The sequence below is a fragment of the Heliomarina sp. genome (assembly GCF_052826185.1).
Genome location: NZ_JBRBUI010000045.1, coordinates 627,906 through 685,388, shown reverse-complemented (window position 1 = coordinate 685,388; position 57,483 = coordinate 627,906). Strand labels below are relative to the sequence as shown.

51 protein-coding genes and 1 tRNA gene (2 of these 52 running past the window's edge) are annotated in these 57,483 nt (G+C 61.9%); 26 read left to right on the top strand and 26 right to left on the bottom strand.

Annotation, left to right across the window (positions count from 1 at the left end):
* A protein-coding gene (locus tag ACU0FH_RS15550; protein ID WP_088634979.1) for a helix-turn-helix domain-containing protein crosses the window boundary here: on the bottom strand, positions 1 to 493 show its 5' portion. 131 nt of this gene lie to the left of the window's left edge; 493 of the gene's 624 nt are visible here — the first part of the coding sequence; it begins with the start codon at positions 491 to 493; its stop codon lies off the left edge, out of view.
* 75 nt (positions 494 to 568) lie between these two features.
* On the opposite strand from ACU0FH_RS15550, the gene ACU0FH_RS15545 reads away from it, so the two are divergent.
* The 5 genes from ACU0FH_RS15545 to ACU0FH_RS15525 all read left to right on the top strand — a co-directional run bounded on the left by ACU0FH_RS15545 (position 569) and on the right by ACU0FH_RS15525 (position 6,086).
* Complete coding sequence (locus tag ACU0FH_RS15545) at positions 569 to 2,086, top strand: class I adenylate-forming enzyme family protein (RefSeq protein ID WP_446195622.1); 1,518 nt, start codon at positions 569 to 571, stop codon at positions 2,084 to 2,086.
* Positions 2,083 to 2,733: a DsbA family oxidoreductase gene (locus ACU0FH_RS15540; RefSeq protein WP_238368925.1), complete on the top strand. Its 651-nt coding sequence runs from the start codon at positions 2,083 to 2,085 to the stop codon at positions 2,731 to 2,733. Before ACU0FH_RS15545 ends, ACU0FH_RS15540 begins: the two co-directional genes overlap by 4 nt.
* Positions 2,730 to 3,068, top strand: a complete 339-nt coding sequence (locus ACU0FH_RS15535; RefSeq protein ID WP_446195552.1) for a potassium channel family protein — start codon at positions 2,730 to 2,732, stop codon at positions 3,066 to 3,068. Before ACU0FH_RS15540 ends, ACU0FH_RS15535 begins: the two co-directional genes overlap by 4 nt.
* A gap of 105 nt (positions 3,069 to 3,173) precedes the next feature.
* Positions 3,174 to 4,403, top strand: a complete 1,230-nt coding sequence (locus tag ACU0FH_RS15530; RefSeq protein WP_446195621.1) for a multidrug effflux MFS transporter — start codon at positions 3,174 to 3,176, stop codon at positions 4,401 to 4,403.
* A gap of 9 nt (positions 4,404 to 4,412) precedes the next feature.
* Complete coding sequence (locus tag ACU0FH_RS15525) at positions 4,413 to 6,086, top strand: hypothetical protein (protein WP_446195551.1); 1,674 nt, start codon at positions 4,413 to 4,415, stop codon at positions 6,084 to 6,086.
* A gap of 49 nt (positions 6,087 to 6,135) precedes the next feature.
* On the opposite strand, the gene mfd is transcribed toward ACU0FH_RS15525, so the two are convergent.
* Positions 6,136 to 9,585 (bottom strand): transcription-repair coupling factor, encoded by a 3,450-nt coding sequence (mfd, locus tag ACU0FH_RS15520; RefSeq protein WP_446195549.1) that lies wholly within the window; start codon positions 9,583 to 9,585, stop codon positions 6,136 to 6,138.
* A 30-nt stretch (positions 9,586 to 9,615) separates the two neighbouring features.
* Positions 9,616 to 10,137: a component of SufBCD complex gene (locus ACU0FH_RS15515; protein WP_446195548.1), complete on the bottom strand. Its 522-nt coding sequence runs from the start codon at positions 10,135 to 10,137 to the stop codon at positions 9,616 to 9,618.
* Positions 10,138 to 10,254: 117 nt separating this feature from the next.
* Here ACU0FH_RS15515 and hemB point away from each other — a divergent pair, with 117 nt between their 5' ends.
* From hemB to ACU0FH_RS15500, 3 genes are all read left to right on the top strand, one after another.
* Positions 10,255 to 11,253 carry a porphobilinogen synthase gene (gene hemB / locus ACU0FH_RS15510; protein WP_446195547.1) on the top strand — a complete coding sequence of 333 codons (999 nt, stop codon included), beginning with the start codon at positions 10,255 to 10,257 and terminating at the stop codon, positions 11,251 to 11,253.
* Positions 11,254 to 11,379: 126 nt separating this feature from the next.
* Entirely contained in the window at positions 11,380 to 12,909 is a 1,530-nt protein-coding gene (locus ACU0FH_RS15505) for a M10 family metallopeptidase (protein WP_446195545.1), read from the top strand.
* A gap of 155 nt (positions 12,910 to 13,064) precedes the next feature.
* Complete coding sequence (locus ACU0FH_RS15500) at positions 13,065 to 13,640, top strand: lipid-binding SYLF domain-containing protein (RefSeq protein ID WP_238368932.1); 576 nt, start codon at positions 13,065 to 13,067, stop codon at positions 13,638 to 13,640.
* Positions 13,641 to 13,707: 67 nt separating this feature from the next.
* Here ACU0FH_RS15500 and ACU0FH_RS15495 read toward each other — a convergent pair whose 3' ends face one another.
* A complete protein-coding gene (locus ACU0FH_RS15495; RefSeq protein WP_446195543.1) occupies positions 13,708 to 14,331 on the bottom strand; it encodes a hypothetical protein in 624 nt (207 codons plus the stop codon).
* Positions 14,332 to 14,463: 132 nt separating this feature from the next.
* Positions 14,464 to 15,336, bottom strand: a complete 873-nt coding sequence (locus tag ACU0FH_RS15490; RefSeq protein ID WP_446195541.1) for an NAD(P)-dependent oxidoreductase — start codon at positions 15,334 to 15,336, stop codon at positions 14,464 to 14,466.
* 122 nt (positions 15,337 to 15,458) lie between these two features.
* Here ACU0FH_RS15490 and ACU0FH_RS15485 point away from each other — a divergent pair, with 122 nt between their 5' ends.
* The gene (locus tag ACU0FH_RS15485) at positions 15,459 to 17,933 is read left to right on the top strand and encodes a penicillin acylase family protein (RefSeq protein ID WP_446195540.1); all 2,475 of its coding nucleotides are present in this window, start codon (positions 15,459 to 15,461) and stop codon (positions 17,931 to 17,933) included.
* A gap of 2 nt (positions 17,934 to 17,935) precedes the next feature.
* Here the strand turns inward: ACU0FH_RS15485 and ACU0FH_RS15480 are convergent, their stop codons facing one another.
* From ACU0FH_RS15480 to ACU0FH_RS15470, 3 genes are read right to left on the bottom strand one after another with little or no spacing between them, the layout of a single operon-like run.
* Complete coding sequence (locus ACU0FH_RS15480; protein ID WP_446195539.1) at positions 17,936 to 19,054, bottom strand: pyridoxal phosphate-dependent aminotransferase; 1,119 nt, start codon at positions 19,052 to 19,054, stop codon at positions 17,936 to 17,938.
* A gap of 40 nt (positions 19,055 to 19,094) precedes the next feature.
* Entirely contained in the window at positions 19,095 to 19,925 is an 831-nt protein-coding gene (locus tag ACU0FH_RS15475; RefSeq protein ID WP_446195538.1) for a DUF2059 domain-containing protein, read from the bottom strand.
* 1 nt (position 19,926) lies between these two features.
* Complete coding sequence (locus ACU0FH_RS15470) at positions 19,927 to 20,787, bottom strand: DUF2059 domain-containing protein (RefSeq protein WP_446195537.1); 861 nt, start codon at positions 20,785 to 20,787, stop codon at positions 19,927 to 19,929.
* A 123-nt stretch (positions 20,788 to 20,910) separates the two neighbouring features.
* Here ACU0FH_RS15470 and ACU0FH_RS15465 point away from each other — a divergent pair.
* The 8 genes from ACU0FH_RS15465 (at position 20,911) to ACU0FH_RS15430 (ending at position 29,673) form a co-directional block, all read left to right on the top strand.
* A tRNA-Ser gene (locus tag ACU0FH_RS15465) sits at positions 20,911 to 21,000 on the top strand.
* A gap of 286 nt (positions 21,001 to 21,286) precedes the next feature.
* On the top strand, positions 21,287 to 22,609 hold the full coding sequence (locus tag ACU0FH_RS15460) for a glutamine synthetase family protein (protein ID WP_446195536.1): 1,323 nt from the start codon (positions 21,287 to 21,289) through the stop codon (positions 22,607 to 22,609).
* A gap of 221 nt (positions 22,610 to 22,830) precedes the next feature.
* Positions 22,831 to 23,964 (top strand): LacI family DNA-binding transcriptional regulator, encoded by a 1,134-nt coding sequence (locus tag ACU0FH_RS15455; RefSeq protein WP_446195535.1) that lies wholly within the window; start codon positions 22,831 to 22,833, stop codon positions 23,962 to 23,964.
* On the top strand, positions 23,961 to 25,016 hold the full coding sequence (locus ACU0FH_RS15450; RefSeq protein ID WP_446195534.1) for a sugar phosphate isomerase/epimerase family protein: 1,056 nt from the start codon (positions 23,961 to 23,963) through the stop codon (positions 25,014 to 25,016). Before ACU0FH_RS15455 ends, ACU0FH_RS15450 begins: the two co-directional genes overlap by 4 nt.
* A gap of 1 nt (position 25,017) precedes the next feature.
* On the top strand, positions 25,018 to 26,169 hold the full coding sequence (locus ACU0FH_RS15445; protein WP_446195533.1) for a Gfo/Idh/MocA family protein: 1,152 nt from the start codon (positions 25,018 to 25,020) through the stop codon (positions 26,167 to 26,169).
* Positions 26,166 to 27,686: a sugar ABC transporter ATP-binding protein gene (locus tag ACU0FH_RS15440; RefSeq protein ID WP_238368943.1), complete on the top strand. Its 1,521-nt coding sequence runs from the start codon at positions 26,166 to 26,168 to the stop codon at positions 27,684 to 27,686. The genes ACU0FH_RS15445 and ACU0FH_RS15440 overlap by 4 nt, the downstream gene beginning before the upstream one ends.
* Positions 27,686 to 28,687: an ABC transporter permease gene (locus tag ACU0FH_RS15435; RefSeq protein ID WP_238368944.1), complete on the top strand. Its 1,002-nt coding sequence runs from the start codon at positions 27,686 to 27,688 to the stop codon at positions 28,685 to 28,687. Before ACU0FH_RS15440 ends, ACU0FH_RS15435 begins: the two co-directional genes overlap by 1 nt.
* A gap of 44 nt (positions 28,688 to 28,731) precedes the next feature.
* Entirely contained in the window at positions 28,732 to 29,673 is a 942-nt protein-coding gene (locus tag ACU0FH_RS15430; protein WP_238369529.1) for an ABC transporter substrate-binding protein, read from the top strand.
* A 633-nt stretch (positions 29,674 to 30,306) separates the two neighbouring features.
* Here ACU0FH_RS15430 and ACU0FH_RS15425 read toward each other — a convergent pair.
* The 7 genes from ACU0FH_RS15425 to ACU0FH_RS15395 all read right to left on the bottom strand — a co-directional run bounded on the left by ACU0FH_RS15425 (position 30,307) and on the right by ACU0FH_RS15395 (position 37,262).
* On the bottom strand, positions 30,307 to 31,023 hold the full coding sequence (locus tag ACU0FH_RS15425) for a hypothetical protein (RefSeq protein WP_446195532.1): 717 nt from the start codon (positions 31,021 to 31,023) through the stop codon (positions 30,307 to 30,309).
* 598 nt (positions 31,024 to 31,621) lie between these two features.
* Entirely contained in the window at positions 31,622 to 32,821 is a 1,200-nt protein-coding gene (locus tag ACU0FH_RS15420; RefSeq protein WP_446195531.1) for a CaiB/BaiF CoA transferase family protein, read from the bottom strand.
* A 36-nt stretch (positions 32,822 to 32,857) separates the two neighbouring features.
* Entirely contained in the window at positions 32,858 to 33,256 is a 399-nt protein-coding gene (locus ACU0FH_RS15415; RefSeq protein ID WP_446195530.1) for a rhodanese-like domain-containing protein, read from the bottom strand.
* Between the two features lie 15 nt (positions 33,257 to 33,271).
* The gene (locus ACU0FH_RS15410; RefSeq protein ID WP_446195529.1) at positions 33,272 to 34,663 is read right to left on the bottom strand and encodes an amidase family protein; all 1,392 of its coding nucleotides are present in this window, start codon (positions 34,661 to 34,663) and stop codon (positions 33,272 to 33,274) included.
* A 268-nt stretch (positions 34,664 to 34,931) separates the two neighbouring features.
* Positions 34,932 to 35,975, bottom strand: coding sequence for an adenylate/guanylate cyclase domain-containing protein (locus ACU0FH_RS15405; protein ID WP_446195528.1), 1,044 nt, complete (start codon positions 35,973 to 35,975; stop codon positions 34,932 to 34,934).
* Between the two features lie 17 nt (positions 35,976 to 35,992).
* Positions 35,993 to 36,370, bottom strand: a complete 378-nt coding sequence (locus ACU0FH_RS15400; RefSeq protein WP_446195527.1) for a group I truncated hemoglobin — start codon at positions 36,368 to 36,370, stop codon at positions 35,993 to 35,995.
* Positions 36,371 to 36,440: 70 nt separating this feature from the next.
* Positions 36,441 to 37,262, bottom strand: coding sequence for a class I SAM-dependent methyltransferase (locus tag ACU0FH_RS15395; RefSeq protein WP_446195526.1), 822 nt, complete (start codon positions 37,260 to 37,262; stop codon positions 36,441 to 36,443).
* 318 nt (positions 37,263 to 37,580) lie between these two features.
* On the opposite strand from ACU0FH_RS15395, the gene ACU0FH_RS15390 reads away from it, so the two are divergent.
* A complete protein-coding gene (locus ACU0FH_RS15390; protein WP_446195524.1) occupies positions 37,581 to 39,149 on the top strand; it encodes a winged helix-turn-helix domain-containing protein in 1,569 nt (522 codons plus the stop codon).
* Between the two features lie 7 nt (positions 39,150 to 39,156).
* Here ACU0FH_RS15390 and ACU0FH_RS15385 read toward each other — a convergent pair whose 3' ends face one another.
* The 6 genes from ACU0FH_RS15385 to ACU0FH_RS15360 all read right to left on the bottom strand — a co-directional run bounded on the left by ACU0FH_RS15385 (position 39,157) and on the right by ACU0FH_RS15360 (position 44,541).
* The gene (locus ACU0FH_RS15385; RefSeq protein ID WP_446195523.1) at positions 39,157 to 39,921 is read right to left on the bottom strand and encodes a maleate cis-trans isomerase family protein; all 765 of its coding nucleotides are present in this window, start codon (positions 39,919 to 39,921) and stop codon (positions 39,157 to 39,159) included.
* A gap of 3 nt (positions 39,922 to 39,924) precedes the next feature.
* Positions 39,925 to 41,079, bottom strand: coding sequence for a M24 family metallopeptidase (locus ACU0FH_RS15380; protein ID WP_446195619.1), 1,155 nt, complete (start codon positions 41,077 to 41,079; stop codon positions 39,925 to 39,927).
* A complete protein-coding gene (locus ACU0FH_RS15375; protein WP_446195522.1) occupies positions 41,079 to 42,122 on the bottom strand; it encodes a pyridoxal-phosphate dependent enzyme in 1,044 nt (347 codons plus the stop codon). The genes ACU0FH_RS15380 and ACU0FH_RS15375 overlap by 1 nt, the downstream gene beginning before the upstream one ends.
* Before the next feature lie 83 nt (positions 42,123 to 42,205).
* Positions 42,206 to 43,267 carry a methyltetrahydrofolate cobalamin methyltransferase gene (locus ACU0FH_RS15370; RefSeq protein ID WP_446195521.1) on the bottom strand — a complete coding sequence of 354 codons (1,062 nt, stop codon included), beginning with the start codon at positions 43,265 to 43,267 and terminating at the stop codon, positions 42,206 to 42,208.
* Between the two features lie 21 nt (positions 43,268 to 43,288).
* Positions 43,289 to 44,218, bottom strand: coding sequence for a methylenetetrahydrofolate reductase (locus ACU0FH_RS15365; RefSeq protein ID WP_446195520.1), 930 nt, complete (start codon positions 44,216 to 44,218; stop codon positions 43,289 to 43,291).
* A gap of 26 nt (positions 44,219 to 44,244) precedes the next feature.
* Positions 44,245 to 44,541, bottom strand: coding sequence for a virulence factor (locus ACU0FH_RS15360; protein WP_446195519.1), 297 nt, complete (start codon positions 44,539 to 44,541; stop codon positions 44,245 to 44,247).
* Positions 44,542 to 44,875: 334 nt separating this feature from the next.
* Here ACU0FH_RS15360 and ACU0FH_RS15355 point away from each other — a divergent pair, with 334 nt between their 5' ends.
* On the top strand, positions 44,876 to 45,988 hold the full coding sequence (locus ACU0FH_RS15355; RefSeq protein ID WP_088635022.1) for a Ppx/GppA phosphatase family protein: 1,113 nt from the start codon (positions 44,876 to 44,878) through the stop codon (positions 45,986 to 45,988).
* 226 nt (positions 45,989 to 46,214) lie between these two features.
* Positions 46,215 to 46,916, top strand: a complete 702-nt coding sequence (locus tag ACU0FH_RS15350; protein WP_238368958.1) for an RlmE family RNA methyltransferase — start codon at positions 46,215 to 46,217, stop codon at positions 46,914 to 46,916.
* A 6-nt stretch (positions 46,917 to 46,922) separates the two neighbouring features.
* Here the strand turns inward: ACU0FH_RS15350 and ACU0FH_RS15345 are convergent, their stop codons facing one another.
* Complete coding sequence (locus ACU0FH_RS15345) at positions 46,923 to 47,102, bottom strand: hypothetical protein (RefSeq protein WP_238368959.1); 180 nt, start codon at positions 47,100 to 47,102, stop codon at positions 46,923 to 46,925.
* A gap of 132 nt (positions 47,103 to 47,234) precedes the next feature.
* Complete coding sequence (locus ACU0FH_RS15340; RefSeq protein ID WP_446195518.1) at positions 47,235 to 48,116, bottom strand: YihY/virulence factor BrkB family protein; 882 nt, start codon at positions 48,114 to 48,116, stop codon at positions 47,235 to 47,237.
* A 109-nt stretch (positions 48,117 to 48,225) separates the two neighbouring features.
* On the opposite strand from ACU0FH_RS15340, the gene ACU0FH_RS15335 reads away from it, so the two are divergent.
* Positions 48,226 to 49,365, top strand: a complete 1,140-nt coding sequence (locus ACU0FH_RS15335; RefSeq protein ID WP_446195517.1) for an acetoin utilization protein AcuC — start codon at positions 48,226 to 48,228, stop codon at positions 49,363 to 49,365.
* On the opposite strand, the gene ACU0FH_RS15330 is transcribed toward ACU0FH_RS15335, so the two are convergent.
* A complete protein-coding gene (locus ACU0FH_RS15330; protein WP_446195516.1) occupies positions 49,366 to 49,683 on the bottom strand; it encodes a hypothetical protein in 318 nt (105 codons plus the stop codon).
* 191 nt (positions 49,684 to 49,874) lie between these two features.
* Between ACU0FH_RS15330 and ACU0FH_RS15325 the strand changes: the two genes are divergently transcribed.
* The 4 genes from ACU0FH_RS15325 (at position 49,875) to ACU0FH_RS15310 (ending at position 55,027) form a co-directional block, all read left to right on the top strand.
* Entirely contained in the window at positions 49,875 to 50,525 is a 651-nt protein-coding gene (locus ACU0FH_RS15325) for an ABC transporter ATP-binding protein (protein WP_446195515.1), read from the top strand.
* Positions 50,522 to 52,921 (top strand): ABC transporter permease, encoded by a 2,400-nt coding sequence (locus ACU0FH_RS15320; protein ID WP_446195513.1) that lies wholly within the window; start codon positions 50,522 to 50,524, stop codon positions 52,919 to 52,921. Before ACU0FH_RS15325 ends, ACU0FH_RS15320 begins: the two co-directional genes overlap by 4 nt.
* Positions 52,911 to 53,987 carry a lipocalin-like domain-containing protein gene (locus ACU0FH_RS15315; RefSeq protein ID WP_446195512.1) on the top strand — a complete coding sequence of 359 codons (1,077 nt, stop codon included), beginning with the start codon at positions 52,911 to 52,913 and terminating at the stop codon, positions 53,985 to 53,987. The genes ACU0FH_RS15320 and ACU0FH_RS15315 overlap by 11 nt, the downstream gene beginning before the upstream one ends.
* A gap of 143 nt (positions 53,988 to 54,130) precedes the next feature.
* Positions 54,131 to 55,027, top strand: coding sequence for a hypothetical protein (locus tag ACU0FH_RS15310; RefSeq protein ID WP_446195511.1), 897 nt, complete (start codon positions 54,131 to 54,133; stop codon positions 55,025 to 55,027).
* Positions 55,028 to 55,077: 50 nt separating this feature from the next.
* Here ACU0FH_RS15310 and ACU0FH_RS15305 read toward each other — a convergent pair whose 3' ends face one another.
* Both ACU0FH_RS15305 and ACU0FH_RS15300 read right to left on the bottom strand, forming a co-directional pair.
* The gene (locus ACU0FH_RS15305) at positions 55,078 to 56,166 is read right to left on the bottom strand and encodes a CaiB/BaiF CoA transferase family protein (RefSeq protein ID WP_446195510.1); all 1,089 of its coding nucleotides are present in this window, start codon (positions 56,164 to 56,166) and stop codon (positions 55,078 to 55,080) included.
* A gap of 88 nt (positions 56,167 to 56,254) precedes the next feature.
* Positions 56,255 to 57,082: a 3-keto-5-aminohexanoate cleavage protein gene (locus tag ACU0FH_RS15300; RefSeq protein ID WP_446195509.1), complete on the bottom strand. Its 828-nt coding sequence runs from the start codon at positions 57,080 to 57,082 to the stop codon at positions 56,255 to 56,257.
* A 135-nt stretch (positions 57,083 to 57,217) separates the two neighbouring features.
* Between ACU0FH_RS15300 and ACU0FH_RS15295 the strand changes: the two genes are divergently transcribed.
* A protein-coding gene (locus tag ACU0FH_RS15295; RefSeq protein WP_446195508.1) for a hemerythrin domain-containing protein crosses the window boundary here: on the top strand, positions 57,218 to 57,483 show its 5' portion. It continues 304 nt past the right edge of the window; the window shows 266 of its 570 coding nt (coding positions 1–266); the start codon lies at positions 57,218 to 57,220; the stop codon falls past the right edge of the window.

Genomic DNA, 57,483 nt, shown 5'->3' with positions numbered 1-57,483 from the left:
AAAGCCGGATCACCCCGGTCAGTACGTAAAGAAACTCTTCGCCATCGTGACGCACCCAACCGTCGAATTCCTCCATCGAGCGCGCGCGCACCCGCGTGCGATAGGGCAACATCTGCTTCTTGGTCAGGCTGTCGGCCAGAAGCTTGTGTTCGTAGGTGGCCGTGGCCAGCGGCTGTCCATCGTCTGACTTGGTCACCGCCATGCGCCCGTTCACCTGATCGCGCTGGGGCGGCGTGAACAGTTGCGGCACCGAAATCTGCAAGCCGGTCGCCAGCTTTTTCAGCGCGTCATAGGTGGGCGACATCTGCCCGTTCTCGATCTTTGAAAGGGTGGACCGCGCCAGCCCGGCCTGATTGGCGGCCTGTTCCAGCGTCCAGTCCCGTTCCTTGCGCAGCTCGCGCACCCGCGCCCCAAGATCGAGCGGTTCGGCTTCGATTTCCGCGCCCGACGCGTGGGCAATCTGAATCAGGGATTTCGGGTCTTTCGGTGTCATGGAAATGCTATAGGCCTGCGATCAAAGGCTTGCAACGGCGCTTGCATGCCCGCAGGCAGCGGGCTAGCCAGCGCCATGCTTTCGATTTTCGATAAAGGCGCCTTTGCGCCCTGCCCCGCTCCTTTCAACATGGCCGCCCATGTTCTGGCCCGTGCGCCCGAACTGGCGGACAAGGTCGCGCTTTCGGTGCTGGGGCCCGCGCGGTCGACCGACTGGACCTATGGCGCGCTCGAATCCGCCGTGCGCGGCACCGGCACTGGCCTGCTTGAGGCGGGCATCGCACCCGGCGATATCGTCCTCATGCGGCTGGGCAATACGGTCGATTTCCCGATTGCCTACCTCGGCGCGATTGCCGCCGGGATCGTCCCGGTGCCGACCTCCTCGCAACTGACCGAGCGCGAGACGCAGAAGATCGTCGACGACCTGAAACCGGCGGCCATCCTGCTGGACCCCGAGGTCGCCTGCCCGCCACATCCCAACCGCATCACGCTCGACGGCTTGCGCGCGATGCGGGACCTGCCGCCCTGCGTCTATGCGATGGGCGATCCCGAGCGGCTTGGTTATATCGTTTATACCTCCGGCACCTCGGGCAATCCGCGCGCCGTGGCCCATGCCCATCGCGCGATCTGGGCCCGCCAAATGATGCATGATGGCTGGTATGCCCTGCGCGAGGATGACCGGCTGCTGCATGCGGGCGCGTTCAACTGGACCTATACGCTCGGCACCGGGCTCATGGACCCCTGGACCGTTGGCGCGACTGCTTTGATCCCCGAACCCGGCACCGATCCGGCCCATCTGCCGTTGCGGCTACGCCATCACACGGCGACTATTTTCGCAGCCGCGCCGGGCGTTTACCGCAAGTTCCTCAAGGGTGACGCATCGCTGAACCTGCCCGACCTGCGCCACGGGCTAAGCGCCGGGGAAAAGCTTTCACCCAGCTTGTCCGCCGCCTGGACAAGTGCCACCGGATGCGGGCTCTACGAGGCCTATGGCATGTCGGAATGTTCGACCTTCATCTCATCAAGCCCCGATCATCCGGCTCGCGGACAGGCGCTTGGCCAGCCGCAACAAGGTCGCAAGGTCGCCATTCTCGGCCCCGGCGGGCCGGTGGATCAGGGCGCGCCCGGCACCATTGCCGTTCACCGCAGCGACCCCGGTCTGATGCTGGGATACCTGAACGCTCCGGAAGAAACCGAGGCCCGCATGCAGGGTGACTGGTTCCTGACCGGTGATCAGGGCGCAATGGCGGCCGACGGGCAGATCACCTATCTTGGTCGCGACGACGACATGATGAACGCGGGCGGCTACCGGGTCTCTCCGCTCGAAGTCGAAGCGGCGCTGACCGGTTTTCCCGGCATCGACATGGTCGGCGTCACGGACGTCGAGATCAAGCAGGATACCCGCATCATCGTGGCATTCTACGCAGGCCCCGCCGAGATCGACGAACAAGCGCTGCGTGACTTTGCAGAACAGACGCTTGCGCGCTATAAACAACCCCGTGCCTTTGTTTACCTGCCTGAAATGCCCACCGGGGCGAATGGCAAATTGCTGCGTCGCGCCCTGAAACCGTATTTTGAAAGCACTGCCTCATGAGTGAAAAAACAGTTGCCCTCGACATCCTGTCCGACCCGATCTGCCCTTGGTGCTATATCGGCAAGGCCCATCTCGAGACGGCTCTGGCGGCAACGCCCGATCATCCCTTTGTGATCCAGTGGCACCCGTTCCAGCTTAACCCCGAGATGCCAGCCGAAGGCATGGACCGGCGCGCTTATCTCGAAGCCAAGTTCGGCGGCAAGGAAGGTGCAATCAAGGCCTATGCGCCCGTCGTGGAGCATGCGGAAAAAGCCGGGCTGAACATCAATTTCGAAGGTATCGCACGTACCCCCAACACGCTGGATGCCCATCGGCTGATCCATTGGGCAGGGATCGAGCGCAAACAGAACGAGGCGGTCAACGCGCTGTTCAACGCCTATTTCGTCGAAGGCCGCGATATCGGAGATGCCGAGGTTCTGAGCGATATCGCCGACATGATCGGCATGGACGCCTCGGTCGTCAGCAAGCTGCTGGCATCCGACGCCGACCGCGATGACATCTCGCGTCGCGACAGCGAGGCGCGCTCGATGGGCGTCACCTCGGTGCCGACCTTTATCGTGGCAGGCAAACACGCGGTTCCGGGCGCCCAGCCGCCGGATCTCTGGCAGAACGTCATCTCGGAACTGAAGGAACAGCTCGACGCATGAGACCGATCAGTGCCGCCACACTGATCGTAAGTCTGACGACAGTTGTGGCCGCGGGGACGGTCTTTTTTCACTTCATCGAGGGCTGGAGCTGGCTCGATTCCTATTTTTTCACCGTCGTCACCATTTCCACGGTCGGCTACGGTGAACTGGTGCCACAAACGCCTGTCGGCAAGATCGGCACGACGGTCATCATCTTTGTCGGGCTTGGGATATTCGCGATGGCGATCCAGCAATTCGCCGAATACCACATGCTGATCCGCACGCGGCGCCGTCGCAAAAAGCTCTCGTTGAAAAACAACGACCCCGCCCAAAACGACGACACCGACCGGGGTTAAGAGAACTTTTCCGCACGGACACGCAGAATTGCTCCACCGGCCATATGGTCCCCCTCGAAATTACATGCTACCGGCACGTACCTGAAGGAGTCACCCATGTCCCGCATGTCACGGCCAGAATTCATCGCGCTGATCGCGATGATGTTTGCAACTATCGCTTTCTCCGTCGATGCCATGCTCCCGGCGCTGCCCGAGATCAGCGAAGAACTCAGCCCGCTTGATCCTAACCGCGCCACGCTGATCATTACCGCATTCCTCGCGGGCATGGGTATCGGCACGTTTTTCGTCGGCCCGATGTCCGATGCGATGGGCCGCAAGCCGGTGATCGTCGGGGGCGCGGCCGTCTATATCATCGGCGCGGCCGTGGCCGGCACGGCTGAGTCACTTGAACTGGTGGTCGCCGCGCGGCTGTTGCAGGGCATCGGCGCGGCAGGTCCGCGGGTCGTTGCCATGGCGATCATGCGGGATATGTACAGCGGGCGCGTCATGGCGCGGATGCTCTCTATTGCCATGTCAATCTTCGTGATCTTTCCCGCGCTCGCCCCGATGATCGGCACCGGCATCATCTACCTGTTCAACTGGCGCGCGATCTTCGGGGCTTTTGTGCTTTTCTCGGCAGTTTCTGTCACATGGCTGCTGATCCGGCTGCCGGAATCCTTGCCCCCCGAAGCACGCCGCCCGATGCGTCTCCCCCTGATGTTCGGCGCCGTGCGAGAAATGGTCTCGCATCCGATGGTGCGGCTGTCGATCGTCGTCCAGACGCTCTGCCTGTCGATGATGTTCGCGATGATCGCCTCGGTTCAGCCGGTCTATGACCTGATCTACAACCGCAACGACGAATTCCCTTTCTGGTTCGCCGGGGTCGCGTTGGTGGCGGGTTGCGCGAGCATCCTCAACGCCTCGCTGGTGGAACGGCTTGGCATGCGCAAGCTGGTCACATGGACGCTTGCCGTCGAAATCCTGATGTCCATCGTGATGATCATTGAATACGGGCTCGACCTGCCGGAATCCGTCGCCTTCGGCTTTTTCGTGTTTTGGCAGGCCACCGTGTTCTTCATGGTCGGCACCGCGATGGGCAATCTGAACGCGCTGGCGATGGAGCCGATGGGCCATATCGCGGGCATGGCCGCCTCGGTCATCGGGGCAATTTCGACCGTGCTCGGGTCCATCATTGCCTCGCCCATCGGCCTGATGTTCAACGGCTCCATCCTGCCGCTGGCGCTGGGGATTTTCGTGCTCTCGACGCTCGGCTTCTTGCTGATGCTGCGCATGAGCAAGCTTGAAAGAACATTGACAGCAAAGCCCCCCGTGGCGGAACATGCGCAAAAGGCGTGAGGATTGACCATGACCGATGACGATTACGGTTACGATCTCGGAACTTACAGCCTGCCGGTCCGCGCGGCGACCCCCGAGGCGCAGCGATGGTTCGATCGGGGCCTCAACTGGACCTACGGCTTCAACCACGAGGAAGCCGTCGTCTGTTTCAAGAAAGCCATCGCCCATGATCCGGGCTGCGCCATGGCGCATTGGGGCGTCGCCTATGCCACGGGGCCGAATTACAACATGCCATGGGAGCTTTTCGATGAGAAATCCCGGGCAGAGGCGCTGGCCATCGCCTATGACGCCACGCAAGTCGCGCTCGAGCTCTGCAAGGACGGCCCCGCCCATGAAAAGGCGCTAATTACCGCGCTTGCCGCCCGCTATCCTGAGCGCGACCCGGTCGAGGATATGGAGGCCTGGAACCGCGACTTTGCCGAGGAAATGGCAAAGGTCCATGCGGCGATGCCCGACCAGCCCGACATCCGGTCGATCTATGTCGAGTCGCTGATGAACCTCACGCCCTGGCAGATGTGGGACCTCGCCAATGCCTGCCCGGCCCCAGGGGCCGAAACGGAAAAGGCGCAGGCCGTCCTCGAGGACGCGCTGGCCAATCATCCCGGCACCATGGAGCACCCGGGGCTGTTGCACCTCTACGTGCACCTGATGGAAATGTCGCCCTTCCCGGAAAAGGCTTTGTCCGCGGGGGATATCCTGCGCACGCTGGTGCCCGACGCGGGGCATCTGGTGCATATGCCGACCCATATCGACGTACTCTGCGGGCATTACAAGGACGTGGTCTTCTGGAACCAGAAGGCCATCGAGGCCGACCTGAAATATTTCAACCGCGAAGGCGCCTTCAACATCTACACCGGCTATCGCCAGCACGATTACCACTTCGTCATCTACGGTGCGCTGTTCCTTGGCCAGATGGAACCTGCGCTCGAAGCCAATCGCGGCTTGCTCGCCACCACGCCCGAAGAGTTGCTGCGCGTGAAATCCCCGCCCATGGCCGATTTCTTTGAAAGCTACATGGCGATGGAGCCCCATATCCTTATCCGCTTCGGCCGCTGGGAAGAGCTGATCGCGATGAAGCCGCCCGAAGATCGCGAGATCTGGCAGACCCGCATTGCAACCGTGCATTACGGCCGCGCACTGGCCTTTGCCGCGCTCGGCCGCGTGGCCGAGGCAGAGGCCGAGGAGCAGGTATTCCTCGATGCCGCCGCGCGTATCCCCGTGTCCCGGCTGATGCACAACAATCGCGTGGTCGATCTGATGGAAGTGGCCAAGGCGATGCTGCGCGGGGAAATTGCCTATCGCAAGTCAGAGTTCGACGCGGCCTATGCCTTCCTGCGCAAGGCCATCGAGCTTGAAGACAACCTCCCCTATGACGAGCCCTGGGGCTGGATGCAGCCCGTACGCCATGCGCTTGGCGCGCTGCTTTTCGAACAGGGTCATGTGGCCGAGGCGGAGAAGGCCTACCGTGAGGATCTCGGACTTGGCGGACAGCTGAGCCGCGCCACAGTGCACCCGGATAATGTCTGGAGCCTCAAGGGCTTGTACGACTGTCTGAAAGCGCGCGGAGAGACGGTCGAGATCGTGCAGATCCGCCAGCGGCTGGACCTCGCGCTGGCCCGTGCCGACCGGCGTGTCGGGGCTTCCTGTTTCTGCGCGCAAGCCGCCATGGCCATCCCCGCCTAAAATTCTATACAGAATTTTCCCAAGAAAATTGAATTTTCTCGGGCGCGGATCAGGCCTTGGCTTTCTTCTCCTTGACCTTCATCGCCAGATCGCGCGCGATGGCATAGGCGCCTTTGATCTTGTCGCTTTCCTTGGTCCAGTCCCGGCGCACCACGATCTTGTTATCCTTGACCTTGGCCATACCCCGCTGGTCCTGAATAAATTCGACCAGCCCCTCGGGCGCAGCGAACTTGTCATTGTGAAACTGGATGGTGGCCCCCTTGGGCCCGCCGTCCAGCTTGGCGATCCCGGCGCGTTTGCACATCGCCTTGATCCGAACCACCAGCAACAGCGTATTCACCTCGCGCGGCAGCTTGCCGAACCGGTCGATCAGTTCCGCCGCAAACCCTTCAAGCTCGACCTTGGTGCTGAGCGAGGACAAGCGACGGTAAAGCCCCAGACGCACATCGAGATCGGGCACGTAATCCTCGGGGATCAGCACCGCAACGCCAAGGTTGATCTGCGGCGCCCACTGCTCGTCAATTTCCGAAAGCCCGTCGATCTCCCCGGCCCGGATCTTGGCAATCGCCTCTTCCAGCATCGACTGGTAGAGTTCATAGCCCACGTCGCGCATCTGGCCGGACTGTTCCTCGCCCAACAGGTTCCCCGCGCCCCGGATATCGAGATCCTGGCTGGCAAGGGTAAAGCCCGCGCCCAGCGTGTCGAGACTGCCGAGCACGCGCAGGCGTTTCTCGGCTGTCGCGGTCAGCTTTTCGCGCGGTTTCGTGGTTAGATAGGCATAGGCACGGGTTTTCGAACGCCCCACCCGTCCCCTGATCTGGTAGAGTTGCGCCAGTCCGAACATGTCCGCGCGGTGGATGATCATGGTATTGGCGGTCGGAATATCCAGCCCCGATTCCACGATGGTCGTCGCCAGCAGCACATCGTACTTGCCGTCATAAAAAGCATTCATCCGGTCATCGAGATCGCCAGCCGCCATCTGGCCATTGGCGACGATATAGCTGATTTCGGGCACCTGCTCCTTGAGGAATTCCTCGATCTCGGGCAGGTCCGAGATGCGCGGCACCACGTAGAAACTTTGTCCGCCCCGGTAATGTTCGCGCAGCAGCGCCTCGCGGATCGTCACCGCGTCGAATTCGCTCACATAGGTGCGGATCGCCAGCCGGTCCACCGGCGGCGTGCCGATGATAGACAGGTCCCGCACGCCGGAAAGCGACAGTTGCAGCGTCCGCGGAATCGGCGTCGCGGTCAGCGTCAGAACGTGAATATCGGTGCGGAGTTGCTTCAGTCGTTCCTTGTGGGACACGCCGAAATGCTGTTCCTCGTCTATGATCAGCAGCCCGAGGTTCTGGAACCGGATCCCCTTGGCCAAAAGCGCATGAGTGCCGATCACGATATCCACCGTGCCCCGCGCGATCCCGTCGCGCGTGGCCTGCGCCTCCTTCGCGCTCACGAACCGGCTGAGTTGACGCACGTTCAGCGGAAAGCCCCGGAACCGCTTGGCAAAACTCGCATAATGCTGCCGCGCCAAGAGCGTTGTCGGCGCGATCAGCGCCACCTGCGTGCCAGACATGGCCGCGACAAAGGCCGCGCGCATCGCGACCTCGGTCTTGCCGAAACCCACGTCGCCGCAGATCAGCCGGTCCATCGGCTGGCCCGAGCCCATGTCGTCGAGCACATCGCCGATGGCGCGCAACTGGTCATCGGTTTCCTCATAAGGAAAGCGCGCGGAAAATGCCTCCCATGCATGATGTTCCGGCTCAAGCACCGGTGCGGTGCGCAGTGCCCGCTCTGCCGCGACGCGGATGAGCCGGTCGGCCATCTCGCGGATACGTTCCTTGAGCCGCGCTTTCTTGGCCTGCCATGCGCCGCCGCCCAACCGGTCGAGAAGCCCCTCTTCGTGACCGTATTTCGACAGCAGTTCGATATTCTCGACCGGCAGGTAAAGCCTAGCGTTCTCGGCATATTCCAACAGCAGGCATTCATGGGCTGCGCCCGCCGCCGTGATCACCTCAAGCCCCTGATAGCGCCCGATCCCGTGGTCCACATGCACGACCAGATCGCCGGGCACGAGGCTCTGGGTTTCGGTCAGGAAATTCTCGGCCTTGCGCTTCTTGCGGGCCGTGCGGATAAGCCGGTCGCCCAGCACATCCTGCTCGGAGATGACCGTCAACCCTTCGGTCTCGAACCCGTGATCCAGCGGCCAGACCGCAAGGTGCAGGCCATTCTTGCCAATACGCGTGCCGTTCGGGATCGGGATGACCTCGACCAGACCTTCGTCCTCGATCAGGCCGGTCAGACGCTCTCGCGCACCTTCAGAATAGGACGCGACCACCACCGGCCCATGCGCCATGCGCGCTTTGATATGGGCCGCCAGCGCCTCGAAGACCGAAACGTGTTCTTGCTGGCGCTCGGGCGCAAAATTGCGACCGATCCGGCCGCCGGCATCGATCACCCCAGGCCCGGTCGCCTGCGGCAGCGCCGCGAATTGCAGCACACGATGGCTGGCGACAGCCTTGGTCCACGCCGCGTCGTCCAGATAGAGCAGATCCGGCGGCGCCGGTTTGTACACACTGTCCAGCCGCGATTTCTGCTGCATCGCCAGCTTGCGCGTTTCATACTGGTCCGCGATGCTTTCCCACCGGGCCAGACGGCTGGGGGTCGACTGGTCATCCAGCGTGATCGACGTATCCGGCAGGTAATCGAACAGCGTTTCAAGCTTTTCGTGGAAGAACGGCAGCCAGTGTTCGATGCCCTGATGCTTGCGCCCGGCACTGACCGCCTCATAGAGCGGATCGTCCGTTCCCGCCGCGCCGAATTCGATACGATAGCTCTGGCGGAACCGGGTGATCGCCGCCTCATCAAGGATCACCTCGGACACGGGCGCGAGTTCGATCACATCGAGCTTTTCCGTCGTGCGCTGGCTCGCCGGGTCAAAACGGCGCGCCCCGTCGAGCACATCGCCAAACAGGTCAAGCCGCACCGGACCGCTCTCGCCCGGCGGGTAGATGTCGATGATCCCGCCGCGGATCGCATAATCGCCCGGCTCCATCACTGTCGGGCTTTGCGTGAACCCCATGCGTACAAGGAAATTGCGCAATCCCTCTTCATCGATCCGGTCACCGACCCGCGCCGAAAACGCCGCCTCGCGCAGGACCGAGCGCGCCGGCACCCGCTGGGTGGCCGCATTCAGCGTCGTCAGCAGGACAAACTGCTTGGGCATCTGGTGCACCAGCGCCGCCAATGTCGCCATGCGCGCCGCCGAAATATCGGCATTGGGCGAAACCCTGTCATAGGGCAGGCAATCCCAGCTTGGAAACGTCAGCACCGGCATGTCAGGCGCGTAAAAAGCGAGCGCCGAGGCCATCGCCGCCAGCCGCTTGTCATCGCGGGCCACATGCACGACGGGCCGGTTCTTGCGTGCGATTTCATCAAGGATCAGACGCGCGTCGAAACCTTCGGGCGCGCCGCTCACTGTGATATGGTCAGGTGACGACATGGATCTGCCTGTGCTGGTTGCGACGCCGGATCAGAGCACGCCGATGGAAATATTCTGGTACATGCCCCACAGGGCAGTTACGAAAATCGAAAGCGTGCCGATCATCTGCGTATAAATTCTGTGCCTTGTCAGACGCTTGCAGAGCAATTCTCCTGTGGATTGTTCCACCTCGATCAGACGGGCCGTCGACAGGCTCAGCAGCCCGACCAAGGACATGGGAAAGCCCAGAAGGAACAACGCCTGCGCGAATTCGATACGGTAGTAGAACCCCAGCACCGCGAGGCCCGACAGGATAAAGCAGCCAAGACCAAGCAGCCAGAGCCCCGATACCCGCGCGATGTAAAGCAGCCTGTTGACGTTGACGCGGGCAATATCCTCAAGATCCGCGACCGCCTGACCCTGATGGCGACGGGCGCGCGTGACCATGTCATAAGGAACCCCAAGCACCCAGTGGCTCGTCGTGGACCAGAAGACGGCAAGGGCGATCCAGAACCAGAGATTTGAAAAGGATCGCATATCGATCAGCTCGAATATCGAGGTGTACCAATCCAAACGTATCGCCCTTTTCTTCGATTTCTTGCCCGGCCTCGGGTTCGCCCCCGCTGTTTCCCTTGTGGGGGGTCGGCAATCCATGCCACCCAATAGCAAATTGTGCAAGGAGACCCTGCCATGAAACCCGTTGCCGCCGCCTTTCCAACCGCCCGTTTTCGTCGGGTGCGACAATCTCCCGCTCTGCGCGGTCTCGTGCGCGAAACGCTTCTGTCATCGGACGACCTGATCTGGCCGGTCTTCGTGCGCGAAGGCAAGGGTGAGGTCGAGCCGGTCGCGTCGATGCCGGGTGTGTTCCGCCGCAGCGTCGACAAGATCGCCGAAGCCGCCCGCGAAGCCTATGATCTGGGCGTCTCCGCGATCTGCATCTTTCCCTATACCCCGCTCGAGGCCCGCACAGAGGACTGCGCCGAGGCGTGGAACCCCGACAATATCGCCAACAGGGCGATCCGCGCCGTGAAGGAAGCCGTGCCAGAGATGGCGGTGATGACCGACGTGGCGCTGGACCCGTATAATATCAACGGCCATGACGGTTTCGTGGTCGACGGCCAGATCGTCAACGACCGCACGGTCGAGGCGCTGGTCAAGATGACCCTTGCCCAGGCCGAAGCCGGTGCCGATATCATCGGCCCTTCGGACATGATGGACGGGCGTATCGGCGCGATGCGCGGCGCGCTGGAAAGCGAAGGGCATCAGAACGTTACGATCCTCAGCTACAGCGCGAAATACGCCAGCGCCTATTACGGGCCATTCCGCGACGCGGTCGGTGCAAGCGGCGCGCTGACCGGCGACAAGAAGACCTACCAGATGGACGTGGCGAATTCCGACGAGGCAATGCGCCTGATCCAGCGCGACCTGAACGAAGGCGCCGACATGGTCATGGTCAAGCCCGGCACCCCCTATCTTGATATCTGCCGCCGCGCCAAGGACATGTTCGGCGTCCCGACCTTTGCCTATCAGGTCAGCGGCGAATACGCGATGATCAAGGCCGCAGCGCAAAACGGCTGGATCGACGGCGAAAAGATCATGATGGAAAGCCTCATCGGCTTCAAACGCGCGGGCTGTGACGGCGTGTTGACATATTTCGCCCCCGAAGCGGCGCGCATCCTCAATACCTAGCGCCTTATTTTCGCCAGCAATGATGTGATCAGAAACAAACTGTCCACGTCAGCATTACCTCTTGCCACAAACAAAACACAATTTAAATCGATTAAGGAGAAAGTATGTCGTAACTAGGTTCACAGTATGAGCGGATTGGGTCACTCCATTATTTCAGTCTTGGCCAGTGGGGATGCCCGGATCGACGGGCTCCTCTATGAATCCGCGTGGGCCGATAACAAGGTGACCTACGCCTTCCCCGCCGGCATGTCGCTGGCCGCCGCGCCCTATGGCGCGGGCGAGGCCGAGGGCATCTTTTCCGCATCCGGTGACATGCAATCCGTCGTGGCCTATGCGCTCGATGCCGACAACGGTCTCGCCGAACAGGCCGGTTTCGCGGTCAGCGGTTTTACCAAGCTTGAAATCACCCAGACCGTTTCCGACGGTTCGGCCCATATCAACGTGGCCCAGACCTCGGAAGACCCTTATAATTTCAACACCGCCTGGGGCTATTTTCCATCGACCAGCGCAACGGCGGGCGATGTCTGGCTGACCAACAAGGTATATAATTACGCGGATCAGGCGCCGGGCCAATATGCCCATGTCATCCTGCAACATGAACTCGGTCACGTTCTGGGCCTCGATCACGGCCATTCCGAAACCGCGCATGGCACGGTCCCGTCAGAATATGACACGATGGAATACTCCATTATGACCTACCGCTCTTACGAGGGCGCCGACGCGCTTCGCTATTACAATCACAGCGACGGTTACGCGCAAAGCTGGATGATGCTCGACATTGCTGCGCTTCAGCACCTTTATGGCGCGGATTTCGACGCCAATGCCGGGGACACGGTCTATCGCTGGGACCCCGAAAAGGGCGAGACCATGATCGATGGCAAGGCAGCGATCGCACCAGCTACGAATAAGATCTTTGCAACCATCTGGGACGGCGACGGCACCGATACCTACGACCTCAGCGCCTATCGCAAGCCGGTCGACGTTGATCTGGCGCCCGGCGGGCATTCCCTGTTCAGCCTCGACCAGGCTGCGGGGCTGGGCAATGGCAATTACGCCTCCGGAAACATCTATAATGCACTGCAATACGACGGCGATGCCCGGTCGCTGATCGAAAACGCCATCGGCGGTCGTGGCGACGACGCGATCTCTGGCAACAGCGCCGATAACCGGCTCAAGGGCAACTCCGGCAAGGACGAACTCTTTGGCTTCGACGGGCGCGACAAGCTGATCGGCAATGGCGGCAGAGATATTCTCGACGGCGGCAATGCCCGCGACAAGCTGATCGGCGGCGGCGGCAAGGATACCCTCATCGGCGGAAATGGCCGCGACGTTCTGCGCGGCGGCAACGGCGATGACACGCTGATCGGCAACGCGGGCCGCGACAAGATGATCGGCATGAAAGGCGCGGACACCTTCCTGTTCCTGACCCCCGAAGACAGCGGCACCACGCGCAAATCCGTTGATCGCATCATAAACTTCTCCAGCGGCGAAGACACGATGGATTTCACCGCCCTGTCCGCCGCCTCGGTCGATTACGAGGACACCGGCAAAAAGTCGTTCAGCGTTTTTGTCGACATCGACGGCGACGGCGCCGCCGACATGCAGGTCGATCTGCTGAGAACCGACAGCTTTGGCGACGGCGATTTCCTGTTCTGATCGCCATCGCAACAGCCACTATAGATAGCGGGTCACAGCAATTTCCCGCGCAACATGCGCCCATGTGACGTGACATATGGCAAAGTTCCGCGTATATCACAGGTCAAGGACGGATTAACCGCCCAGATCGTGCAGCATTACAGGCAGACATAGTCATGAAAAATCAGAATACGTCCCGGCTGTCGCGCCGGGCCTTTACCTTATCAGCCCTTTCGGGCCTGACGGTCACCGCAGCCTGCGGCAACGGTGTAGGAAGCAACGGCGCGAACCAGATCGACGCGCGCGTGAACGCGACGCTCAACGAAATGTACAGCGTCTACCCCAACACGGTTTCGCTTTCGGAAAAGGCGTCGGGCATGCTGGTCATGCCGCTGGTCACCGAGGCCGGCTTCTGGCTTGGCGGCGCCTATGGGCGCGGCGCGCTCCGCGTCAACGGTGTCACTGTGGACTACTATTCGACCGCCAAGGCGAGCGCCGGCCTGCAGATCGGCGCGCAGCAATACGCGCATGTGCTGTTCTTCATGACCGATGACGCGCTGTCCGAATTCCGCCGCTCCTCCGGCTGGGCTGCCGGGGGCGATATCGAATACGTGGTACGCGATCAGGGGGACTCAGTCGCGGCCGACACCACGACACTGCGCTCGCCGGTACTGGCCGCTGTCTTTGGTCGCGCAGGGCTGCGCATCGGTGCAACGCTCGAAGGCACCAAATACACGCGCATCATCCCGTGATCTTCGGTTCCACAAACAAAAAATGCCGGACCTTTCGGTCCGGCATTGTTTTCTAATGAAGTAGAAATTAGTCGTTTGCAGTCACTTCCGACCCTTGCTCATTGTCGGCACCGCGCGAGGACGTTTCGGTGTCGCTCGTCATAGTGTCGGAGACGTCAGTGCCCGGCTCTTCGGTGGCACGCGCTTGGTCGGAACCACGCGATGCGTCCAGTTCGCCTTCTTCGGACTTAAGAACTTCAGCGTCCGCGTCGCCATCGGCGATTTCTTCGCTGCGCTCTTCGTCAGAGCCACGCTGAGAGTCCTGTGCTTCGTCGGTGCTGCCGGACATCGTGGTAGCTTCGCTCACTTCGATGGAACCGGATTCGCCGGTGGAAACTTCGTTTTCGACGCCAGCGGTCACTTCTTCACCCTGAAGGTCGGCGGCACCACGGCTCTCGACTTCGTCGCTCTTGGCAACGCCAGCAACTTCGTCGTCAGCAATGACTGCGGAGCTTTCAGCTTCGGCAGCGGTAAGGTCGTCGTCGCCACGCGATGCTTTGTCAACATTCGCATCAACTGTTGCGTCTACGGGGGTGCCCATTTCGACTTTTTCGGAGGATTTCACGTTGTCTGCACCGCGCGAGGCGGTTTCAGCAAACGAGCCGGTTGCGATCAGGGCAGCGGTGATGGCGGTGGTCATCATGAGTTTCATAGTGTTGTCCTTTCGTTTCTCTCCGGCGGTATGCTTGCCGCCTCGTATGGAGCAACAACACCGCCGGATCACGAAAGGTTCCCGAAACCGCTGAATTCCTTTGTCCCGCCAGATAACAGAAGCGTGAAAAACCTATCCCGCAGCACGCAAACGTTTGATAAGACTAGAGGTATCCCAGCGCCCGCCGCCAAGTTTCTGAACGTCCTTATAGAACTGGTCCACCAGCGCCGTCACCGGCAGGCTCGCGCCATTTTCATCCGCGGTCGAGAGACAGATCCCCAGATCCTTGCGCATCCAGTCCACGGCGAAGCCATGGTCAAAGTGATCGTCCAGCATGGTTTCGTACCGGTTCGCCATCTGCCAGCTGCCTGCGGCACCCTGGCTGATCACTTCGACGACCGCCCGACCGTCAAGCCCGGACTTCTCGGCCATATGCAGCGCCTCGGACAAACCCTGCACCAGACCGGCAATCGCGATCTGGTTGCACATCTTGGTCATCTGGCCGGAACCACTCTCGCCGATACGGCGGCAGATCTTGGAATAGACCTCCATGATCGGCTCGGCGCGCTCATAGGCGCCTTCGTCGCCCCCGCACATGATCGACAGCACGCCATTCTCTGCCCCCGCCTGCCCGCCGGAAATCGGCGCATCGATAAAGCTGATCTGCTTGGCATCCGCCTCGGCATAAAGCTCACGAGTCACCTTGGCCGATACGGTGGTGTGGTCGATGAAGACCGTACCGCTGCCCATCCCGGCGAACGCGCCCTCCTCGCCAAGACAAACGCTGCGCAGGTCGTCGTCATTACCGACGCAGGACAAAACGAAATCGGCGCCCTTGGCCGCCTCTACCGGCGTCGGCGCCATCGCGCCGCCATAGGTTTCCACCCATTTATCCGCCTTGGTTGCCGTGCGATTATAAACCGTCACGTCGTGGCCGGCCTTCTGCAAGTGCCCGGCCATCGGAGCACCCATCACTCCCAACCCCAAGAATGCCAGTTTTGCCATTTGCTTTCCCCTCCTGCTAACTTCACATAAAATCAGGATTCTCATTAACAGCCATTGCGGGCGCGGCAAAGAACCTGCATTCACTTTGAATTCCTAGAGCAGAAACAGGCAACAGGTAAGTCATGGCGACTCTCTTTCGCTGGTTATTGCGGGTTACCGCTGCCCTGATCTTTCTGATCGCCCTTGGCATCGGGCTGGTCTACTTCCTCGCCTCGCAATCGCTGCCCGATTACAGCAGTACCGTCGAAACCCCGGGGATCACCACACCGGTCGAGATCGTGCGCGATCATTCGAACGTGCCGCATATCCTTGGCGAAAACGACCCCGACGTCTATTTCGGACTGGGGTATGCCCATGCACAGGACCGGCTCTGGCAGATGACCATGCTGCGCCGCACCGCGCAGGGGCGGCTCTCCGAGATATTCGGCCCGCGCACGGTCAAGATCGACCGGCTGATCCGGCGTCTCGACATCTACCGGCTGGCCCAGCAATCGGTCGCCTCGCAGGATGCCGAGACACTGGATGCGCTCAGATCCTACGCGGCCGGCGTGAACGCACGACTGGCCGAAATCAACCACCGCGCCCTTGGCCGCGGCGCGCCCGAGATGTTCATTTTCAACGCCCCGGTCGCGCCCTGGCAGCCGGGCGATTCCCTCGCCATCGTCAAGCTGATGGGATTGCGCCTCTCGGTACAGCTTGAATCCGAGGTTCTGCGCGCGCGCACCTCGCTGATGCTCGATGACGCGGACCGGCTGAAAGACATCCTGCCCGACGTGCCCGGCAGCGGCATCGCCGCACTGCCCGAATATGCCGAGCTTTTCCCCGGCCTGCCGCGCTATGCCCAAGGGTCCGACCTGCCCGCGTCGCCGCTGTCGCCGATCCCCGAAAATGGTCTGGCCAGCGCCTCGAACGCGTGGAGCGCCGCCCCCTCGCGGTCCGCATCCGGCGGCACCCTGCTCGCTTCCGACCCGCATCTTGGCTTTTCCGCGCCCTCGATCTGGTATCTCGCCCGGCTCGAACTTGACACCGGTGGCGTCATCGGCGGCACTATCCCCGGCATTCCCGTTGTCATGACCGGGCGCAGCGCGCGGCTTGGCTGGGGGCTGACCTCGGCCTATCTCGACGATCAGGATCTGTTCATCGAAAAGCTGAACCCGGACAACCCCGAGGAATACCTGACCCCGGATGGCTACAAGCCCTTTGAAAAGCGACCGTCGATCATCGAGATCAAGGATGAGGCGCCGATCACCCTCACCCTGCGCTGGACAGAGAATGGCCCCGTCCTGCCGGGCAGCCAGTTCAACCTTGATACCATCACGCCCCCCGGTCACGTGGCGGCCCTCTCCTGGACCGTGCTCAGCCCGCGCGACACGACGCTCAGCGCCGCCATCGGGATCATGAAATCCGCCACCGTGACCGAGGCCATCGAAAAAGCCGAGGCCTATGTCGCCCCGGCGCAGAACCTGATGCTCGCCGATCAGGAAACCATCGCGATGAAAACTATCGGGGCCAATCCCCGTCGCGACCCCCGGCATCAAAGCCAGGGCCGCCTGCCCAGCCAGGGCTGGCGCGCCGAAAACCGCTGGCAGGGGCGCATGGCCTATGAATCGAACCCCGAATTCGTAAGCCCGCGCGGCGGCATCCTTGGCAATACGAATAACAAGACGGTCGAACGTCCCTTCCCTAATCACATCTCGTTCAAATGGGGCGATACCCAGCGCATCAAGCGCTGGCAGCGGCTCATGCAGTCTCGGCAGGTCCATACCCGCGACAGTTTCATCGAGGCGCAGCTCGATACGGTCAGCTTTACCGCGCGTTCGCTGCTGCCGCTGATCGGCGCCGATCTCTGGTACACCGGTCAGGCGGCACCCGATGGCACACCTGAACGTCAGCGCCAGATCGCCCTAGACCTTCTGGCCGACTGGAACGGCGAGATGAACGAACACCTGCCCGAACCGCTGATCTATGCCGCATGGGTCCGTGCGCTTCAGGAGCGGCTGATCCGCGACGAACTTGGGCCCCTCGCCAATGAATTCAACCGCGTCGATCCGCTCTTCATCGAGCGGGTCTACCGCGACGTCGACGGCGCTTCGGTCTGGTGCGATGTCCGCCAGAGCGCACCCGTGGAAACCTGCACCGAGATGTCGCGCCTTGCGCTGGACGACGCGCTGGTCTGGATCGGCGAGAATTACGGCACCGCGCTGGAAACTCTGCGTTGGGGCGACGCGCATCAGGCAACCCACGACCACCCGGTCCTGGGCGAAGTGCCCCTGCTGCGCTATTTCGTTAACATCCGCCAGTCGACAAGCGGCGGTGACAACACCCTGCAACGCGGGTTGACCTCCGCCACCGGTCCGAACCCGTTCGAAAACGTGCACGGCGCGGCCTATCGCGGTGTCTATGACTTTACCGACCCGAACAGTTCCGTCTTTATCATCTCAACCGGGCAGTCAGGCCATTTCCTGTCACGCCACTACGATGACATGGCGCAGCTCTGGCGACGTGGCGAATATATCCCGATGTCGCTCGACCTTGATCTGGCCCGCGCCGCTGCTGTCGGGGTCACGCATCTGCTGCCGCTTCCGGCGGCGGACTGACTTCAGACGACAGTCTGCCCGACAAAGGCCTGCACGCAATCCAGCAGCTGATCGTTCTGCTCCGGCGTCCCAAGGCAAAAGCGCATGAAATGCTCCAGACCCGCCTCGCGGGTCCGGTTCACCACGAACCCGCCTTCGTCGAACAGGTATTCGACCAAGGCTTCGGTCACCTCCGGCCCCTGCCCGTCGACCGTGACCATCAGGAAATTCGACCCGCTCGGCGTGGCGCTCACCCCCATGCCTCTCAATGCCAGCGCGACCCGGTCCCTCTCGGACACGATCTCAGCCACACGCTCGCGCACCAGATCGATGTCCTCAAGCGCCGCGATGGCGGCGTTCTGCGCCATGTTGTTCACGCTGCCCATGCCGCGCGTGACATAGAACCCCGGCAGCATCCACGCCGGCACCTGCGCCCAGCCGACCCGCAGCCCGGCCAGCCCGAAGGCCTTGGAAAAGGTGCGCGTCACGATGACATTGTCATGCCCCTGCGCCATCGCATGGACCGCGTTGCAATAGTCCTCGCCGGTGAACTCGCCATAGGCAAGGTCGATCACCAGCACCACATTGGCGCGCAGGTTATCCACCAGCCGCTGCAGTTCCGACAGCGGCAGCACGGTACCCGTCGGGTTGTTGGGATTGGCCAGAAAGATCACCTTGGTGAAATCGCTGACCCCGGAAAGGATACCATCCACATCGGTCGTGAAATCGGTCTCGGGCGCCTTGACCAGATCGGCCCCCGCCCGGTGCGCGACCATCTGGAACTGGATATAGCCGAATTCGGAAATCAGGATTTCGTCCCCCGGCCGCGCAAAGCTGCGCCCGATCACATCCAGCAGTTCTTCTGAGCCATTGCCGCAGATCAGGCTCTCGGGGTCCAGCCCGTAGGTTTTGCCAAGCGCCGCGCGCAGCCCGTCACAGCCCGGGCCGCCATAGCTGTTGACCCGATGCCCGGTCGCTTCGATCGCCGCAGCCACGGCAGGTGTCGGCCCATAGGGCAGTTCGTTATAGCCAAGGTTGATGATTGGCAGACCCTTGGGCTGTGCCCGCGATATCCGCCCCCTCACAGGCATCGCCTCGATATAGGTTGTCGGCCGCGCGGCGGTTGGCTCGTCACTTTGCATCAGTCAGTACCTTGAGAATTCATTCCCAGCCGGGAAACGCTTACAATTCGCTCGATTGCAGGGCCTCGGCCACCGAAAGGCCAAGCGCGAAATATATTTCGCGATACATCGCATCGAACCCGTCGAACAACGCCCCGTTCAGCGCCTGCCCCGCCTCGGTTTCCGAGAAATCGAGATAGGCCTGCATCTCGCTGTCGCTAAGCGGCCCATAGGCCATGTAAAGGAAACTCTGCAGCCAGCCCAGCGTATCGGCGCGGATCGCATCTTCCTGAGACCAGACCTCGTCAAGGATCTCGGCCTCGCTCATCTTGTGGCTGCCGCCTTCGACCAGACCGTTGAAGAAATGATAGTTCGAACTCAGCGCCCCGGTCACGTTGCGCTCGTTCAAATCGTTGATCTCGATAAAGCTGGTGATCGCATCGACCCGGGCATTTTCATCCGCCACCGCCTCGGCATAGATCGCATCGGCCAGCTCATCTACCGCAGGATCGACCATCGCCACCCTAGCGCTGATCTCAAGCTGCAGGATACGCCGCCCCGCATCGCTGCCAAAGAAATCAAGCGCGGCGCGGGTTTCCTCGGGCGTCAGGCGCTTTTCAAGGCTCGCTTCGAGCACCGACAACATCGCCTCGGGATCATAGATGCGTTCCACCTTGTCCGAGAAATAACGCCCGCCCGTGCCAGACAGGAGGTCGTCGTTCAGCCCCTCGCCATAGCGCAGACCTTCCACTCGCAGAACCTTGATCACGTCGCCGAGCAGAAGAACATCGCTCAGCTCGTCTATGTCCCCCGCACCGCTTGCAGTAAGCGGAACAAGCGCGACAAGCGACAGCGCCGCGGCGATCACATAACGTCTGGCCCATTTCCTCATGTCAGATGTCCTGACCGGGGTGCAGGTCGGCCATCTTGGCCGCCAGCACTTCGAAACGGTTGGCCATGATCTCGTACTGGACCGCGTTCAGCAGTTCATAAACCTCCTGCATCTGCGGCTTTTCCAGCGCTTCGGTATAGGCCAGCAGGTCTTCGTCCGAAATATCGCGATACGTATAGGCGGACCCGGACATGGCCGATTGCTCAAGCACGACACGCAGCCGTTCCTCGTCTTCAGCGATCATCGCCCGCAGCTCATCCGCATCAAGCTGAAGCTCGACAACCCCGGCCGCGCTGGCCGACATCAGAAAGCGTACCTGAATCTCCTGCAGGGCCCGCAGGCTTGAATCGACGGAGGATATCGCCGCGTTCATCCGCTTCAACGTTTCAAGCCGGTCCGGATTATTCTCGGCCAGTTCAGCAAGGATCTCGTTGCCTTGCTTCATCTTGGCGTCATCGTCATCCTGCATGTGCGAGGCGTTCTCGGCCTCGACCAGCCGCTGCCCCAGATCGGTCGCATAGAACCCCGCCGCAAAATCAAGGTTTTCATCGCTCAGCGTCTGCTCAAGGATATCAAGCGCGATATCGCGCATGATCTCCGGCTTGAAGACCTGTGCCGTCACCCGGTTCCAGTCCGACCCGAAGGCGTCTGGTTCCACCCCCAACATCTGCGGGGCCGAAGCGGCGGAAAACGCGATTGAATCCAGCGCCACGTCAAATCCGGTCGTCGTCAGAAAGGCCTGCACCCGCTCGCGATTGGCCGCGTTGGCGGTCTGAGCAAAGAGACACATCACCGCGAGACCAAGAATGGCAGCGATCTGCAGCAGGCGGGGCGAAACGGGTACGCGCGAAAACTGTATCATGCAATGAACCGTAAGGCATTTCGCGGCACCGGCAATCAAAAAAAATGCAATCGGCGGAAACCTAAAAAACGCCCTTGCCACCCGCCGCATGACCGATTACACGCAGGCTCCACAGACCCCCGCGGAGAGGTGCCGGAGTGGTCGAACGGGGCGGTCTCGAAAACCGTTGACCCTTCACGGGGTCCCAGGGTTCGAATCCCTGTCTCTCCGCCATATGCCTGCCCATATGCACAAATCGCCGCTGTCACCGGATCAGTTCCGGCCGCAATACCCTGCGTCCGTCTGTCCCGGCTCGCCGTGTCATTTACCAGTTCTTTAAGCGGCCTCTAAAAAATCCGTTTTCGCGCGGCACTGTGCGCCTTCGGTCGGCGCTGACCATGGTTCTTTCGGATCGAAAGCATACTCGGCTCAGCATCTTTGACAATAAATCCATGTCGGGGATAAAGTCGCGCACCGGTCGCAGCGGCCAAAGATCAACCTTCGGAAATGGAACAACGCCTTGCTAGAGCGAAATGAATTCGACGCAGTTTATGCCTGTGTCTGCGACCTCAACGGTGCGATGCGGGGCAAGCGCATCCCAAGCGCCCAGATCGAAAAAATCGGTCGCGGCGAAATCCGGATGCCGCTTTCCATCCTCTGTCTCGATATCTGGGGCGAGGATGTCGAGGGCAGCGAACTGGTCTTTGAAACCGGCGATGCCGACGGGCTCTGCGACCTGATCGACCGCAAGGTCAGCATCTCCACCTGGACCTCGCGCCCAAGCGCCTTTGCACAGCTCTGGATGCGCGAAGAGAACGGCAAACCTTTCCTTGGCGATCCGCGCCGCGCGCTGGCCGAAATCCTGTCGCGCTACAAGGCGCACGGCCTGACGCCTGTGGTCGCGACCGAGCTTGAATTCTACCTCTACGACGACAGCGAAAGCGCCCCCTCGGCGCCCCGCGCCCCCCGCTCGGGGCGCAGTTCGGAAACCGCCGGTGCGCTCTCGCTCGACGAATTGCAGAAATACGAAGAATTCCTCGACGACGTTTACGATGCCTGCGCGCTGCAGGATATTCCCGCCGATGCGGCCATTTCCGAAAACGGCGCCGGGCAGTTCGAAATCAACCTCAAGCATTCCAGCGATGCCCTGAAAGCGGCGGATGATGCGGTTCTTTTCAAACGCCTCGTCAAGGGTGTCGCGCGGCGGCACGGAATGGGCGCCACCTTCATGGCCAAGCCTTATGGCGACCGCTCCGGCAGCGGGCTGCATGTGCACTATTCGCTGATCGACGAACAAGGACGCAATGTCTTCGACGATGGTGGCGCGCGCGGCACTGACACGATGCTTCACGCGGTCAGCGGGATGCTCTCGACGATGCAGGATCACACGCTGATCTTTGCCCCGCATGAGAATTCCTATCGCCGGCTCCTGCCCGGTTCGCACGCGCCCTCGGCGGTGGCCTGGGGCTATGAAAACCGCACCGCCGCGATCCGCATTCCCGGCGGCGACAACAAATCCCGCCGGATCGAGCACCGCGTCGCCGGTTCGGACGCGAACCCCTATCTCGTCATCGCCTCCATCCTTGGCGGCGCGCTGCTGGGCATCGAATCCAAGGCCGTGCCGCCGCAGCCGATCGAAGGCGACGCCTATTCCAAACGACTCCAGAACCTGCCGCTCGACTGGGCCTCGGCGATCGAGGCCTTCTCGGACAGTACCGGCGTCGAACAGGTCTATTCAAAGTTGCTCAAACGCATGCTGACCCAGTGCAAGATGCAGGAGCTGCGCCGGTTCACCCAGCATGTGACGGATTTCGAATACCAGAGCTATCTCGAAACCGCCTGACCTTCCTCCCCCATTCCCGAACTGATTTCGCCGCGCCGGTGCCCTTGCGATGTACGGGGGGTGTACAGGGGGTGTACGGGCTTGTGCCGGGCATTTCGCCCGGCTTTAGCCGTTGTTGGCTCTCCCTCTCCTTTCGACAGCGGGCGATTTGATAGACGTCTCTCAAAAAAAGATTGACGACCATCATTTTGATCATTTTATTAGGCGCAGGGAGGAAGTCCATGCAGAGTCGCCTACCGACATTGTCGGACGTCGCGCGTTGCGCGGGCGTTAGCTATGCGACCGTCGATCGCGTGGTGAATGACCGGGGCGGCGTGGCGGAGAAATCCGTGATACGGGTGCGCAAAGCCATCGATGAGCTGGGGTATGTGCGCAATGTAGCGGCGGCAAACCTTTCCCAGAACAAGACCTATCGCTTTGCCGCGATCATACCGACCGGCACCAACCAGTTCTTTCAGCAATTGCGCGCCATTCTCGAAGCCGAACGCATCAGGTTGCTGGCCGACCGCATCGACCTGCGCATCGAGGGAATCGCCGCGTTCGATGGCGAAGCCTTGTGCGAACGCCTTGATATCCTTTCACAAACCGGCATCGACGGCGTCGCTCTCGTCGGAACCGACGACGACATCGTCGCCCAGAAGATCGCCGAGCTTCGGTCTGCCGGGATTGCCGTTCTTACGCTTGTGTCGGACGCGCCGAACGCGCCGCGCGATGCCTATATCGGGATCGACAATCGCGTGGCGGGCCAGACCGCCGGACGTCTGATCGGCCTGTGCCACGGTGGCGCGGGCGGCCGGGTGCTACCCATCGTCGGGGCGCTATCGGCACCCGACCACGCCGAACGGCTTGAGGGCATGCGCGAAACGGTGACGGCCCTCTACCCCGATCTGGACATCGCGCCGGTCATCATCGGCCGGGACGAACACGAGATCGTCGAGAACAAGCTTCGACCCATCTTCAAAAATTCTCATGACATAACAGCTGTTTACAGCGTCGGCGGCGGCAATGCGGGCCTGTTGCGCGTGCTGCGCTCCCTGCCTGACGGACAGAACCGGCCGATTGTTGTGCTGCATGACATCGTGCCCCAAGCACGCGAAGCGCTCGAGGACGGGGTGATCGATGCCATCATCGACCAGCGCCCCGAAGTCGAGATCGCCAACGCCCTGAGCTGCCTGCGCAGCATTGCTGATCGGCGTATGCCCGATGTCACGGACCCGATCCTGCCCACCGTTTATTTCAAGGAAAACCTGCCGCCTCATGGCAGGGATTCCTTTGTGCGCCCCGGCCATACCGTTAATGGAACGGCATCGGGACATGCCTCAAAATCTCGAATTCTCAAGGAGATAGACCAATGAAGACGATCAAGGGCCCCGGCCTTTTCCTCGCCCAGTTTGCCAGCGACGAAGCGCCGTTCAACTCTTGGGACCAGATCACCAAATGGGCCGCCGACGCCGGGTACAAGGGCGTTCAGGTGCCGGTCTGGGAATCGCGGCTGATCGACCTCGACAAGGCGGCGAGCTCCAAGGATTACTGCGACGAATGGGCCGGGCAAGCGCGCGAAAACGGTGTCGAAGTCACTGATCTCTCGTCACATATTCTCGGCCAGCTGGTTGCCGTCCACCCCGCTTATGACACCTGGGTCGACGGCTTCGCCGCTCCCGAAGTTCAGGGCAAGCCCAAGGAACGCGCCGAATGGGCGGCGGAGCAGGTCAAAAAAGCTCTGACCGCGTCAAAACACCTTGGCGTCGATGCGCATGTAACTTTCTCCGGCGGTCTCTGCTGGCCGTTCATCTATCCTTTCCCGCAGCGCCCCGCCGGGCTGGTGGAAACCGCCTTTGACGAGTTGGCGGCGCGCTGGCGTCCGATCCTGGACCACGCCGAGGAATGCGGCATCGATGTCTGCTATGAAATCCACCCGATGGAAGACCTGCATGATGGCGTGACCTTTGAGATGTTCCTTGAACGTCTGGACGGGCATGCCCGTTGCAACATGCTTTACGATCCGTCGCATTACGTCCTGCAATGCCTTGATTACCTTGACAATATCGACATCTACAAGGATCGGATCAAGATGTTCCACGTCAAGGATGCCGAGTTCAACCCGACCGGGCGTCAGGGTGTTTACGGTGGCTATCAGCCTTGGGTCGACCGGGCCGGACGCTTCCGCAGCCTTGGCGACGGTCAGGTCGATTTCGGCGCGGTCTTCTCCAAGATGGCGGCCAATGACTTCGACGGCTGGGCCGTTGTCGAATGGGAATGCGCGATCAAACACCCCGAGGACGGTGCCCGCGAGGGCGCGCAATTCGTGAAGGATCACATCATTCGCGTGACGCCCCATGCCTTTGACGATTTCGTCGACGGGGGCACCGATGACGCCGCAAACCGCAAGATGCTGGGGATTGATTGAGATGAGCGATAGCAAACGCATCAGGCTGGGCATGGTCGGCGGTGGCGCCGACGCGTTTATCGGCGGCGTGCATCGCATCGCCAGCCGTATCGACGACCGTTTCGAACTGGTGGCCGGGGCGCTATCCTCGACCCCCGAAAAAGCCAGGAAGAGCGGCGAAGCGCTGGGGCTGGACCCCGCCCGCAGCTATGCCAGCTTTGAGGAAATGGCCGAGGCCGAAGCCTCCCGCGAGGACGGCATCGAAGCGGTCAGCATCGTGACACCCAACCATGTACACTACCCGGCGGCCAAGGCATTCCTTGATCGCGGCATCCATGTGATCTGCGACAAGCCGCTGACCTCGACATGGGAAGATGCCGAGGCGATGGAAAAGGCCGTTGCGGGCTCCAAGTCCCTGTTTATCCTGACACATAACTACACCGGCTATCCGATGGTGCGTCAGGCGCAAGCGATGGTCGAGGCCGGGGATATCGGCAAGATCCGCCTCGTGCAGGTCGAATACCCGCAGGACTGGCTGACCGATCCAGTGGAAACCGAAGGCGTGAAACAAGCCGAATGGCGCACCGATCCGGCGCGCTCCGGCGCGGGCGGGGCCACGGGTGACATCGGCACCCATGCCTATAACCTCGCTTCCTTTGTCAGCGGGTTGAAAACCAGCGAGTTGCTGGCCGATCTGCAAAGCTTTGGCGCGGGTCGCTCGCTGGACGACAACGGTCACGTCCTGCTGCGCTTCGACAACGGCGCGCGCGGGATGCTCTGGTGTTCGCAGGTCGCGCCGGGCAATGAAAACGGGCTTAAGCTGCGGGTCTACGGCGACAAGGGCGGTCTGGAATGGGCGCAGGAAGACCCGAATTACTTGTGGTTCACGCCGCATGGTGAAGCGACCCGCCTGATCCGACGCAACGGCGCCGGGGCAATCGACGCAGCCAATGCCGTAAGCCGTATTCCTCCGGGCCATCCCGAGGGCTATCTGGAAGGGTTCGCCAACATCTACACCGCCGCCGCCGATGCCATTCGCGCGGTCCAGGGCGGCAGCGACCGCGAGGCGGCCATGGGCCCCCTGCCCGGCATTGCCGATGGCATGGAGGGGATGCGTTTCGTGCTGGCCTGCGTGGAGTCGTCGAAGAACAACGCGACATGGGTGAAACTGTGAGCACACCCACCCTCGAACTGTGCGATATCCGCAAGAGCTTTGGCCCGATCGAGGTGCTGCATGGCATCGACATCGCGCTGCGCTCAGGCGAGGTCCATGCGCTGATCGGTGAAAACGGGGCGGGCAAATCGACGACGATGAAGATCCTGGCGGGCTATCAGCCCGCCACTTCCGGCAAGATACTGCTAGACGGGAAAGAGGTAACCTTCGACAGTCTGCATGAAGGCGAAGAGGCCGGGATCGTGATGATCCATCAGGAATTCAACCTCGCCGAACAGCTGACGGTCGAGCAGAATATCTTTCTGGGGCGCGAGCTGCGCAAGGGCTGGCTCTTGGACAAGGCCGAGATGCGGCGCCTGACGCGCAGCTATCTCGACCGGGTGAAATGCCGTGTGCATCCCGATACGCCTGTGTCGAAATTGTCCAACTCTGACAAGCAGATGGTGGAAATCGCCAAAGCGCTGAGCCGCGATGCGCGGGTTGTCATCATGGACGAACCCACCGCCGTTCTGACCAACCGTGAGGCGGGTATCTTGTTCGAACAGGTCCGCGCCATGCGCGAGGCAGGCACCGCGATCCTTTTCACCAGCCACAAGCTGAGCGAGGTTGCCGAGATCGCGGATCAGGTCACTGTCATGCGCGACGGGGCGGTCGTGCGCGCCTGCCCCGCGTCGGACATCACCGAGGACGAAATGGCCACGGCCATGGTCGGACGCGATGTGTCCGACCTCTACCCCAAGCATCGCGAGGAAGCGGAGAACGAATTGGCGCTCTCCGTGTCCGGTCTGGATGTGCCCGGCTTTGCCGAAGGCATCTCTTTCGATCTTTATCGCGGCGAGATTTTCGGCATCGCGGGCCTCATCGGTTCGGGCCGCACCGAGGCGATGGAGGGGTTGTGCGGATTGCGCCCCGCCACACGTGACGCCATGCAGATCAACGGGCAGGATGTGAGCATCCGCAAACCTTCTGACGCGCTGGCCCACGGGCTGTGCTACCTGACCGAAGACCGCAAGCTGCGCGGTCTGCTTCTGGAACGGGGCATGCGCGAGAACCTGACGCTTCAGGCGCTGCCCAAGTTCGGCACGCTGCTGATCGACCGCAGCGCCGAGGAAAAAGCGCTGGATCAGGCGATCAAGGATTTCGACATCCGTGCAGGACGACGGGACGTGAAGGTCGGCAATCTCTCGGGCGGTAACCAGCAGAAACTGCTGCTTGCCAAGGTGATGCAGTCGGAACCGAAGATCCTGATCGTAGATGAGCCGACGCGCGGCATCGATATCGGCACCAAGCAGCAGATCTATGCATTCCTGCGCCGTCTTGCGGACGAAGGCCATGCGATCATCATGGTCTCTTCCGAAATGCAGGAGCTGATTGGCATGGCCGACCGGGTCGCCGTCATGCGCACCGGTCGCATTGCGGGCACGCTGAGCGGCAAAGACATAACAGAAGACGCCATTGTCCGCCTCGCCATGGGCGTAGGGGCAACTGAATACGGCGCGAAAAAGGAACTGGCCTGATGACCTCTGAAACGACGAACAGCAAGCAAAGCGGGCGCGCCCTGCCCTCGATGAGCGTACTGGGCCCGATCCTCGCGCTGGTCCTGCTCGTGGTGGTCGGCGCCCTGCTGAACCCGAATTTCCTTGGCGCGGCCAACATCACCAACGTGCTGGCCCGATCCGCCTTTATCGGCATCATCGCCGTGGGCATGACCTTTGTGATCACCGCCGGCGGGCTCGACCTTTCGGTCGGGTCGATGGCGGCCTTTATCGCCGGGTTGATGATCCTTGTGATGAACGCGGCGCTGCCCAGTATGGGCGTCGGTGTGCCCATCATCCTGCTTGGAATGCTCGTGGCGATTGTCGCCGGTATCCTTGCCGGGCTTCTCAACGGCTTTCTGATAACCACCGTGGGCATCGAAGCCTTTATCGTAACCCTCGGCACCATGGGCATTTACCGCAGCCTTGTGACATGGCTCGCCGATGGCGGCACGCTCAGCCTCGACTTCGGGCTGCGCACCTTTTACCGCCCGGTCTATTTCGACGGTATTCTCGGTATCTCCTGGCCGATCATCGTATTCGCGCTGGTCGTCATCATCGGGGAAATCGTGATGAGCCGCGCCCGTTTCGGCCGCCATTGCGCTGCGACGGGGTCGAACGAGCACGTGGCCCATTATTCCAACGTGAACGTTAACCGCACCCGGCTGATCACCTACGCCCTGCTTGGTCTGCTGGTGGGGGTCGCGACGATCATGTATGTGCCGCGCCTTGGCTCGGCCTCGTCCTCGACCGGCGTGCTCTGGGAGCTTGAAGCCATCGCGGCCGTGATCATCGGCGGCACCGTGCTCAAGGGCGGCTTTGGCCGGGTCTGGGGCACCGTGATCGGCGTCCTGATCCTGAGCCTGATCGACAATATTCTGAACCTGACCGACCTTGTATCGCCATACCTGAACGGCGCGATCCAGGGCGTCATCATCATTCTCGCAGTGATCCTGCAGCGGGAAGCCAAAGCGAAGGGCTGAGGCCCGCGCGTCAATACTCGAAAGGGAGGTAAGACATGAGCTACATGAAAAACATTCTGGCAGGGGCGGCAGCCATCGCGCTTGGTGCCAGCGCAGCCTATGCGCAGGACACCAAGGTGATCGGTGTCTCGATCCCGGCGGCAACCCATGGTTGGGCCGGTGGCATGAACTACCACGCACAGGAAACCGTAGAGCGGTTGGAAGAAGTCTATCCGCAGCTCGACTTTGTGCTCGCCACCGCATCGGATGCGGGCAAGCAGGTCAACGACATCGAGGACATGGTCGCCACGCGCAATATCTCGGCGCTGGTGGTCCTGCCCTTCGAATCCGATCCGCTGACTCCGCCGGTTCAGGCGGTTGCCGATAGCGGTGCATGGGTGACGGTGGTTGACCGTGGTCTGTCCGTCGAAGGTATCGAGGACCTCTATGTCGCAGGCGACAACGCTGGCTTTGGCACGGTGTCGGGCGAATATATGGCTTCGAAGATGCCCGACGGCGGCAAGATCGTCGTCCTGCGCGGCATCCCGACCACTATCGACAACATGCGTGTCGAAGGCTTTGAGAAAGCGATCGAAGGCTCGGGCATCGAGATCATCGGCATGGAGCACGGCAACTGGAACCGTGACGACAGCTTTAACGTGATGCAGGACTTCCTGTCGAAGTACGACCAGATCGATGCGGTCTGGGCCTCGGATGACGACATGGCCGTTGGCGTTCTTGCCGCCATCGATGCTGCCGGTCGCGATGACGTTCAGTTCGTGCTGGGCGGTGCGGGCATGAAGGAAATGATCAAGCGCGTGATGGATGGCGACAGCATGATCCCCGCCGACGTGACCTACCCGCCGTCGATGATTGCAACCGCGATTGAAATGACGGCCGTTGGCCTGACATCGAACGCGCCGGTTGCCGGTACCTTCACCATTGGTTCCGTGCTGGTAACCCAAGAGAACGCAGAACAGTTCTACTACCCTGACAGCCCGTTCTGATCCGGGAAAATAAAACGGACTGGCCCGGGAAGCCCCGGACCAGTCCTTATCATTTAGGCCTTTCAGCCATTCCGGGCATCGCCAAAACTGGACAGCCCGATCAATTCCAATGATCCGTCACCGATAGAACCGTGTGGTGCAATCCGGTCAATCAATTCAGGATCTTTCGTGAGTTCTCCCGGATCAATTCGTCCACACAATCCGGGTCATTCCAGTCTTCCGCCACCGACGGGATAGATATCCCGACCCCGGCCCCTTCATTGCGCTAATTCATATGCATCGCCGTGCTGAGAGAACCCGTGAGCGGTGGGTCAGTATTCGGCCAGACATATCCCGTGCCACACAAATATTAAGAGAAGCCGTAATCCGGTTACATTGTTTGGTGACAAGCCGTCCGCGAACTGTCGAATTCGACCGTCCGAAGATCAATAAGCGCAATAATTATCGTTCGAGTATGCTTTGGTATTTCGCGAAAGTCGTTTATCTTGAAAAGATATCTTGGAAATAAACGTAGTCCAAAGACACGTTTTTCAAACGTGTTTTTTCACGCTTTCGGATTTTCGGCGAATTAAAGCTTATTCAGGAGAATTACCGCGCAGTCCGGTCGCAGTTACCAGTGCCCGGTCGAGCACCTTATTGAATGACCGAACTGTCCACCCGGGCGGAGACATCGCCGACCCGGTCCAGCGCGCGCGCCGCGACAAAAGCGATGGCCGCTCCGACCAGCAGGCACAACAGCACCACGGCGACGATCCGCACGAACCCCGCAGCCGTGCGCCGCTCGGCCTCAATCGGCAGCGTTCCGCTCTGCGTCGCCGCAGCAGGCATATCCTCGGTCACATCGTCCAGACTGGGTTTGCCCACCCGCGGAGGCTGTCGGCGGCGCCCTGCCATGTGGTCCTCTTCTTCCGCAACGTCTTCTCCGGTGGCGCGCCCATCTCCAAAGAGAGGCAGAACATTGCCGCCACCCGACGGTTTCGACACGGCAGGTTCAGAACGTTCGGACTTTGTTTTGAACGAGGTCAGCTTTGCTTCGGGTTTCGGCGAGCCACCCTCGCGTTCAGCTGCCATTCTCGCCAGGAATTCGGCACGGTTCTCGCGGGCGATGCGCTGCGCATCTTCGGGCGTTGCGTTTTCGATATTGTCAAGTTCGTCGCTGTCCGTCGAAGCCGTTTCCCACGGCTTGCGGTCGGGCAGGACGGATTGTCCTTCGGCCTTGTTCAGAACCTGCTCGCGCGACTGGCGCGCAAGCTCCAGCCGGGCGTTCCAGCTCAGTTTTCGGTCCATGTAGGATTTGGAATCCGAGCTTGGTACTTCGTCTTCAGGACGGTCGTTTTTCCGCAGGCTCATCACTCTCACTCAACAATACAGACACCCGGGCACTATACCTCAAGGTTAACGGTACGTCACGCTTTCTCGCGCGGCTCGGACCGCCGCACCCGGTCAGTCTCCCCCTTATCCCCCAGAAAATGGCTCGCAAACCGCGAATATCAAGTGACGCGCGATGGCTTGCCGGGATGTGCTTAAGCATCCAAGCCGCTGTCTGTTTGGCCAATTCGGCTCAACTTCGGCAGGGCGCAGGATAAAGAATGATTGGTTCCCGTGGATTTCAGACCGAAGAAGAAAATGAAACTCCCCAGATCTACGTAACTGAAAATAAATGATTTATCTCGCGGCGCGACGTTCACACTTTTCGCGAAGCGCATGACATCTTGCGTATGGTTTCAGCATTTTCCTGCGTCGAACCGAACAGAACGACGCGGTCATCAAATGCGAAAAGACTACCCAAGTTGCTGCGCCGAGCCGTTTGAAATGGGCACCCCCAGGCGCCCCCGAAATGCACAACCCGCAGTTGCACATATTTTAACGGTTTCGAGTTCCGCACAATAGGAAGCAATCGCTGAAACCGTCCCCACCCGAGCGACAATCCAGCGAATCCGGGAACGGCTTAGCGCTGACTGTCCTTCAGCAACTCGTTAAGCACCTCCTGCGTGTCCGCACCGCAAGCGGGCGGCGCGTGACGATAGCTGACCGGCGTTTTCGAAAACTTGACCGGGTTGCCGATCAAAGGCACCTCGCCCGAAGCGGCATGCGCATCCGGCATGGAAATCTTCATGCCGCGCGCCTCGACCTGATCCGAGGCAAAGACCTCGGACAGGCTGTTGATCGGGCCGCCCGGGACCCCTGCCGCTTCCATCGCGCGCACCAGATCTGCCTTGCCAAAGCGCAGGATTTCTGCAGCAAGCAACCCGATCAGGATATCGCGGTTCGTAACCCGGTCGATGTTGCGCCGGAACCGTTCATCCTCCGCCAGGTCGGCTCGCCCGAGAATGCCGCAGAACCTCTTGTACTGCGCATCGTTCCCGGCGGCCACGATCACATGCCCGTCGCTTGTCGCAAACACCTGATACGGCACGATATTGGGGTGCTGGTTGCCCAGACGCGGCTGTTCCTGCCCCGACAAAAGGTAGTTTATCCCCGCATTGACGAGCCACGCCACCTGGCTGTCGACAAGGGCGATGTCGATATGCTGGCCTTCGCCGCTCTGGTCGCGATGGCGGATCGCCGCCAAAATCGCCGTCGCCGCGTACAGGCCGCAGATCACGTCTGTCACCCCGACCCCGACCTTCATCGGCTCGCCCTCGGGATCTCCAGTCAGGCTCATGATACCGCCATAGCCCTGCGCCAGCAGGTCATAGCCGGGCTTGTGCGCATTGGGGCCCGTCTGGCCGAACCCCGTGATCGAACAATAGACAAGACCCGGGTTGTCCCGGCTCAGGCTGTGGTAGTCCAAACCGTATTTGGCAAGCCCGCCGACCTTGAAATTCTCGACGACAATATCGCAACGCCGGGCGAGTTGCCGAACCGTCTCGGCCCCCTCTTCGGTGGCGATATCAACGGCGACCGACCGCTTGTTCCGGTTGGCCGAAAGGTAATAGGCGCTCTCCGCCGTAGGCTCCCCGTCCGGTCCGGTCACATAGGGCGGACCCCAGGCCCGGGTATCATCCCCATGGCCCGGCTTCTCGATCTTGATAACCTCCGCACCGTAATCGCCCAGCAATTGCGTGCAGGTCGGACCGGCAAGGATACGGGACAGGTCCAGCACCCGAAGCCCGTCAAGCGGGCCCGGCGCATGCGCATTCGACATTGTCATATCCTTTTCACTCGCCGGTGCGTGGCCACATCAGGCGACCTCTTCCACCTCGCCCCCGGCTTTCTTCCAGGCCGTGAACCCGCCCGCGATATGCGCCACCGGCTGCAAGCCCATCTCCTGCGCGAGCCGCGCGCTCAGGGCAGACCGCCACGCACTGGCGCAATAGAACACGAAAGTCTTGTCCTGCGCGAAAACATCCTTGTGATAGGGGCTTTCCGGATCGATCCAGAATTCCAGCATGCCGCGCGGACAGGAAAACGCCCCCGGGATCTTACCTTCGCGCTTCAGCTCACGCGGGTCGCGCAGGTCCACGAATACATGATCCTCGGACCCCAAAAGTGCCTTGGCTTCCTCGATGGGCATGGTGGTAACCACGGCATTCGCCTCGGCGACCATGTCTTTCACATGCTTGGTAATCGTCTGTGCCATGTCGGCTCCTTCTCTTCAAACTGGTGTCGTAACGCGGGGTTGACCACAGGCGGACTCGATCACTTCGCCCGCGTCGAACAGGATATCCTCGCGAAACTTGCCGCCGATCAGTTGGACGCCAACCGGTGCATCCCCCGCCATGCCAGTCGCGACCGACAGCCCCGGCAGCCCCAGCGTCGGCAGCGCCCGTTGGATAAGCTGCGCTTCCATGATGCGGTCAAACCCTGACCGGGCACCCACGTCGCTCTGCTGGGCGAAGGGCAACATGCCCGAGGACGGGCAAAGAACCACGGGCCACTCGTCGAGAAAATGCAGCCATTCGCGCTGCACCCCGATACGCCGCTGCAGGCAGGCCATCAGACCGCCAAGGTCCATCTCCGCGGAATCCGCGGTCATCCGCTGAAAGACCACCGTGGCATCGGGGTCATCCTCGGCGGCAATGGTGGCCGCCGCAGCGCGGGATTCCGCCATCCAGAGCTGCGCATTTATCTCGGCTGCTTCCCGCATTGGCGGACAGTCGATTTCCTCGACCTGCCAGCCAGCCGCACGCAGGGCTTCGGCCGCCTGCGTCAACGCCGCCAATATGGCACTATCCACTTCCATCCCGTCCGGTGCCGGACAAAAGGCCACCTTCCTGGGCAAAGCCTCCCCCGTCAGGGGCGCGGGGATCCAGAGCGGATCCTCGGGATCGCCCACCGACATGGCGGCCAGTCCCAGCCTCAGATCGGCAATGCTCCGGGCAATCGGGCCCGAAACCGCCATCATCTGCGCCCCGATGTAACGATCCGGCGCCGAGGCATTGCGCGCCGGAACCCGGCCCACGGTCGGTCGAATCCCCTGCAGGCCGCAGGCATAGGCCGGATAACGGATCGATCCGGCGATATCGGTGCCATGTCCTATGGCGCAAATCCCCGCGGCCACCGCCGCCGCCGCCCCGCCCGACGATCCGCCCGGCGTCAGATCGGCATTGCGCGGATTAAGCGTCATCCCGTGCAGCTCATTATTGGTGAACCATCGCATCGAGAAAGCCGGCGTATTGGTGCGCCCGACGATAATCGCTCCGGCCCGCCGCAGGTTGGCCACCACCGGGCTGTCCTGTTTCGCGATCAGATCTTTCTGCAATTTCAGACCGTTGGTCGTCGCGTATCCCTTCTGATCCACGTTGACCTTGATCGTCACCGGCACGCCGGCGAGCGGCCCCGCGTCCTCGCCGCGCCCAAGTCGATCATCCAGCACATTCGCAGCGGCCAGCGCCTCCTCCGGGCATTCCTGTACCACCGCATTGATCCGGGGATTGATCTCCGAAAGCCGGGCAAGATGCGCTTCGACCACCTGGCGCGCGGAGAAAGACCGGCTTGTCACACCCCGCGCAATTTCGCTGGCATCCATTTCCCAGAACTCGGCCATCCTCGCCCCTTCCTGCTTGAATTTCAAAGAGGTGACATCAAAAACCACGGTGTTTCAATGGGCATATCTAATTTCCTGCCCAATGATGGCGCTGAACAGACGACCCATTGCCGGCCCTGCCTGAAACCGTCTTTCCTCTTGCCAAAATACTCCGGGGGAGTCGTCCGTCAGGGCGGCGGGGGCAGCGCCCCCTCTGACGCGGCGCGGGGCCAGCGCTTCGAGAGGATATGGAAAGGCTTCGGACCGGCGGTTTCTACGCCGGTCCGGTCTAAGCCACACTGACCATGCCCGCATCCGGCGCCTCAAGGCTCGTGATCGCGCATTCGCCAAACCCCGGCAAATTCTCGACACGGTGATTGCCCAGCCGGAACTCGTCACCAAAGCTTTCCGCCGACGACTCCAGAACTGTGATCTCCATCGGGGCGCTTTGCGACTGAAGCCGCGCGGCACAGTTCACCGCCGGTCCGAAGACGTCATAGATATATTTCTGCGTTCCCACGACCGAGCCCACAACCGAACCCGAGGCGATCCCGATCCGGGCCTGCCAGCGATGGCGATGCGTCTTGTTGCGATGCGACAGGTATCTCAGGAAACTGCTCGCGCAGCGCGCCGACAGCCGGGCGTGATCCGGGTTGCTGTGTGGCAGCCCCGACACCGCCATGTAGCAATCGCCAATCGTCTTGATCCGCTCGCAGCCATGCAGTTCAGCGATCCGGTCGAAGGCCGTGAACAGGTCATTCAGCTCGCTCACCGTTTCCGTCGGATCCGAAGCCACCGCCATTTCGGTGAAGCCCACGAAATCCAGCATCAGCACCGAAACCGGTTCGAACAGGCGCGGCGTGACCGTACCAAAGCTTTTGTATTCCTCGTAGACCGAGCGCGGCATCACGTTCAGCAACAGCTTTTCAACCTGCACCTTCTCGCGCTCAAGCTCACGCGTGCGACGCTCGGTCATCGACGCATAGCTGTCGATCATCGCCTCGGTTTCCCGCAGGCGCGAAATGTTTTGACATTCGACGACCCACACCGGCTGTTCCAGATGGCTGGCGTTCCGCACGTCGATTTGCAGCGTCACCCGGCGGCGTTTGACCTTGACTGCAATTTCCAGCGTTTCGCCTTTCAGCGCGCGCGACACTGCTGTGTGGTCAAGCTCTTCGACCAGCGAAGTCAGGACAATGCCTAAAACAGCCTCGGGAAAAAGCTTGGCAAAAGCCGGGTTGCAATAGATCAGCGTTTCGTACTTGGCGTCGAAAAGCGCAACGCCCACGCCAATGGCGCGGAAGAGTTCAGTGGTGAAATTGGGGATACTCATGACAATCTCCTTTCGGATCAGGCAACGATCAGCCCGCGCCGCGCTTCGACAGCCTGAATGACCGTCGCGCAGTCATCCGACGCGAAACCGGCGGCCTCAAGCGTTTCGCGCAGCAGCGCCGCCACCTCATCGAACTGCGCATGAGTCACGCCCAGATGCGCATGTGCGCGCTGAAGACGGCTTTCAGCGAAATCCGCAGGCCCGCCCAGCAGCATGGCAAAGAACTTGGTCTGATGGTCGATCAGGCGCGGCATATCCACGTCTTCAAAAAAATGCCCCACGATATCGCTGTCGAGCACACGGTCATAAAAATCGAGGATCACGCCACGCAGGGTGCTCAGACCGCCGTACTTGTCAAACAGGGACATCTGGCCGGGGCGAAGTGCATAGGTCATCGAAATACTCCTTTTCCTGCAACCGGCCCCGCATCGAAATCAGGCGGGACCAGTATCGTGGCAAGGTGGATCAGGCCCGGTGGACGATCACCTCGGCATATTCAGCCGGAACGATCATCGCCTCGGACGTGCGCGACCATGCCGCGCCCAGCGCCGCGAGCTCGCTTTCAAGTGCCGCCGCGCCACTTGGCCCGACCGCCTCGAACGCCTTGAGCATCGGCCCATAGGCAACCTTCCAGAGGTCGATCCATTGCTGCGGGGATTGAAACCGGAAGACAAAGTTCTTCTTCTCGATCTCGATCTTGCTGGCATTGCTTCCGAACAGTTCCCGCAGCCGGTCCGGGTTCGACCATTCCATGGGCGAGCGTACGCCCGCTGGCGGTTTCACATGGCTGCCGATGGTGCGGAACACGTCACCGATGAACCCTTCGGGCGTCCAGTTGGCCATGCCGATCTTGCCCCCCGACCGGCAGACGCGGGCCAGTTCGCTTGCCGCTGCGTCCTGATTGGCGGTGAACATGACGCCAAATGTCGAGGTCACGATATCAAAGGAGGCATCCTCAAACGGCAGATCCTCGGCATCGGCCTCGCGGAAGGCCACCGAAAGTTTCTCGGCCTCGGCGCGCTGCATGCCATTGCGCAGCCAGGCGCCGACATAATCGGTTGACACCACGTTGCAGTACCGCCGCGCGGCGGCCAGCGTCATGTTGCCATTGCCAGCGGCCACATCAAGCACACGGTCCCCCGGCATCACGTCCAGCGCCTCGGCAAGCCTTTCACTGGTAATCTGCAGGGTCACCCCGATTTCAGCGTAATTGCCGCTGGACCAGACTATCTGCTGGCGGCCCTTGACCGCGGCAAGATCCGGAGTGGGTTGGGTTACTACGTTCATTGCAACATCTCCTTGGGTCAAAATATCAATGATCCCAATTTGACCTATCGTCAGCCTTGCCGCTTGGCGGTCCTCTGCAGAATGGCCCCGTTCTTGTGGGGATTATCTGCATATTTCCTGCAGAAACCGCTCTGATGGCTGCAAACGCGCGCCGGGCGACGGCACATCCGGCGCGGGGAAAGCGGATTTTCTGGATATTTCGGTCATTATATCATAAAATTTGCGGATATTACGCCTCCAATTCCGCCCGCACGCCGTGCCGGGCGATACCACCCAAGTCCTTCAAGTCCCTTTGTCCTCGCGAATGGCCATTGTCCCGTGACCTATGCCTTTGACGATTTCGAGCTGGATATCGACCGTGCCGAGCTTCGGCGCGCGGGCGAACCTGTCGCCATCGAACCGCAGGTCTTTGCGCTGCTGAGCCTTCTCGTCACGGCGCAGGATCGCGTGGTCAGCAAGGACGAGATCTTTCAGGAAATCTGGAAGGATCGCATTGTATCTGACTCCGCCCTGTCTGGCCGCGTCCGCGACATGCGCCGCATCATCGGCGATGACGGCACCAGCCAGCGCCTTGTGCGCACCGTCCAGCGGCGTGGTTTCCGATTTGTCGGACCGGTCCGCAAGCTCGCCCCGGCAATTCCTGCCGATCCCATGCCCATCGCTACGGATCCGGCCGAAGGTATCGACTTTGACCGCCCCGCCATCGCCGTCCTGCCCATATCCGAACCGGGCGGAGATGGAGCGTCGAGCTACATTGCCGAGGGTCTGACGGATGAAATCTGCGCGGCCCTCTGCGCGTGGCGTTATTTCCCGGTGATCGCGCGCAATACCTCTCTCCGTTTTCGCGACAGCGACCTGTCGATGAGCGAGATCGGCCAGCAGATCGGCGCGCGCTACCTGCTCAGCGGCTCGATGCGGCGAGCAGGCAATCGCATCAAGCTGAACATCGAACTGACCGACGCGCTGTCCGGTGTCCAGATATGGACAGAACGATTATCGCGCGACATCGACGATCTTGTCGATCTTGAAGAAGAGCTTGCCGCGCAGGTGGTCACCATCCTTGTTCCCGAACTCGAAGGCGCGGAATCTCGGCGTATCATGCGCAAGCAACCCAGCGATTTCACCGCGTGGGATTACGCGATGCAGGCGGTCTGGTACTGCGGACGCGGCGCCGATGCTGATTTCGACATGGCCGAACAACTCGCCCAGAGAGCCTGCGAACGCGAACCCGACTGGTACCTGCCCTACACGCTTATCGCCACCTGCCGCTTTCAAAAGGCAATGGCGGGCTTTTCCTTTGCCGACAGCAGTCAGGCCTTTACCAGCACCCTCGAAGCCGCACGGCAGGCGCTTCAGATCGATCCGGGGTCATGGACAGCCCATGCGCTCGCCGCCGTAGGCGAGTTGTGGACCAATCACAATCACGACCGCGCCATGCGCCATGTGAAACGCGCCATCGACCTCAACCCGAGCGCGCCGCAGAACTATCATTTCGGCGGGTGTATCTCTGGTTTCTCCGGCTCGCCGACCGAGGCGCGCCGCCTGCAAAAACGCCTGCTGCGCATCGACCCGCTTTACAATTACACGGCGGTGATCGAGGCGGATCTGGGTCTCTGGCATATGATCGATGGGGAATATCCCGATGCCGATGACCGGCTGGCACGCTCGCAGCGTTGGGATCCACGTTATGGGCGCGCGCTCCAGCGGCGTATCGCGCTGGCCGGGCTTCAGGGCGATCACAAGGCCGCGCTGGATGCGGCACACCGGTTGACCGATTTGGGTCTCTCGCTTGACCCGGCGGTGATCGCCGCCTCCTACCCGTTCAAGGTGGATGAACACCGGGCAATATTTGCCGAGGGCCTCTCCCGCGCAGGCATCAATTTCTAGGGCCGCGCTACTCGGCAGCCGTGACCGCCGGGCCTCCGGCAAGCAATGTCTCGCTGGCCGGGAATTCCGCCATGTTCACACCCGCCAATCGACACAGATGCCAGGCCAGAACAAGGTTTGACGACAGCACAATCAGCCCGGTCTCGCGTTGCAACGGTGCGATAATGTCCAGCGTGTCAAGGTTCGTACAGGACAGGAACACCCCGTCCACACCGCTTTCGCGCACCAGTTCCAGCGCCGCCGCCTTGATCGAGTCAGGCGTGATCCGTGCCACCCGCGCCTCTTCCGCCTCGGCAAAGGTGCCGAATACCGGTGTCTCGATCCCTTGCCCGGCCAGCACATCGCGCAGCCGATCCGAGACATTTTCGACGTAAGGAGAAAGAAAAGCCAGCCGTTTCAGACCAAGTTCCGCACAGGCCGCCACCAAGGCTGAGACTGGCTCGCTCACCGCGTTGGCAGCCACGCCAGTGCGAACCTGCGCCGCCACCTGGCTCGGGCCGATCTGCGCCGCGCCCGACGTACAGCCATAGCCCACCGCCGCATAGGGTCTGACTTGCGGCAACAGCGCCGCCGCCCGTGGCAGATGTTGATCCATTTCCTGAAGCGTTTCGGGCGTGACATCCAGCCCGCTTGGCACCCGCGAGACAAAGAGCTCGACTTCACCGGGGATCAGCCGCCTGAAATCCAGCTCGATCCGTTCATCCGCCTGCAAAACGATCAAACCGATGCGCACCGCCTCGTCGGTCTTCAGCTCATATGCCAGCCGTTTCATATCTCAGCCCTCCAGCTCGATCAGCGTCCGCCCGGCGCGTGTTGACAGGAATTCCGGTGCGCCGTCGCGGATGACGATATCTTCCTCGTGCACCATGATCCGCCCCGGCGACAGTTCCACACCCGGTTCGAGCGTGATGACCATGCCGGGCTGCAATTCGATGTGGTCCTGCGGGATCAGCGACAGCCCTTCGGTCAGCTGCATCCCCAACCCGTGCCCAAGCCGACCCGCCTCCGAGCCCTGCCCGCCGGTCAGCAGCCGATCCATCACATGAAACAACTCGGCGGCGGTGGTGCCGGGTCGGGCAATCTCGGCCGCCGCGTCGACAGCATCGATCAGCTTGGCCTGCGCTGCGTTTTCAGCCTGCCCCGCTGGTCCAACCGAGAAATTCCGGTCGAAATCGCAGAAATAGCCGTCACGCTGCATGCCCGTGTCCAGCATCAAGACATCACCGCGTTTCAACGGCTCGGGTCCGGCGGGAGAGATGACATCCGAATACCCACCCGCGCCAGAGGCCCCGGCGACATAAGGCACCCAGTCGGCTCCCTCTTCCAGCCCAAGCCGCTGAAAGTCGCGAAACACCTGGTCCAGCGGCACACCGGCGCGCGCAATTTCCGGCACGCGGGCAAACACCCGGTCGCCCACGGCGCAGATCGCGCGGATCTTGTCGATCTCGGCCTCGGATTTCACCGCCCTCAGATCCCACATGATCCGCTGATCCGGTACGAAACGCAGCCCCGACATGCCCTGCAAGCGCATCCAGTCGCCCAGCGGCATGCGCAGCTGGCTCTCCAGCCCCATCGGCACACCGATGTTACCGCCCCCTGCCAATTCAGCCAGCGTCTCGGCTAAAAGCGAGACACCGTCGTCTTCGTAATCCGGCGCGCGCCATGTCCGGACGTCCTTGATCCATGTGCGCCCCATCAGCGCCGCACCGATAGAGGGGATCACCGCCACCGGATCGCCAGAAGCCGGCAACACAAGGAACCACGGACGCGTCGGGCTTTCCCAGAACTTGGTCAGATAACCCGTGAAATAGCGAATATCCGGTTCGGTTGTCAGGAACAGCGCGGCCAGATCGTGCCGCGCCATCATCTCCTGCGCCCGAGACACCCGCGCCTCGTATTCCGTATCCGGAAAACCGCGCGGCAGATCCATCATTCCGAACCTTCGCTCAGGATCAGCAGCACCGAAGAATGCTCATCCAGCCCCAGCGCCTCGCGATGGGCGGCGCTCGACATAAGGGCCGCCAGACCTGCCGCGCCCGACGGGGTCGACTTCAGCCCGACACCGGCGGCCAGTTCATCCCCCGCGAAGCCTTCGGCCTCGCTGATCGTGGCGAAGAAATCCGCATCCCGAGCCAATCCTTTTAAGGCGATGAGGGAGGCCTCCTTGCAATCGAGTCGCCCCATTTTCGAAACCGGTCCGCTCGTCGTGACCATTTCCCCCGCCGCAATCGACTCTTTCAGACAGGGCGCCGCCTTGGGTTCAACCACGGTAATGATCGGTTCATCGCCCCATGCCTTGCGCGCCAGCGCCGCTGCCGCCCCGGCAAGCCCACCGACGCCGGCCTGAAGAAAGATATGGTTCGGCGCGCGGGGCATCGCCTCGATCACCTCCTGCATCAGCACAAGGTAGCCTTCCATCAGCCGATGCGGCCGCTCGGTATAGCCGGGCCACGAACTGTCCGAGAGCAGTTTCCAGCCGTTGTCTTCGGCCGCCTTGGCCGCTGCTGCCATGCTGTCCTCGTAAACCGCGCCTTCGCGCACCACCTCGGCGCCCTTGCTACGCAGCCGCTCGGCAAAGGCTTCGGGCACGGTTTCCGCGATATAGACCACCGCCCGCGCCCCGTAATCCGCAGCCCCCGCCGCCACCGACATGCCGTGGTTCCCCGCGCTGGCGGTCACATAGGTCACGTCGCCCACATCACCCTCTGCCGCGTCATGGGCGATGACATAAGCTGCGCCAAGCGCCTTGAAGCTGCCCAACCCCATCCGGTTGCGTTCGTCCTTGATCCAGACCGTGCCGACCTCGCAGCTATCGGCCAGCGAATCCTGTGTCATCAGCGGCGTGGCGGCTGCATTGGGCCGCTTCTCCGTCAGTTGCACAGCGGTTTCCGCATCCTCGCTGGGATAGGGAATATCGGCGAGACCGGCCAAGGCATCGGTCTGCCCGCGATAGGGGTTCTTGAGTATTTCCATAAAAAAGAGCGGACCCCATCAGGGGCCCGCCCGTCAATATTCAAAGCGACGCTTGGGTCGTAAAACGACATGCGCCGTCGAAATCAGCCCCGGCGACGGCGTCCGCCTGCGCGCCCGGCGCGCCCGCGACCTTCCTGCCCGGCTTTCGGCGCGACCTTGTTGGTGCGAATCCATTCCGCACCGTTCGGGTCGTTGTTGGTCAGGAAATTCGCTGCCCGGATCGCTTCCATTTCCGAACCAGCCTTGGAACTCATGGACCCAAGCCCGAAGAGAGTCACGAATGTCTCGTCATCCATATCCTCGGGCAGGATGATCCCCGCCGCTTCGACCTCGGCCTTTTTCTCGGCGATCTTGGTCTGGGTGACCGGCAGCGCAACCGGGTTCATGATCGCGCTGGTCATCCCCGCACCCATCGCCATTGGCAGGAAGGCATTGTTGATCCCGTGCCGGTTCGGCAACCCGAATGAGATGTTGGATGCGCCGCAGGTCGTGTTCACACCCAGCTCCTCGCGCAGACGGCGCACAAGGGTGAACACCTGCAAACCTGCCGTGCCCATCGCCCCCACCGGCATCACCAGCGGATCGACCACGATATCATGCGCCGGGATGCCGAAATCGGCGGCCCGTTCCACGATCTTCTTGGCCACCGCAAAACGCACGTCCGGATCTTCGGAGATGCCGGTATCGTCGTTGGAAATCGCCACCACCGGCACGTTGTATTTCTTGACCAGCGGCAGGATCAGCTTAAGCCGGTCTTCCTCACCGGTGACCGAGTTCAGCAGCGGACGGCCTTCGCAGACCTCAAGCCCGGCCTCGAGCGCGGCGGGAACCGAGCTGTCGATACACAGCGGAATATCCACAAGCCCCTGAACCAGCTTGAGAATTTCCACCATGAGCGGCGGCTCGGTCTCATTCGGGTTGGGGTTCGAGTTGTAAACCACACCCGCGTTCACATCCAGCATGGTGGCCCCGGCTTCGACCTGCGCCAGCGCGTCCTTTTCCACGATCGAAAAATCGCCCGCTTCCAGTTCCGCCGCCAGTTTCTTGCGTCCCGTAGGGTTGATACGCTCACCAATCACGCAGAACGGCTGATCAAAGCCGATAATGGCGGTTTTGGTTTTGCTCTCGACAATCGTGCGGGTCATTGGCGTCCTTTCCGGAGGCTTTTATTGATCATTCGCCGGGCGCGCGGCGTCACCGCCGTTTTCAATCGCCCAGGTCGCATTTGTCTTGATACCGCCCAACGGAAAGAAATGCACGTTGGTGATGTTGAAATCCGGATTTGCCGCCTTGTGCGCCGCCAGCTCACTGACGACATCGGTCGGCTCGTAGGGCAGCAGCAGCTTGGTCACGTCCATCGCGCGCTTCTGCAGAACCTTGAGAGACGGGCCGACGCCACAGGCGATCGCGAACTTGATCAGCGTCTGCAACTTGGCCGGACCGGCAATGCCGATGTGGATCGGCAGGGTGATCCCGGCCTCCCGCAGGCTGTCCGCCCAGGCGATGATCGGCTTGGCCTCAAAGGCGAACTGGGTCGCCAGCGCCATGTCAGCATCGGTGGTTTCGCTGAACTTCTGTTTCCAACGCAGGGCCGCATCCACGTTGTTGAAACCGCCATCGGGGTCGATGTCGCGATTGCCCTCGGGGTGACCGGCCACATGCAGCCGCTTGAACCCCGCGCGGTCGAACTCGCCGGTCTCCATCAACGCGATGGAGCTGTCGAAATCGCCAACCGGCTCGGCCACGCCGCCTGCCAGCAGCAGCGCCTGATCGACCCCCGCCTCGCCTTGATAGCGGGCGATCCAGTCCGCCAGGGTGGCGCGATCCTTGATGATCCGGGCCGGGAAATGCGGCATCACCTTGAAGCCGTCCCGCGACAGACGTTTCGCGGTGCTGACCATGTCCTCGATGGGGGTGCCGTCGATATGCGCGATGTAAACGCGGGTTCCCTCGGGCAGCAGCGCGCGGAAATCCTCGACCTTCTCGGCGGTGCGCGGCATCACCTCGATCGAATAATCCTGCAAGAAGGCTTCAACCTGCGCATTACCCGGCTTGAATCCAACCGCGTCGCGTTTCCGAAAGTTCAACAAAGCCATGGCGGCCTCCCAAAAGGAGGGCGGGATCATGCCCACCCGTCGTTTTCAATCAGCGCCTTGATCCGGTCCTGGTCATATTCCGCATCCAGACGCATAGCCTCGGCCTCTGCAATCGCCTCTGCCTCCCCCTCAAGCACATAGGGATCCGCCTTGCGCCACTCCGCCAGATAGGCATCGCTATCCTTGGCGTTCACTTTCATCGCGGCACGGTCGATGGCCTGCTCGAAACGTTCGGGCAATTGCCTTTTTGCGCCACGACGTCCCTTGCCAACGATGACCTGCGCCGGGATATCCCGCCAATAAACAATCGTGACATCGGGCAACGTGTGATTCCTTCGTGTTCTCGATGGCCCTGAATACGGCAGAGCCCTGTCGCCCCATCGCCTGTTTTCGACACAACCGATGATGGGAACGACGCTGACAGATATAATGAAACATGCCCTTCTTTACGATCCGGCTAAAAGATCAAATGCGATATCAATTATTCGAGAGTTGAAAAGCCCGCAGCCTTCGAAACCGGCGTTGCGGCAAAGCCTGTGCAGCAGCTTGGCCGGCATGATAGCGTCCTGACATCACGGGCTTTCGTTATCGCAAACCTTGCGTTGGCGACCGCCACAGCCTATCCTTGAAGCAACTCGAAATCGGAGGGCGTGAAATATGGCGCCCAAGCGTCCCACTGGTGCGGGCGCGTTCCCGAAAGCGGTCGAAAGCCCCGCGCCTACACCGCCCGATCCAGCCGACCTCTATGCGGCGCTGGATCTGGGTACCAATAGTTGCCGCATGCTGATCGCCCAGCCCAAGGGCAGCGGTTTCCATGTGGTAGACAGCTTTTCGAAATCGGTGCAGCTCGGCTCCGGTCTCGAGAAGACAGGCCGTCTCTCGCGGTCTTCCATGGCGCGCACGGTCCAGGCCCTGCGAATCTGCCAGCAGAAACTGAAACGCAACAAGGTCAGCCGCATGCGGCTGGTCACCACCGAGGCGTGCCGTCGTGCCAAGAACTCGCGCGAGTTCATCCGGCAGGTGCAGCGTGAAACCGGCATGAAAATCGAGGTCATCCAGCCCGAGGAGGAAGCCCGCCTCGCGGTGATCTCCTGCGCACCGCTGGTCTCGACCCGGACCGAGCAGTTGCTCGTAGTCGATATCGGCGGTGGATCTACCGAACTGGTGTGGATCGACATTTCCTCGGTGCCCCATCGCGACCGCCCGCGCGCGATCATGCGCCTGCATGCCGGTTTCCACCCGCCCGAAAGCCCCTTCCCCGCAGCCAAGGTCGTCGACTGGATCTCGGTTCCACTTGGCGTCGCCACCCTGCGTGATCAGTTCTCGGACGTCGAGGACGACGCGGCCCGCTTTGCACTTATGAGCTGGTTCTTCGAGGAAAACCTCGCCGATTTCGCCCCCTATAAGGACGAACAGGTACGCGAAGGCTTCCAGATCGTCGGCACCTCCGGCACGGTGACCACGGTCGCGGCAAGCCACCTCGGCTTGAAGCGCTACGACCGGACCAAGGTAGACGGCCTCCGCATGACCTCCGACCAGATCGACCGCGTCATCCGGCGCTACCTCGAACTCGGTCCCCAGGGCCGGCGTCGCGATCCGCGCATCGGCGAAGATCGGCAGGCCCTAATCATGTCCGGCTCCGCCATACTTCAGGCCCTGCTGCGCTGCTGGCCGACGGATCGCCTGAGTGTCGCCGACCGCGGCCTGAGAGAGGGACTGCTCTATGCCCAGATGAGCGCGGACGGTGTACTGGAGGACGGCCCGTTCTGAACTTGCGAACGGTGATGGGGGCGCTGCCCCCGCCGCCCTGTAGGGCGCCTACCCCGGGATATTTTGAAACCCAAAGAAGGGTGGCCATTCTCTTGCTTCTTTGGGTCATAAAATATCCCCGCCGGAGGCATCCCAAGGTTTCCGCTTTCGACTCGCTCTATTTGTTCCGCGTGGCTTGCCCGTCTGCACCTGAACGGATAACTCTGAAATCTAGGAGAGATTTGACATGGCCAAGAACACATCCGGGCGCGGACAGCGCGATCTCAAGGTCAAGGTCAAGACGGCGCGCGGACGAAAGCTATCGTCGACGCGCTGGTTACAGCGGCAGTTGAACGACCCCTATGTGCGGCGCGCGCAGGCGGATGGCTACCGCGGCCGCGCGGCCTACAAGATTCTCGAGCTCGACGACAAGTTCCGCTTTCTCGTGCCGGGGGCGCGGGTGGTAGATCTGGGCTGTGCGCCGGGTGGCTGGCTTCAGGTCGCCGTCAAACGGATCAATGCCTTGGGTGAAAAATCCGGCAAGGCAGTCGGGCGCATTGTCGGTGTCGATCTGCAGGAGGTCGAACCAATTGCCGGGGCCGAGATACACCAGCTGGATTTCATGGCCGATGACGCGGATGAACAAGTGAAGACATGGCTTGACGGCAAGGCCGACGTGGTGATGTCCGACATGGCTGCGGCCTCTTCCGGGCACAAGCAGACGGATCACCTGCGGATCATCGCGCTTTGCGAGGCGGCCGCTTACTTCGCCTTTGACGTGCTGGAGGAGAACGGCACCTTTGTCGCCAAGGTTCTTGCAGGCGGCGCAGAAGGGGATTTACAAAAGCTGCTGAAGCAGAAGTTCACCAAGGTTGCCAACGTGAAACCGCCCGCGTCTCGGGCGGACAGTTCCGAAAAATTCGTCGTTGCAACCGGGTTTCGCGGATAGATTGATCTAGTCCGCTGGCATGTTCCACGACGAAATCGCGATCTCGCGAAAGGCGGCCGCATCGCTTTCATCCATCAGCGCGCGATCCTTCGCGCTGATCCGGACGGCGGTCAGCGCCGAATTGCTTTGCTGATGCAAGAGCTGGAACAGCTTCGAATGACGCTCCTGGCCTGACGCTTGTTTCATCTCCTGTCCCTTTACCAATTCAGATCGTTGATCAGTTCGCCGGGAAGCTAGGATCGAATTGTGCATCAACAGTGGCCAAGTCGGGTCATTGCCGTGAACATTGTAGCAAAATTTGTGGTAAATCGGATGAGATCACGGAAGCGGCGAAAAGGGGCGCGGTTTCTTGCGGCCGTTCCGGCGCCGGATCAGGGCCCCATTGAACTCGGCCCCGAGGATCAGGATGGCAGCAATTAGATAAAGAAAGATCAATGCCGCCATTGCCCCGGCGAGACCTGCATAGGTGGCACTATAGCGCGCAAAATGCGCGAGATAGATCGAAAACCCCCAAGTCGCGGCATACCAGAGCCCCACGGTCAGCAGGACACCGGGCCAGATTTGACCAAAGCGGTGGTGCAGCCCCGGCAGCCAGATGTGGCAGGCCGATACCGAAAAGATCAGCACCGTCAGGGTAATCAGCGATTTCAGCGTCGAATAGCTGGCCAGATCGGCAATCGGATCGGGCAATTCCTGCGCGACATAGCGGAAATAGGCTGGCAGACCGAAACTTACCGTCAGGCCGACCAGAACGATGGCGCCGCCGACCAGCACGAAGATCAGGCAGAGCCCCCGGGTCTTCCAATACGGGCGCGGGTCGCTTTCGCGATAGGCATAGCTCACCGCAAGCCGTACCGCATCGACACCGTTGGACGCGAAGTACAGCGCAAGGATTCCGCCTACCGTGACCAGACCGACGCTGCCGCCCGCCAGAACCGACCGGATCTCCGCCACGATCGGAGCGGCGATATCATCGGGCCAGACGCCAAAGATCAACTGGATCAGGTCGTCGATGTTCACGTCCCGCGACATCGCCCCGGCCAGCGCCACCACGAAGAGCATGAAGGGAAACAGCGCCAGCATCAGCGACATGGCCACGTGGCTCGACAGGATCCAGCCATGATTGTCGTTGAACCTGAGGATCGCCTTGTAAAGCGCCTTGGGCGGTGTCATCCAGCGATGTTTTTCCGGCAGGTTCATAGTCAGGTTCTAGTGCTACACGGTGCATGTTGCCACTGAGAGCCGCAAGATCCGCGCGATTTCGCGCGCGCAATGGTTTTCCGGTGCCACCTGAACTAGCTATTGTGCCATGGACACGATCTCTCAGCCCCGCCAGCCGACGCTTTTTCTCGGTGCCGAGATCTATCGCGGCTCGACCTATGGCAGCGCGCATCCGCTGGCGATTCCCCGGGTGACGACGGTAATCGACCTGTCGCGGGCGCTCGGTTGGCTCCCGCGTGACGTCTACCGCACCAGCCCGCGCATCCGTCCGGCAGGTCTGATGGCCTTTCACACCCCTGCCTACATCGCCGCGCTTCAGACCGCCGAGGCCAGCCAGAGCGTCACCGCCGAGATCCGTGAACGCCACGGGCTTGGCACCCTGTCGAACCCGGTCTACCCCGAGATGTTCCGCCGTCCGGCCACGTCAGCGGGAGGCGCCTTGCTTGCCGCCGATCTGGTCGCCGCCGGTCATCGCGTCTATCACCCTGCGGGCGGCACCCATCACGGGCTGCCCGACCGCGCCAACGGGTTCTGTTTCTTCAACGACCCGGTGCTGGCGATCATGGCGCTCCGGGCACGGGGGCTGCGCCGCATCGTCTATGTCGATATTGACGCGCATCACTGCGACGGGGTCGAGGTCGCCTTTCCCGATACCCCCGAGGTCCGGCTGATTTCCCTGCACGAAGAAAAGCGCTGGCCATTCACCGGTGCCCTGCATGATCGGGGCTGCGGCAATTTCTTCAACTTGCCCCTGCCCGCCGGGCTGAACGACGATGAATACGCGCTGGCGCTCCAAGAGCTTATCCTGCCCGCTACCGCCAGTCACCGTCCGGATGCGGTGGTGCTGCAATGCGGGGCCGATGCGGTGGCCGAAGATCCGCTGTCACGGCTGACGCTGTCGAACAATGCTCATTGGGCAACAGTTGCGGCGCTGAAGGACATGGCGCCGCGCCTGCTGGTGCTGGGCGGGGGCGGGTATAACCCGTGGTCTGTCGGGCGGCTCTGGACCGGGGTCTGGGCAACGCTCAACGGTTTTGACATACCCGACCGCCTGCCCCCCGGGGCAGAGGCGATTCAACGCGGGCTAAGCTGGAACCGCCGCGCCGGGAAAACCCCGCCGGAGCACTGGTTTACCACGCTTCGGGACGTTCCGCACAACGGTGGAATCCGCGACGTGATCCGCGAGAGGGTCAGCCTGCTTGCCGCGCGTCTGCTGGCCGAGGTCTGATCAGCGCCCCAGCCGGCAATCCGCGAGGATACGCTCGTAATCCTTGCGCTGTTCCGCCTCGCGACGGTCGCGCGCGGCCTGCCCCGCACCGGGCGGCACATGCGGCTGCGCGCCGCCGGAACTGCGGCTGACTCCGATCGCAACCGATCCGCTGATCCGCGCCGTAAAGGGGCCGACATTGAACTCGGGAATGCGGTTGCCGTAATAGCCGCTCAACTGCCGCGCCCGCTTTTCGCAGGCATCATTGGCGCCAGCCGCGTAGGCTTGCGGAACGGCTGCCATGCCAAGCAGAACCAGACCAATCGTAAGACGTTTCATCACCGCACCCCTGTTTCGCTGCGTTCCCCATAACATAGGCCCCCCGGCTGCCCGAACCAAGCCCGCAGATGCGGCATTGTCGCCATTCCTCCGTTGCAGGGTTTGACGGCTCCCTGAATTGCGCCATCTTGAGGGAAACCGGCCGCCTTTGACCCAAGAGCATCGGCGGAAAATCGCAAGGACCGCGCCCTGTGCTGCTTGAAATCTCTGATGTCGCCAAAACCTACCCCAAGGCGAAACAGCCCGTCTTTTCCGATATTTCCCTCTCACTCGCCAAGGGAGAAACCCTGGCGCTGACAGGCGAAAGCGGATCGGGCAAAAGCACGCTCCTGCATCTTGCCGGGGCTCTGGACCAGTTCGACCGCGGAGAGATCACGCTGGCCGGAAAGCCCTACTCGCAGCTCGATGACAAGGGACGCGCCGCCCTTCGCCGGACCCGTGTCGCGATGGTGTTCCAGCAGTTCAATCTGATCCCCTCGATGACCGTGGCCCAGAACCTCGCCTTTCACGCGCGGCTCGGCGACCGATTTGACGCCGCGTGGCTGGGCGAACTGACCAACCGGCTTGGGCTTGAGCCACAGGTGGACAAGTTCCCCGAACATCTCTCGGGCGGCCAGCAGCAGCGCGTCGCCATAGGTCGCGCCCTCGCGCCTCGCCCCGATCTCTTGCTGGCGGATGAACCCACCGGCAATCTGGATGAGGCCACTGGCGACGCGGTGCTGGCGCTGATGCTCGATCTGGTCCGGGCCAGCGGCACCGCCCTGTTCATGGTGACCCATTCGTCGCGCATTGCCGCACAAATGGACCGTCAATTGCATCTGAGCGCTGGCCGCCTGCAATGAACCGCACCGCCTTCCTTGCCCTCTGGTCGCACTGGCGGCGCCAACCGCTGCAACTGCTGGTTCTGGTGCTTGGCCTGTCGCTGGCAACCGGGCTCTGGTCGGCGGTTCAGGCGATCAACGGGCAGGCACGCGCCAGCTACGCCAGCGCCGCGGCCCAGCTTGCGGGCAACCAGCTTGATCGGCTGACATCACCTTCGGGCCGTATCCCTCTGGAAACCTACGCAGAACTGCGCCGTGCGGGCTGGCAGCTTTCGCCTGTTCTGACCGGGCGGCTGCGCCTTGGCGACGCCAGGCTGCGCCTGATCGGCGTCGATGTGCTGAGCTACCCGGTAATCCCCTCTACCGGCGGCAGGGAAATTGCCCCGGATGAAATCCTGACCCCGCCGGGACGGCTGCTCGCCTCGGCCGAGACCCGGGACGACCTCCCCGAGGATGCCGATCTGCCGCCGCCGGTCCTCGCCCCCGATCTACCCCCCGGCACCGCCTTCACCGATATCGCCACCGCCGCGCGCCTTTTGAACCGCCCCCGTGAACTCTCCTACCTGCTGATCCTGCCCGATCAGCCAATGGGCCTGCCCTCCTTGCAAGAGATCGCACCGGGCCTGACCCGCCAGCCCCCCAGCAATCAGGCCGATGCGGCGCAGCTTACCGACAGTTTCCACCTGAATCTCACTGCCTTTGGCTTGCTGTCCTTTGCGGTCGGGCTGTTCATCGTAAATGGCACCGTCGGTCTCGCCTTTGAGCAACGCCGCCCGCTGATGCGCACCCTGCGCGCACTCGGCCTGCCCCGGCGCAACCTCACGGCGCTGGTGATGGGGGAACTCCTTGCCCTTGCGCTGGTCGCCGGAACGCTTGGTCTGGTCCTCGGCTACCTGATCGCGGCGGCGCTTTTGCCGGATGTGGCCGCAACCCTGCGGGGTCTCTATGGCGCACCGGTGGCGGGCGGCCTCACTCTGCGCCCGCTCTGGGTCGCCAGCGGCCTTGGCATGGCTTTGCTCGGCACCGCCATTGCAGGTGCCCAAGGGGTTTGGCGGCTCACCCACATGCCGCTCTTGGCCAGCGCGGGGCTCGTCGGCTGGGCGGATGCCGCGCAGAAAAGCGCGCGGATCATGGCGCTCAGCGGCATCGCCCTCGTCGTCGCCGGCGTGCTTGCGGCCTTCCTTTTGCCCGGTCTGATCGGCGGTTTTGCCTTGCTTGCCGGTCTGCTCATGGGGGCCGCGCTGACCCTGCCGATCCTGTTGAACACCGCGCTTGCCCTGCTGTCGCGCACAAGCCGCGCCCCGGCGAGCGTCTGGATCTGGGCCGACCTGCACGCCCAGCTTCCGGGCCTGTCCCTCGCTTTGATGGCGCTCTTGCTGGCGCTGGCCACCAATATCGGCGTCGGCACGATGGTTTCGAGCTTCCGGCTCACCTTTACCGGCTGGCTCGATCAGCGGCTGATGTCGGAACTCTACCTCACCGCACGGGACGATGCCCAAGGCACGGCCATTGCCGAATGGCTCGCCCCCCGCGCCGATGCCGTCCTGCCGATCCGCGCCGCCGAGATCACGCTCGCCGGTCAACCCGCCCAGCTTTACGGGGTGGCTGATCACGCAACCTACCGCGATCACTGGCCGCTGGTCGCACAAACACCCGATCTCTGGGACCGTCTTGCACGCGGCGAGACGGTTATCATCAACGAACAGCTCGCCCGCAGCGCCGATATCTGGCCCGGCGACACCATCGACCTCGGCAACTGGCAAATCGAGGTCGGCGGCGTCTATTCCGACTACGGCAACCCGGCGCCCGAGGCCATCGCCGGTCTCGCCCCCCTGCTCGACCGCTACCCGGATATCGAAAACCGCCGTTTCGGCATCCGCATCGCCCCGGACAGGGCCGACGCCCTCGCCCAAGACTTGCGGGCAACCTTCGATCTGCCCGACGGCGCGATCACCGATCAGGCGGCGGTCAAGTCGCTCTCGCTGGATATCTTCGAGAAAACCTTTGTCGTGACCGCAGCGCTCAACGTGCTGACCCTTGGCGTCGCCAGTTTCGCCATCCTCACAAGCCTGCTGACGCTCTGGAACAAGCGCCTGCCGCATCTCGCCCCGGTCTGGGCGCTGGGGATGACCCGCGCGCGTCTTGCCCGGCTCGAAGTGTTGCGCAGCGTCGCGCTGGCCGGGTTAACGGCACTCCTCGCCCTGCCGCTCGGGCTGATCCTCGCCTGGGTGCTGCTGGCCGTAATCAACGTGCAGGCCTTTGGCTGGCGCCTGCCCATGCATCTGTTTCCTCTCGACTGGCTCTGGCTGTTCCTTCTCGCCCTGCTGGCCGGGGCGGCCGCTGCCGCCATTCCCGCGCGCCGATTGCACCGCCTGCCGCCTGCCGCCCTGCTCCGGATTTTTGCCGATGAACGCTAGAACCGCCGCCTTCCTGCTCTGCCTCCTGCCCCTCGGCCTTGTCGCCCAAGGCCTCGACACTGTCGGCAGCGCCGAAAAAGGCTTTGCCGGTCTTGGCGCGGATGCCGAAGGGTTTTCCCTGCCGCAGCCCGGCATCGCCCTCGACTTTCCCGCCGATCACGGGGCCCACCCCGCGTTCCGTATCGAATGGTGGTACCTGACCGCAACGCTCCAAGACGCGGAAGGCACCGAATACGGCGTTCAATGGACGCTGTTCCGCTCGGCCCTGCGCCCGGAAAGTGGTGAGGGCTGGGATACGCCGCAGATCTGGATGGGCCATGCCGCCCTCACCAGCGCAAACAGCCACCATGTCGCCGAACGGCTTGCCCGCGGTGGCATCGGTCAGGCGGGTGTCACCGCCGCCCCCTTCAGCGCCCATATCGACGACTGGCAGATGACCGCCACCTCACCCGACGGAATCGATGACCTCAGACTCACCGCGCGTGGCATCGATTTTGCCTATGACCTGACGCTAAACGCCGACACGCCGCTGGTTCTGCACGGAGAGGACGGATATTCCGTCAAATCGCGCGAAGGCACCGCCAGCTACTACTATTCCCAGCCGTCCTACGCCGTCAGCGGCACCCTCACCACACCGGATGGCCCCGTCAAAGTCACCGGGAACGGCTGGCTCGACCGGGAATGGTCGTCCCAACCGCTTTCGGCGGGACAGAGCGGTTGGGACTGGCTCTCGCTCTCCTTTGACAGCGGCGCGCGGATGATGGGATTCCGCCTTCGGGACGAGGCAGGCGACTTCACCTCTGCCACGTGGATCGCCCCCGATGGCTCGGCGCAGCCCATCCCTGACGGCGCACTGACGCTGACGCCGCAGACCACCACGGATATAGACGGGCGGCAGGTGCCAACCACATGGCGTGTCGAACTCCCCGAACGCGACCTTGACGTCATTATCGACGCTCTGAACCCGCAGGCATGGATGGCCACCCGTTTCGCTTATTGGGAAGGGCCGGTCGGCATCGCGGGAAGCCATCAGGGACGCGGCTATCTCGAAATGACCGGCTACTGACCAGCGGCATAAACTATGCCGTGACGCCACGTCACAATCAGCCATTAACCGCCAAACAGCTGCCGGCGTGGGCTTCGTTAACCACTTGTTAACGGATCTTCGCCGACAATCAGACTTATTCCCTCTTGTGAAAGCAGCAATGTATGCTCGACGAAAACGTCACACTGGGGTGCCCGATTCAATTGGCGCATATTCTCGCCAAACAGGTCGCCGTGGATGACTTTTCCGGCATTACGCGGCTGGCTGAAAGCTACGGTGTCCCTCCACCGTTCCTCTCGTGGAACGTCGACCCAAGGTCAGCCGACCTGCGGGTTGAACGCAATTTCTGGGAGATCACCCAAGGGTTTGCCCAAGCCGACGGCTCTGTCCGACGCGATCTCCTGACCATGGATCGCTACGGGTCGATGAACGAATGGCTGATGCTGCTCGACAAGAATGACGGCACCCCCGGCTACCGTTATTCGCAATTTGGCCCGGCGGTGGAAACTTGGTGCGTCCCCGCCACCTCGGCCGAACAGAATACGCTCGATTTCGACGGTTTCCTCGGCATCTTTCTCACCGCCACCTACGAAGCCATCGCCATGCGCAACGCGCCGCTCCTGTCGATCCACCAAAGCTTTGAGCAGGCGTTCGTCTCAAAGAACCGCCGCATCATCATTCCGCTGGTCGACCGGCATGGTGAAAACGACGGCTTCATCGCGCTGAACACGCCCACCAACCTGCTCCAGCCGGGGCTCGAAGTGCTGCCCGTGCCGGTTCTCGTCGTCGATGGCGACATGACCGTCTGCTTTGCCAACAAGGAAGCGCGCAAGTCGCTGGACAGCGGGCGCTACGGGCCGTGGGACCGAAGCCTGTTCCAATACGCCGGCATCGATCTCACGATTGAATCCTCTCCCGAGGAAATTCTGATCTCGGGCGTGCCGCATGCCAGCACCTGCCGCCATCTCGCGCATCACCGGATCGGAACCTTCAAAGCAACCGTCACCGCCGCCCGGCATTTCGAACATGTGTTCTACATCATCATGCTGACCCGCGATTAAGGCAAAGCGTCCCGCATATCCGAACGACCAAAGACCACCACTCACCGGACTCAGCTTTTCGACAGTTCCGCGAGGATCGCCTCGGTATCGGCCCCGCGAACCGGCGCGGCAGGGGGAGACCACTCTTTCTGCCCCGAGAATCGCGGCGCAGGCGCGGCCTGAAGCACGCCCTCGCGTTCGACCCATGTCTTGCGCGCCTTGTTCATCGCGTGGTGGTGCGCCTCCTGAGGCGTAAGCACAGGCGCGACGCAGGCATCCGATCCGGCAAACAGCACCTCCCATTCCTCGCGTGTGCGGCTCGCGAAAATACTCTCCATCTGCGAGGTCAGGTAAGGCCACAGGTCCTTGTCGAACTGGCGGGCAAAATCCTGGTCCTTTTCCAGGCCGAGCTTGGTCAGCATGATCTGGTAGAACTTCGGCTCCAGCGCCTGCACCGACATGAACTTGTCGTCCTTGGTCCGGTAGCTGCGCGACCAGTGCGGCCCGTCCAGCAGGCTCTTGCCCCGTTCCGGCACGAACTGACCGTGCTGCGCCAGCGACATCAGCAGGTTCATCATATTGGCGGCCCCGTCGTAGATCGCCGCGTCGACAACCGTCCCCTCGCCGGTCGAGCGCGCATTCAGCAGCCCCGCGAGCAGCCCGACGACAAGGTACATCGCCCCGCCCCCGATATCGCCCACAAGCGTCGGGGTCGTCACCGGCGGCTGCCCCGGCAGCGAGGCATGCCACAAGGCTCCGGCAAGCGAGATATAGTTGAGATCATGCCCAGCCACCTGTGCCAGCGGACCCTCCTGCCCCCAGCCCGTCATGCGCCCGTAGACCAAGCCTGGATTAACCGCGTGGCAATCCTCGGGCCCCAGCCGCAGCCGTTCCATCACACCGGCGCGGAATCCTTCGATCAGCCCGTCGGCGCTTGCCACCAGCTTGAGGAAAATCTCGCGGTCGCTTTCCGCCTTGAGGTCCAGCACGATCGACCGCTTGCCCCGGTCCACGATCGCCTGATCCGCGGCCCCCGGCGACTGCGCGCCGTCGGGGCGATGCACCTTGATGACCTCGGCCCCCATGTCGGCCAGCATCATCCCCGCAAAGGGCCCCGGCCCGATGCCTTCGACCTCGACAATCCGTATTCCGCTCAGCATGCCTGTCCTCCCTGCGCCTCTCCTCAAAGGAACCTTGCAGGGAAATCAAAGCGGTGCAAATGCTATCGCGGCGCCGCTGACACCCCGGTCAGTTCAGCCCGAGTATGGCCCGGGTCGTCTGCCAGTCCGCCACGGGGCGTTCATATTTCTCGCAAAGCGCTGCAGCACGTTCGACCAGCGCCGCGTTCGACGGGGCCAGCGTATCGCGATCCAGCCGCACGTTGTCCTCCATGCCGGTGCGCGCATGCCCGCCCGAGGATATCGCCCATTCGTTCAGCACGATCTGGTTCGGCCCGATCCCCGCCGCGCACCACGCAACGTCCTCGCCGAACAGGCGATGCACGGTTTTAATATAGTAATCAAAGACTTCCCGATCCGCAGGCATGGCGTTTTTCACGCCCATCACGAACTGGACGTAAGGCGTATCCTTGATCTGGCCCTTGCGATGCATTTCGGCCGCCTTGAGGATATGCGACAGGTCGAACGCCTCGACCTCGGGCTTGATGCCATAGGTGATCATCTCGCTCGCCAGCCAGTCCACCAGATCGGGCGGATTCTCATAGACCCGCGTCGGGAAATTGTTCGACCCAACCGAAAGCGACGCCATGTCGGGGGCCAGCGGCAGCATCCCGCCCCGCGTCTTGCCCGCGCCCGACCGTCCCCCGGTCGAGAACTGGATCACCATGCCGGGACAGTGCTTTTCCAGCCCTTCCTTGAGCCGCGCGAATTTCTCCGGGTCGGAACTCGGCGTCTGATCCTCGTTGCGCACATGCGCATGACAGATCGTCGCCCCGGCCTCGAACGCGGCCTGCGTGCTTTCGACCTGCTCCTCGACACTGATCGGCACGGCCGGATTGTTTTCTTTCGTGGGCAGCGAGCCCGTGATGGCGACACAAATGATGCAAGGTTTTGTCATGCGCCCTGTTTATCGCGGAAGATCTGCATATGTCAGCACAAATTCACCCGCGCCCACTTTCACCCCGTCCCCCGGGTTGATAGCCAGAAGCCAAACCGATACCGCCCCCGGCGCAGACAACAGACAGGACTACATGTGAGCGATCTCGACCTTTCCCACCGCACCGCGCTGCCCGACGCGCTTCGCGTCCTGCTGGCGGAATACCCCCGCGAAGCATGGGAGGCCGATCCGAATTTCTCGGCCCTGATCCGGTTCTGGCTGGACCGGCACCAGATGTTCCGCGCGCTGATCGAACAGATGGACAAGGACGTGCAAGAGGCGCTCGACGGCAATATGGAGCCGGGTTTCTACGCGCAAAAGCTCGCCCGGTTCGGCGGCGGTTTCGTAAATGAACTGCACGG

Coding starts and splice junctions, on each gene's coding strand:
- ACU0FH_RS15385 (WP_446195523.1), bottom strand. CDS start 39,921: ATGAAACGGCTGGCATATGAGCTGAAGACCGACGAGGCGGTGCGCATC.
- ACU0FH_RS15495 (WP_446195543.1), bottom strand. CDS start 14,331: ATGAAACTCATGATGACCACCGCCATCACCGCTGCCCTGATCGCAACC.
- ACU0FH_RS15415 (WP_446195530.1), bottom strand. CDS start 33,256: ATGGCACAGACGATTACCAAGCATGTGAAAGACATGGTCGCCGAGGCG.
- ACU0FH_RS15480 (WP_446195539.1), bottom strand. CDS start 19,054: ATGCAAAGTGACGAGCCAACCGCCGCGCGGCCGACAACCTATATCGAG.
- ACU0FH_RS15545 (WP_446195622.1), top strand. CDS start 569: ATGCTTTCGATTTTCGATAAAGGCGCCTTTGCGCCCTGCCCCGCTCCT.
- ACU0FH_RS15305 (WP_446195510.1), bottom strand. CDS start 56,166: ATGCTGAGCGGAATACGGATTGTCGAGGTCGAAGGCATCGGGCCGGGG.
- ACU0FH_RS15350 (WP_238368958.1), top strand. CDS start 46,215: ATGGCCAAGAACACATCCGGGCGCGGACAGCGCGATCTCAAGGTCAAG.
- ACU0FH_RS15530 (WP_446195621.1), top strand. CDS start 3,174: ATGTCACGGCCAGAATTCATCGCGCTGATCGCGATGATGTTTGCAACT.
- mfd (WP_446195549.1), bottom strand. CDS start 9,585: ATGTCGTCACCTGACCATATCACAGTGAGCGGCGCGCCCGAAGGTTTC.
- ACU0FH_RS15310 (WP_446195511.1), top strand. CDS start 54,131: ATGCTCGACGAAAACGTCACACTGGGGTGCCCGATTCAATTGGCGCAT.
- ACU0FH_RS15380 (WP_446195619.1), bottom strand. CDS start 41,079: ATGGATCTGCCGCGCGGTTTTCCGGATACGGAATACGAGGCGCGGGTG.
- ACU0FH_RS15505 (WP_446195545.1), top strand. CDS start 11,380: ATGAGCGGATTGGGTCACTCCATTATTTCAGTCTTGGCCAGTGGGGAT.
- ACU0FH_RS15395 (WP_446195526.1), bottom strand. CDS start 37,262: ATGAACGTAGTAACCCAACCCACTCCGGATCTTGCCGCGGTCAAGGGC.
- ACU0FH_RS15355 (WP_088635022.1), top strand. CDS start 44,876: ATGGCGCCCAAGCGTCCCACTGGTGCGGGCGCGTTCCCGAAAGCGGTC.
- ACU0FH_RS15300 (WP_446195509.1), bottom strand. CDS start 57,082: ATGACAAAACCTTGCATCATTTGTGTCGCCATCACGGGCTCGCTGCCC.
- ACU0FH_RS15455 (WP_446195535.1), top strand. CDS start 22,831: ATGCAGAGTCGCCTACCGACATTGTCGGACGTCGCGCGTTGCGCGGGC.
- ACU0FH_RS15445 (WP_446195533.1), top strand. CDS start 25,018: ATGAGCGATAGCAAACGCATCAGGCTGGGCATGGTCGGCGGTGGCGCC.
- ACU0FH_RS15370 (WP_446195521.1), bottom strand. CDS start 43,267: ATGACCCGCACGATTGTCGAGAGCAAAACCAAAACCGCCATTATCGGC.
- ACU0FH_RS15435 (WP_238368944.1), top strand. CDS start 27,686: ATGACCTCTGAAACGACGAACAGCAAGCAAAGCGGGCGCGCCCTGCCC.
- ACU0FH_RS15500 (WP_238368932.1), top strand. CDS start 13,065: ATGAAAAATCAGAATACGTCCCGGCTGTCGCGCCGGGCCTTTACCTTA.
- ACU0FH_RS15330 (WP_446195516.1), bottom strand. CDS start 49,683: ATGAAACGTCTTACGATTGGTCTGGTTCTGCTTGGCATGGCAGCCGTT.
- ACU0FH_RS15490 (WP_446195541.1), bottom strand. CDS start 15,336: ATGGCAAAACTGGCATTCTTGGGGTTGGGAGTGATGGGTGCTCCGATG.
- ACU0FH_RS15405 (WP_446195528.1), bottom strand. CDS start 35,975: ATGAGTATCCCCAATTTCACCACTGAACTCTTCCGCGCCATTGGCGTG.
- ACU0FH_RS15365 (WP_446195520.1), bottom strand. CDS start 44,218: ATGGCTTTGTTGAACTTTCGGAAACGCGACGCGGTTGGATTCAAGCCG.
- hemB (WP_446195547.1), top strand. CDS start 10,255: ATGAAACCCGTTGCCGCCGCCTTTCCAACCGCCCGTTTTCGTCGGGTG.
- ACU0FH_RS15320 (WP_446195513.1), top strand. CDS start 50,522: ATGAACCGCACCGCCTTCCTTGCCCTCTGGTCGCACTGGCGGCGCCAA.
- ACU0FH_RS15420 (WP_446195531.1), bottom strand. CDS start 32,821: ATGTCGAATGCGCATGCGCCGGGCCCGCTTGACGGGCTTCGGGTGCTG.
- ACU0FH_RS15525 (WP_446195551.1), top strand. CDS start 4,413: ATGACCGATGACGATTACGGTTACGATCTCGGAACTTACAGCCTGCCG.
- ACU0FH_RS15475 (WP_446195538.1), bottom strand. CDS start 19,925: ATGAGGAAATGGGCCAGACGTTATGTGATCGCCGCGGCGCTGTCGCTT.
- ACU0FH_RS15470 (WP_446195537.1), bottom strand. CDS start 20,787: ATGATACAGTTTTCGCGCGTACCCGTTTCGCCCCGCCTGCTGCAGATC.
- ACU0FH_RS15315 (WP_446195512.1), top strand. CDS start 52,911: ATGAACGCTAGAACCGCCGCCTTCCTGCTCTGCCTCCTGCCCCTCGGC.
- ACU0FH_RS15400 (WP_446195527.1), bottom strand. CDS start 36,370: ATGACCTATGCACTTCGCCCCGGCCAGATGTCCCTGTTTGACAAGTAC.
- ACU0FH_RS15410 (WP_446195529.1), bottom strand. CDS start 34,663: ATGGCCGAGTTCTGGGAAATGGATGCCAGCGAAATTGCGCGGGGTGTG.
- ACU0FH_RS15375 (WP_446195522.1), bottom strand. CDS start 42,122: ATGGAAATACTCAAGAACCCCTATCGCGGGCAGACCGATGCCTTGGCC.
- ACU0FH_RS15540 (WP_238368925.1), top strand. CDS start 2,083: ATGAGTGAAAAAACAGTTGCCCTCGACATCCTGTCCGACCCGATCTGC.
- ACU0FH_RS15535 (WP_446195552.1), top strand. CDS start 2,730: ATGAGACCGATCAGTGCCGCCACACTGATCGTAAGTCTGACGACAGTT.
- ACU0FH_RS15335 (WP_446195517.1), top strand. CDS start 48,226: ATGGACACGATCTCTCAGCCCCGCCAGCCGACGCTTTTTCTCGGTGCC.
- ACU0FH_RS15450 (WP_446195534.1), top strand. CDS start 23,961: ATGAAGACGATCAAGGGCCCCGGCCTTTTCCTCGCCCAGTTTGCCAGC.
- ACU0FH_RS15425 (WP_446195532.1), bottom strand. CDS start 31,023: ATGAGCCTGCGGAAAAACGACCGTCCTGAAGACGAAGTACCAAGCTCG.
- ACU0FH_RS15340 (WP_446195518.1), bottom strand. CDS start 48,116: ATGAACCTGCCGGAAAAACATCGCTGGATGACACCGCCCAAGGCGCTT.
- ACU0FH_RS15485 (WP_446195540.1), top strand. CDS start 15,459: ATGGCGACTCTCTTTCGCTGGTTATTGCGGGTTACCGCTGCCCTGATC.
- ACU0FH_RS15345 (WP_238368959.1), bottom strand. CDS start 47,102: ATGAAACAAGCGTCAGGCCAGGAGCGTCATTCGAAGCTGTTCCAGCTC.
- ACU0FH_RS15430 (WP_238369529.1), top strand. CDS start 28,732: ATGAAAAACATTCTGGCAGGGGCGGCAGCCATCGCGCTTGGTGCCAGC.